We start from the raw sequence: 57,671 nt of genomic DNA on the forward strand, positions 1-57,671 counted from the left end.
AATCCAAACTGGGGGGTCCCTAGAGCTAACCAAGCTCGGTCGGAGAACAGCGGATTGCGCCTGATGAGCTACCTGCCCCATCCAACGACTAGCCTCGACAGTATCAAAGGTGTTGCCATCGGTGCAACGCAACCTGAATTAACAAGGACAGAGTCGATAGTGGATGGAGTTGACGATTGTCCGATAGGAGCCTCTATCTCATGTCTCTTCCGTGCTTAGGAATCGATGTTGGCAAGCATAAACTGTATGCGGCCTTACTGCTGAGAGCTGATAAGAAGCCGAAACGAAAGACTGTGAGTAATGATGCCTCAGGGCACCAAGCGTTAGTAAACTGGCTGGCATACCATCAAGTGGAGCGTGTTCACGCCTGCGTGGAAGCGACCAGTACCTATGCTCATCCGGTGGCTCGCACTCTCCACGAGCAGGGGCATGTGGTCACCATCGCTAATCCTAAACAAATCAAAGCCTATGGCGAGAGCCTATTGGTGCGGACAAAAACGGACCGGGTGGATGCGAGCCTTATTGCGCAGTTCTGCTTCGAACGCAAGCCGCGAGCATGGACACCACCGGCTCCTGAGGTGGACGCATTGCAAGCGCTTGTTCGTCGTTTGGATGTGCTTGAGAAGATCATGAGTCAAGAACGAAATCGATTGGAAACCACCCCTGAGGAGCTGGTGGAGGCTATCAAGCGACATCTGGAATTTCTTAAGGGCGAGTACAAATTGCTGTTGGAAGAAATTAAACACCACATTGACCGTCACGACCATCTAAAAAAACAACGCGATCTGATTACCTCGATTCCCGGAATTGGCGACAAAACAGCGGCGATTATTCTGGCTGAGGTTGGCGATATCCGGTTCTTCAAAAGTGCTCGACAACTGGCGGCTCATGCTGGTTTAACGCCCAAAAACCATGATTCTGGTAGCTCTATCCACAAGAAACCTAGACTCTCAAAAATGGGTAATGCGCGATTGCGAAAAGCCTTATATATGCCAGCGTTAGCGTCCATTAATCACAATCTTGTGATTGCTCAGTTTCGGGACCGTTTACTGGCAGCCGGAAAGCTCAAAATGCAGGTGGTCGGTGCAATTATGCATAAATTGATTCGATGGGTCTTTGGGGTATTACACTCGGGGCACCCTTTTGATGCCAACAAAGCACTCGCTGCTCAGGCTTGACATTCACAAGAGCACACAGTATCTCCGAGTTCCCCACATTAAGGGGGTTTCAGGGGGGCAAACCCTGAGCAACCCACCCCACTACTCACCCAACCAATTAAAACAACCATCATCCCAGGGCAGGCATAAAACCTGCCCCTACCGCCTCAACCCATGACTCTTCCCAATCACCCAATGCCGACGAAAATATCGCGATAAACTCGACTCTTCCAAGGTCAAACAAATTGGCCGCCCATGGGGGCACGTCCTAGGATTTTTAGTCCGCTGCCAATCCTCTAAAAGCGTTTGCATTGTATCTAGGCTCAAAGGCGTCCCATTTCGAATTGCTGTGCGGCAAGCTGTCGCTACCATCGCCTCATCTACATCGCCTCCCAGGCTAAGTTCTAGCAAAGCATCTGCACAATCCTCTCGCTCAGCCAGGGGCGCTGGCACCGAACGTACAGCCCAGAGGTTTTCACCAAACAGATCTACCTCTAAACTGAGCCGTCTTAGCTGTTCAACCTGACGAGAACTCAGCTGACTTAGAATAATCGCAGGTTCAATCGCAACAGTTTGCCAGCGAGTTTTAATCTGCTCGTAGATCACTCGCTCATGGGCAATATGCTGTTCCACCAGACAGACGCCTCCACTATGCTCGGCCACAATGTAAGTATCTTGAACCTGGGCAATGGCCTTTAGCTGACTGGGCAGTTCTTTTTCTCGAAGCCCATAACTACTCACTGCCTCAGCTGCTTTAAACAGTTGTTTGGTGCGCTGGGTTTGGGCACTGTCTGCCAGATTAGACAGCCGCAAAGTCTTTTCTACCGCAATGGCAATGCGATCGCACCACACCTCCATATCCTGCAGATAAATCTCCGACTTAGCTGGATTCCGATTCCAGTCAACCTGCTCAGCTGGCACCTGCAGATGTAAAAAACATACCGGATAGCGATCGCGGGGTAACGTACGCCGGAAGTTATAAATCAACGACTGTACTAAGATAGGCGCTGTGACTGTGCGACCATTAATCGCCACCCGCACCCAGTCCGGACGACGGCGATGACACCGATCGGGCAGCCCCACTAATAAATCCAGCTGTCCGTGTTCACAGCCCAAATCATCAGCACTCAGACTTACCTGCTCTAAATCATGGACAGTGACATCGCGCAAAATCTGAGGCAGCACCGTTTTGGCCGTAGACCCCGGCCACAGAGTAAACCAATCGCGGTCTGTATGGGCTACCTGCCAGGTAACCTGGGGATGGCAAAGGGCCAGTTGTTGCACGGTTTGCTGTACCTGGCGCAGCTGCTGGGGCACAGACGGCAATACCTGACGCCGATTGGGCAAACGGGCAAAGAGATTTTCAGCGGTGACTACGGTACCGGGTGCGATCGCAACTTCTTCAATTGCCAACACCGTACCTTCAGCACCATAATTCACTCGCCAGCCGACATCATCCACCCCACGGCTGCGAATCTCTAGCGCTGACAGCTGAGCCAAACTATGGAGCGCCTCACCACGAAAGCCAAGGCTTTGAATTTGACTCAGATCATCACAAGTACGAATTTTACTCGTACTATGGGCGGTCGCAGCCTGTTCTAGATCAGACCGGGTCATGCCCACGCCATTGTCAGTCACCCGCACCCGCCACACAGCTGGCCATAGATGGATCGAAATCCTGGTCGCCCCGGCATCCAGCGCATTTTCCGACAGCTCACGCACCACCGCCGCTAGAGAATCGATCACTTCTCCAGCGGCGATCAGACTGATTACATCCTGAGATAGGCGTTGAATCGGTGAAACAGTGGTAATGATCGAGGCTCCCTGGGAGTTGGTGTTTGTCTACGCTAGCGTGAATGTTGGCAACGATCCAGACTGATGTACCATAGCGGCACCTCAACGGTTCAACGCAATGATGTCCGAGACCTACAAACCCGCTTCCATTGCCAAAATTCAAGATCAAAAGGCGAAAATGCGTCGGTCTCTACTTAAGGCCCGCCAGGCAATGCCGCCCCAGGTATGGCAGCAAAAGTGCGATCGCATCTGCACCCATTTAGCCCAATGGTCCACATTCCAAACAGCGCGGACGATATTAGCTTACTGCAGCTTTCGCAATGAACCAGACCTGGGTAGCATGCTTGCCCAGCAGCGCTCTTGGGGGTTGCCTCGCTGCCAAGGCAAAGATCTCATCTGGCATCGATGGTTTCCCAGCTGTGGCTGGCCTTTACGCTCTGGCACCTACGGCATCACCGAACCAGATCCCACTTCTCCCCTGGTTGATCCACGGCGGGTAGATTTAATTTTGGTTCCAGCCGTCGCCTGCGATATCAAAGGCTACCGGCTAGGTTACGGTGGCGGTTTCTATGATCGCATGCTCAGCCAGCCTGACTGGCAGCATAAACCAACCATCGGTATTGTGTTCGAGTTTGCCCGCTTGCCCCAAATTCCTAAAAACAGCTGGGACCGTCCTTTAGATGGTATCTGCACCGAAAGCGGCCTGTTTCTTGCCAGCTAACGCTTGATAAACAGAGTGCTAATGAGATTGCACACAAATAAAGTCTCAGGTTGAGGCTGTAGATGGGTGAGTGATGGGGTAACGGGGGGACTATTTAGCGCAGGAGCCTAAACAAAAGGAAGAAGGCACCTTGGTCAGACTGAAATCACTGCATGCCATTGCCCTACGTTATCTTGGACTAAAGCTCGATATTGGCCTCAAGCATCACATCTGTTATTTCCCCAATCTCAACCCCTCCTATCCCTAAGATTCAACTCCTGACAACACCAATTTTCCAACCATTTTTCCAGATTCTAGACGTTCATGGGCCTGCGCTAAATTAACGGCATTAAGAGGCCCCAAATGCTCCGTCATTGTGCTTCTGACAATCCCCTGGTCTACCAGCTCTGCTACTTGATTAAGCAGATGATGCTGGCTAATCATATCGTCTGTTTCATAAACAGCCTTGGTAAACATAAACTCCCAAGCAAACGTGACGCTTTTATTTTTTAATAAGTTGAGATTAGGCGGCTCTTTGGTTGAAACAACAGCACAAATCTTACCCTGCGGTTTAATCACCTCCGCCATTATGGGCCAATAGTGATTGGTGTCATTAAGACAGAGAATATAATCAACAGCGTTTATTCCTAACCTCTTTAGCTCACTCTTGAGGTCGCCATAGTGATTAACACAGTGAGACGCCCCTAACTGCGTACACCATTTTCTTGAAACTTCCCTAGAAGCTGTGGCAATCACCCGTAAGCCGACATACTTCGCTAGTTGAATTGCCATAGAGCCCACACCACCTGCGCCACCAATAACTAACAGAGTGGCATCGTTACTGCGAGGCGCGGCAGAAATATTTAAGCGCTCAAAAAGAGATTCCCAGGCAGTAATGGTTGTTAGTGGCAGAGCAGCAGATTCTTCAAAGGATAGGGACTGAGGCTTACGACCAACAATACGTTCATCCACCAGATGATATGCACTATTACATCCAGGCCGGGAAATACTACCAGCGTAATACACTTCATCTCCAGGCTGAAACAATTCAACGTGTTCACCAACAGCCGTGACCACACCAGCGACATCCCACCCTAAAATTTTAGGTGTCATCAACCGCCCTTGCACAGAAGCACGCATCTTAAAATCAATCGGATTCATAGATACAGCTCGCACCTGGACTTGCAAGTCACGCCTACCAGGAGACGGGATACTCAGATAACATTCCGAGAAACAATCAGGATGCCCTACAGGTAGAAATTGACTTACACCCAACGCTTTCATCATCATGGCAATCGTCTTAACGCCTTTATATGATCACCAGGTAGCTCGCCCTCAGACAACATAGCCGCACACTAATACAAACAGAAATCAGTCAAAAGATGCCATAAAACACCAATTCATGACAAAAGAGAGCCCTATCAGAATATAACTACTCCAAAACAGCTAATAATACGTTAGAACACAGAAAAATAAAACAGTATACCAACATACACATCTGCAGATTAACAGATTCAAAATCGTCTTCTAGCTCACAGACTAACTACACAACGATGTGGTTATACTTTGAAGCAAGTGCTTAGAATGCAAGGTCACAACAGAGTTTTGTTTATTCTCCAAACAAATAAAATTCTGTTGTTTTAGTCTTCATAACTCAAAAATCATCTTAGTTGATGTAGCCTAAGCTACTTCTTTGAAGTTAGCGAAAAAAGTTATTGTTTTGGTCGAGTTTATTAAGACTTTTGTGGTTTTGTCTGATACTGTAAAGATTATTATATTGCGGTTGCTATTTTCTCGGAACAACAATGGCAAATACCACCCCGGCTGTTAAAGCGTTTATCTCCACATACGACAATGCTCCTTTTGCATTCCAAAATTTGGACGATGCTATTGAAGCTGTTTGCTGTGGCGAATCTTTTAGAAGTTTGATTCTCGCGTTGGTCAATAGTCCCGCCTTTTCTGAGGAACTGGGTAAAGAGTTTGAAGCTGCAGATGCGATCGCAGGGCTATCTGCCTGTCGTGGTCTGCGCAGCTGTCTTAATTTCTCTCTTGGTCGATTTTTTGGGCTTTTAGCCGAGGTGATTACTGCCTTTGACCGAGCAGCTGGGAATGAGTGGACTAAATTTTCCAATCGAGTCAATCAGTCAAACCTAGGTGGCAGCAAGCTTTTAGATCGCCTCATTCGAAGTGCCGACGGCAGCTTTTACAAGGATTTAGCCGCTAGATTAGTAGATGAAAATCCTCATGCAGTCTACCCAACTTCTAGCTATCGTGAGAGCGAAGCTCATGTGGTCAGCGCTGGTGACGATCAAATCATTGAAGCCGTGATGACTTCACGGACCTTCACCTCTATTCGAGTTGTTGAAAATTGCCTAGATCCTGAACAAACTGTCTTACGAGACATGTATGTTTCCCATGGGCGCTGTGTTTGTCTTGTTGATCAAAATGTCGAGACCTACTACGGCGAGCAAATCGATAAGTATTTTAAGCACCACGGCATCCATTTAGACAAGCTGGTGTACCGAGCGATGGAAGTCGATAAGGGCATCCGCACAGTAGAGAAAATGTTGGGGGACTTCAAGAGTCTTGGCGTCTGTCGCCATGAACCTGTTTTAATCATTGGTGGTGGCGTTATTGCCGATACTGGTGGTCTTGCCTGTGCTCTCTACCATCGGAATACTCCCTACGTCATGCTGTCCACATCCATTGTGGCAGGTATTGATGCAGGTCCATCTCCCCGTACCTGCTGCGATGGATTTGGCTATAAAAATCTCTTTGGTGCCTACCATGCTCCAGTGCTGTCTTTAACCGACCGCTTCTTCTTTAAGACACTGCGGGAAGGCTGGTTGCGCCACGGCATCATAGAAATCATAAAAATGGCTGCGATCAAAGATCTGGAGCTATTTGAATACATGGAGCAAGCTGGCCCAGCGCTCATTGAAACTCGTTTTGGCACCCTCAATTGTGAGCCAGGTTCAGAGATCAGTGTTCTTTCTCAAAAAATTCTTGGTGCAGCTCTGAGAAGCTATGTTGAGGCAGAATACGGCAATCTCTATGAAACTCACCAGTGTCGTCCCCATGCCTATGGCCATACTTGGTCTCCTGGTTTCGAGATTGAAGCAGGGTTACTACACGGTCATGCTGTGGCTATTGGCATGGGCTTCGGCGCTTATCTCAGTTACCGCAAAAACTGGATTACTGCCGACGACTTCCATCGTATTCTGAAACTGATCAGCTCGTTTGGTCTCAGCCTCTGGCATGATGTTATGTTCAACAAAGAGACCCTATGGGCTTCTCAAGAAAAGATTGTTCAGAAGCGAGGTGGCAACCTGGCAGCCCCCTTACCTAAAGGTGGAGTTGGTAAGTGCGGCTATCTTAACTCTATGACTCAAGAAGAGCTGTTTGAAGCGATCAGCGCCTATCGTCAAATCTGTAATGACTATCCACGAAAGGGGTTAGGTATTGATCCACTATGCAGCGATGTTGGGCTTGAAGATCCATCTACCATTGGTCACAGCCTGATGGAAACTGTCAAGGCACATTCTGGCACATCCGAAGTGTTGTCTACTGTCTAACTGACAGATACAACAAAACTATAGCCGTAGGGGTAGTTACTGTAATACTCCTACGGCATTTACCTTATTATCCCACCGCTTTGAGCTTGCCATGGCACATGAAATCTTTGATATTGTTATCCCCCTTTTCTGCGTTCGTTGGAATACACGAGCCGTGATGGAAGGACTCACCAGTCACTATCAGCCTCGCGCTATTCACATCATCACTCTGCCTGATCAGGTAGATACACTCCGGGAAATTTCTAAAAACTGGAAAACAGCACCGCTTCATATTCACGATGAAGAAGTGTTTTTCAAATCGAGTGGGTTAACCAAAACCTTAATCTGTGAGGAATTAAATTTAGGGAAATCCCTGTATAACCCCGGCTGGTTTTATCAGCAGCTTTTGAAACTAGGCGCGTTTGAAGGAATTCCTAATCTCAGCGAATGGTATTTAGTCTGGGATAGCGATCTGCTGCCAGCCGCTACCTGGCCAGCCTTTCGCAGTTCAGGAGACATGGTAGAACATGTTTTTGCCTTGCTGCAGCACAATGCTTATGGTAATCCAACGATTGTTGGCAAGTGGGAAACTTGGATTAAAACCGTTTTGGGTGTAACACCACTCACCGATGATGTCGGTACCTTTATTCCTCATCACATGTGGTTTAAGCAAGAGTATCTCAAGTCATTTGCACAACAGATCAACAAATACTATGGGTCCGACGACCACTGGTTATTATTAATGATGCGTTCTGCCAATGATTTTGGCACATTTAGCGAATATTGGACCTATGTTTCTTGGGCAGCAGCCCAGACATCTGATTCTGTATGTTTTTACCCTTACGCTGAGTATGGGGAAACTACAGAGCGGTTCTTTGATGACGGCACAGGTATGTTCTCCGCTGCACTCAGAAAGTATCTTTCAGTAGACTCTTTTGGTCCTGATGATGGATTTTCACCATCCTACGAGGAAGTGAATGCATTTATCAAAGCTGAGTATGATGCAGACAAATTACCATCATCATTGGCGTTTGAAAGCAGCCCTCGCCATTTGAAAAAGAATAGTGAGAATATGCACATTGAAGAACAGCGCTCCCGCTGGAATCCTCGGATGGCCCAGGAAGCAGCGACAGTTTAACTGCTGTCTTTGGCCGTAAATTTTAGAGTCATATTAGCGTGCCGGAGACCAACAATCATTCACGGCACGCTAATGGGTCTGGCGACTACCTGCTTAAGTTCGCCGCTGCCTGTTTCACGTCATCTAACAGCTCTAATGATAATTTTAGGCCGTTCAGATCGATATCTCCGGCTTTGGGCTTGGGCTGGGGCCCATGGTAGTCACTCCCCCCTGTCATGAGTAAACCGTACTGTTCACATAGTTCTTCTAACACTCGCTCTTCACTAATGCTGTGCTGTGGATGATAGACTTCAACACCCATCAAGCCTGCTTTAACCAATTCTGGCAACACCTCTTCCACTACACCACCACGAAACAGATAAGGGTGAGCCCAAATAGGAACCGCTCCACATTGTCTCAGCAATGCTATTCCTTCTTGAGCTGTAAATTTTTCATAGGGGACATAGGCCGGACCGTGATCGCCAATAAACCGTTGAAACGCTTCTTGCTGTGAGGTCACATGGCCAGCTGCCAATAACGCCTTAGCAACATGGGGGCGACCAGGAGCCATATTGCCCGGCATTGGCGGCAGCTCAATCGGAAAGCCTAACTCAGCCAGCTTATCTACCATTTTTTTGGCACGGCGATGACGCCCTTGAATCCGTTCATTCAGGGGCATTTCTAGCTTTTTCGGATCTGGGTAGAAACCTAAAATGTGCATAGAACGCTCGTTATACACCGTACTAAGTTCAATCCCAGGAACAATCTCTAATCCATAGGGCTGAGCAGCAGCACGGGCTTCATTCCAACCAAAAATTGTATCGTGATCGGTAATTGCCAAAGCCTTGACGCCTTTAGTCACGGCTCGCTCAACTAGTTGTCGTGGGGTCAAGGTACCGTCAGAAAAGGTAGTATGGCAATGGAGTTCTAGCATAGCTAACCGCAATAAAGAGCAGAGACAAACGAGCTAGTTCTATTATGCGTTCAGCATCTGTATGAAGACAGCCCTATTACCGATAAGCTTTAGGTTGCTTGGTTTTTATACAGAATTTCAGGTAAGTTCCATGCCATCACCGACGACACCGTTCTCGACCAACCGTAATCAACTACTGGGCATGTTTTTAGCATTGCTCATCCTAGACGCCACGTTGATTTTGCTCACTGTTGATTTGTGGGCGATAGGGCGCATCTTGTTTACTGCTGTGATTATGTTTTTCACTTTGCAGGGTTATAAATGGGCTAAGTGGCTATTAGTCGGCATTTTGGCATTATCGGCTGTAGCACTGGTTGGGTTATTGCTGGCACTTGGCTCAGAATTATCAGCAATCGTTGCGGCCGGTAGCGTTGTCATGGCGGTATTTTGCTGCGTAATTATCGGCTACCTAGCAGGCAATAGCAATTTGAAAAAGCATTTCGCCTGGAAACGACAACAAAAAACGTAGGTTGGATTGAAACCCCACCAAAAGCTTTCGCAATTTTGTAACATCCCAATCAACCCAACGTTATCGCCCCAAAAATAACATTGCCAATTAATCCAATATTATGGACACCATACGTAGGTTGGGTTGAACCCTCACCAAAAGCTCTCGTGTTGCTACAACACCCCAATCAACCCAACGTTATCAATACCCAAATTTAAGGACGTGGTTCTTGGATTGATCCCATGGGTTAATGGCGATGGTTTTCGATTGTTGGGTTTCGTACCTCAACCCAACCTACGCAAAAATCACCCAACTAATGAGCCGGTAATCATGCCGCCTAACAGAACAAACCCGAGAATTACATTCTGACGAAAGATTTGTCCGTATACATGAGCAGGCTGTCTGGGGTTGCGTAACTTACGATAGTGGGTAAACCAAGTGCCGCAGGCAATGGCCCAGGTCACCATATAGGGTGTACCTAGCTCCTTATAAACTCCTAGCCACAATAATAAGATGCCTGTGCCCATAAAGAGTAAACCAACGACCTCAGGGGTGCTGGACCCAAAAAAGCGGGCACTGGAGTTAACTCCCAGTTGGGCGTCGTACTTGCGATCGGGAATTGCATAGACCGTATCAAACCCAAGGGTCCATAAAACTGTTGCTCCCCACAGCAACCAGGCGGCCACGCCTAAGCTACCAGATACCGCACTCCAGGGAATCAGTACGGCAAATCCCCAGGCAATGGCCAACACTAGCTGAGGTACTGGGAAAACACGCTTTGCCAGTGGATATAAAATAATCACGGGTGATGCTAAAAAGCAGAGCACAATACTCAAGGGCTTCAGATACAGTGCGAAGCCAATGGCACAGAGGAAGGCGATAACTGCGATCGCAATTCCTGTTTTTACCGTCAATGCCCGCGAAGCCAGAGGACGATTACGCGTACGGTCAACCTTGGGATCAATATTCCGATCCCATAAATCATTCACCACACAGCCACCTGCACTGGTCGCCAGGCTACCACCAACCACCACCGCCAAAAGCAACCAATCAGGCCGACCATCAGCCGCCAAAAATAGCGCCCACAAAGCAGGCACCATCAAAATCAAACGTCCTGTAGGCTTATCCCAACGCAGCAATCGGATAATTGTTTTCCAAGTAGGTTCGACAGTTGGCAAAGACGGAGCCATGGGGATAGAAAGATAGGTTCAATATTCTTCCTTAAGAATATCTTTCCAATTGATCACAAGGGAAGGGGGCAGGGAAAGAAGCCACAGGAGTGAGTTCAGGGATTAGGGAAGCGCAAGCGCAACCAGAACCGTTGCGTTGATGGCCATAGCCAGACCCAAAATGGCAGATCCGAACACAGGAAACCTCACTCATTTATATTTAAATACACCAAAATTATGCTACACCCTGTGCCAGGCTTAACTCCATCCACCTCTCTCCTCTCATTACCAATCCTTAGCCTTATTTTCTAATTTTTCCTCTTTAAATCAACAACCATAATCAATCCTTATTCGCCTTAAACTTAGCCATAAATTTATAAATCATCTGAACGTATCTGGATTATTTTGGTTAAAATAACCATAAGCAACTGATAAATCCCCTGATGATGAACGATGCATCACTGTTAATGCAAGCTGATGAATATGGCCTGCTGACCGATTTGTATCAGCTCACTATGGCTGCCTGCTATGTCGGTGAAGGTCTCGATCAACGTCGGGCAAGCTTTGAGCTGTTTGTGCGCCGCCTGCCTGAGGGCTTTGGTTATCTAATTGCAGCAGGATTAGCGTCGGCAATTGAGTATCTGGAAAAATTTCAATTCACTAATGATCAGCTGGATGGGTTAAAAGCAACAGGTATCTTTGCAGGGGCACCTGCTAATTTTTGGAACCTGTTGGCAACCGGTCGATTTTCGGGAGATGTGTGGGCTGTACCAGAAGGAACAACCGTATTTGCCCACGAGCCAATTTTGCGGGTGGAAGCTCCTTTATGGCAGGCTCAGATTGTAGAAACATACCTGCTAAACGCCATTAATTATCAAACTTTGATTGCCACTCGGGCCGCTCGACTTCGGGATGTAGCTGGCCCTGAGGCGCTTTTGTTGGAATTTGGCACCCGGCGAGCATTTAGTCCCCAGGGGGCACTGTGGGCTGCACGGGCCGCTTTAGCCGGAGGTCTAGATGCCACTTCCAATGTCTTGGCCGCGTTAAAACTTGGGCGGAAACCGGTAGGGACAATGGCCCATGCGCTGGTGATGGCAATTTCTGCCCTGGAGGGTAGCGAAACAGATGCGTTTGAGGCCTTTCATCGCTATTTTCCTGGCGCAGCCCTACTGATTGATACCTACAACACTGTGGCAGCCGCAAAACTGCTGGGACAACAAGCCAAGGATTCCCTGGCAGGTGTACGCATTGACTCAGGAGATTTAATCACGTTGTCTCAGCAGGTGCGTCAGGCACTGCCTGAGGTGCCCATTTTTGCCAGTGGGGATTTGGATGAACAAGCGATCCTACGGTTAAAGCAAGCAGGAGCCTGTATCGATGGCTATGGACTGGGAACCAAGCTAGTCACTGGCACCCCAGTCAATGGTGTATATAAACTTGTGGACATCGATGGCATTCCGGTGATGAAGGAGTCTAGCGGTAAGTTCACCTACCCTGGTCGCAAACAAATATTTCGGTCTGAGGGCGGAGATCGGCTAGGTTTGGCAGTGGAAGCCACCCCAAGTCAGGCTCAGGGGTTGTTGATACCAGTTATGCGCACTGGCAAACGAATAGTCCCAACTGAATCACTAGAGACCATTCGCGACCGGGCCACCCAGTCAGTGGCGCAGCTCCCCCTGACGACACGGGATGTCTATCATCCTGTAGTACCCGAGGCGGAAATTTCGCCAGCGTTACAGGAGCTGACTCATTGCACTCGCCGTGGTCAACTCGCTACTGTTAGTTGAAACTCCTCTGGGGTGTGTTTTGAGAGCTGAATTGTTACATGAGCGATGAGTTCAGATTTCAGCACGGACTAAGGTCTTATTCACAATGCAGACTCTATCTGACAATATGCCGAATACTCCCATGGGAGACTTCTTTATCGTGCAACTGCCAGTGACTATTCCCCCTGCTAAGCAATTTCGTGTGGCGCTTTTTGGCACTAGTGCCGATCCTCCCCACAATGGCCATCGCAGTATTGTGGCGACATTGGGTCATCAGTTTGATTATGTGGCAGTGTGGGCATCTGATAATCCCTGGAAAAAAGACCAGTCGCCAATTGAAATGAGAATGGATATGCTGGAACTTGCGATCGCAGATCTCCAGACACCTGGTGACATCAAGCTACACCGGGAGCTAAGCCATCCTTATACCGCTGTCACTTTAGAACGGGCGCGGCGGATGTGGCCGGAGGCTGAGTTTACCTTTGTGATTGGGGCAGATTTGGTCCAACAGCTACCCAGTTGGCATCGTTCGGCGGATGTGATGCGGTGGGCAAAGATTTTGGTGTTTCCGCGACCGGGCTATGGACTCAATGAATCAACCCTGGCCAAGTTGCGATCTCTAGGGGCTGAGGTTGCGATCGCAACCCCCTTGAGCCAACATCATATTTCTTCTAGCACCCTGCGCCAGGGCTACCCCGAACGCCCCGATGAGATTCCCACTGTCGTGCAAGCCTACATCCACCAACACAATCTGTATCCATGCCCGGAAAACACACCAACCACCCCTTAGCCGACTTTAAGGTCGGTATTGATAACGTTATTTTCTCGGTCGACACTGCACTCAATCGGCTGTTGGTACTGTTGGTTATGCGTCATGAAGAACCCTTTTTAGGACAGTGGTCGCTCCCAGGCACCCTGGTCCGTCAAGGAGAATCTCTCGAAAAGGCATCTTACCGGGTCTTGTCTGAAAAAATTCGCGTCAAAAACCTTTATGTCGAACAGCTTTACTCGTTTGGTGGTCCCAAACGAGACCCGCGCGAAGCCAAAAATGCCTACAATGTGCGCTATCTCTCAGTCAGCTATTTTGCCCTCGTGCGCTATGCCGAAGCCGAACTCATTGCTGATGGCGTCAGCGGCATTGCCTGGTATCCATTAGACCATCTACCCAAGTTAGCCTTTGATCACCGAGAGATTCTCACCTATGGCACCATGCGTCTGCGCAACAAAGTCAAGTACAGCCCGGTGGCCTTTGACGTATTGCCAGAAATGTTTACCCTTAGTGATTTATATCAGCTCTATACGACAATTTTAGGGGAGGAGTTCTCGGATTATTCAAACTTTCGCACCCGTCTGCTCAAGCTAGGTTTTTTAGAGGATACCGGCATTAAAACCTCTCGTGGGGCTGGCCGTCCTGCTAGCCTCTATCGCTTTGATGCAGAAGCATTTGATCCATTAAAGGATAGACCTATGGTGTTTGTATAAATCAATCTCTTATAAATCCTGCTATTTCACATAACACCTCTTCAAATGTACAGACGTTCCATAGAACATCTCTTCAAAAAACACCTGTACAGACGTTCTATGGAACGTCTCTTCAACACCATTCACCTCTTGTGACCATGAAACTTGCTATTGCTCAACTTGATCCCACTGTTGGCGACCTAACTGGCAATGCCCAACAGATTTTAGCAGCGGCTCAAACTGCATCTGCAAAGGGCACTCGATTATTGCTCACACCAGAACTCTCCCTCTGCGGCTATCCACCTAGAGACTTACTCCTGCGACCTGGCTTTATCCAACAAATGCAAACAGCTGTCGAGCAACTAGCAAAAGATTTGCCAAACGGCTTATCCGTTTTGGTAGGTCTAGCCCAAGCCAATGCTGACGCAGGCAAAAAAGGACAAAAGCCACTTTACAACAGTATGGCACTGTTAGAAAACGGCACTATCAAAACTGTCTTTCATAAACGTCTGTTGCCAACCTATGACGTGTTTGACGAAGATCGCTACTTTGAGTCGGGGACCGAGCCTAATCATTTTTACCTTGAAACCGACCATGGTTCGCTGCACATTGGCGTCACCATTTGCGAAGATCTTTGGAACGAAGATGACTTTTGGGGGCAGCGAGCCTATGAGGTTAACCCCACAGCTGAGGTGGTCGCCGCCGGGGTAGACCTGGTTGTCAATTTGTCAGCATCGCCGTTTACAGTCGGCAAACAGGTACTGCGGGAAAAAATGATTGACCATGCCGCTCGTCAGCATCAATGTCCGATTGTGTATGTCAATCAGGTGGGAGGCAACGACGATCTAATCTTTGATGGCTGTAGTGTTGCTATGGATCGACACGGAGTTTTGGTCAGCCGTAGCCGTAGTTTTGAACCTGCAGTACAGATGGTGGACTATAGCTTAGAAAACCACAATCTTGTCCCTGGCATAGTTGCACCCTTGCCGGACAGCTCAACCGCTGAAATTTGGTCAGCCTTAGTCCTGGGGGTTAAAGATTACAGCCGTAAATGCGGATTTAGTCAGGCCGTTGTGGGGTTAAGTGGTGGCATTGACTCGGCCTTGGTGGTTGCGATCGCAACCGCTGCCCTTGGTCCTGACAACGTCTTAGGTGTGCTGATGCCTTCCCCCTACAGCTCAGACCACTCCATCAGAGATGCCGAAAAGCTGGCCCACAATCTAGGTATCCCCACAGAAACGCTCCCCATTAGGGAACTGATGACCGGTTACGACCACACTTTACTGCAGCTGTTCTCAGACACAGCCCCTGGCGTCACCGAAGAGAACCTACAATCCCGGATTCGCGGCAATTTACTCATGGCTATCGCCAACAAATTTGGCCATCTGCTGCTCTCCACCGGTAACAAATCAGAAATGGCTGTCGGCTACTGCACCCTTTATGGTGACATGAATGGCGGCCTGGCGGTGATTGCCGATGTCCCTAAAACTAGAGTTTACAGCCTATGCCACTGGTTGAACGACAAGGCCAAAACCCAAAACTCTCTGGGTTTGATTGACCCCACCGGCAAAACTGAAATTATCCCCGTCCATATTCTCACCAAACCCCCCAGCGCTGAGCTACGCCCCGACCAAGTCGACCAGGACTCCCTGCCCCCCTATGACATCCTGGATGATATTCTCGAACGCTTGATCCAACACCACCAGTCTGCAAACGATATCGTCGCCGCCGGTCATGAACCAACCGTAGTTCAAAAAGTAGTGCGCTTACTCACCCGTGCTGAATTTAAACGTAGACAGGCCCCACCAGTACTCAAAGTCACCGACCGCGCCTTTGGGCTGGGCTGGCGTATGCCCATCGCCAGCCGCTGGCCTTTAGATGAATGAATAAAACTCGTACAGGTTAGTGAGGGTTATCCTTCTACTGCCTGGGTGCAGTCGTCCAAGGGCGATAACCAGCCCGGATGCAGCGATCAAGAGCAGCATCAACGGTTAACTGTGCCTCATTGCTAAGATCGACGACACAAACACCGTAGCGCTCAGGAAGAAAGCTGCGACTACAGTGCTCTAAGGCACTGACCATCGGCTGATCAAGCAGAGCACGATGAATATCAACCGTGCAATCGGCCACCTCATCAGGGCGACGGGACCGCTCACAGCCTTCTAAGGCATCCATTGCAGCAATACCTGTATCCTGACTAACATCCACTACACATTCTCCTAACGTGCCTGGAAAGCGAGCGCCCGCACAGCTCGCGGTTGCTTGTTCCGTAGTCACTCCAGTAGCTGTTAAATCCGCTACACATTCACGGTAGTTATCGTCATCAGCCCCATAGCCAGGCAAAGCAACCAGTGCAGCAGTGGTAAAACCAAGCGTCAGCGGCGCTAATGAGAATCGACGTAGCAAATGGCTCCAAGAAAGAATAGTAGTCACATTAATCATTTTCAATAGGTCCAATAGAACAAGTCTTTTCTTACAACATTTGACGCACAATAGCTGCTGTCCAAACCACAGTGCTGTAGTTAGCAACCAGCCTAACCTGGCATAAATAGTAATCCAAACAAATCAGTCAACAGTAATTTTGTTTGTAATGATTGTCCTCTGAAACCCTGATCTAATCTACAGTGAATGAGTGACAAAATTTAAACCGTTGCTTGAGCTAGTAGATGATCCCGTCTATTCCATCCACACTTCAAATCAGCAGCGACATCCATGAATTACAGCAAACGATCTAGAGGGTTTTAACATGCATCTGAGTGACATAACTCATCCTAACCAGTTGCATGGCTTATCTGTGAAACAGTTAGAAGCCATTGCCCAGCAAATTCGAGAAAAGCATCTGAAAACGGTATCCACTAGCGGAGGGCATCTGGGACCGGGGCTGGGCGTGGTAGAGCTGACCCTGGGTCTATATCAAACCCTGGATTTAGATCGCGACAAAGTTGTTTGGGATGTAGGACACCAGGCCTATCCCCATAAGTTAATTACTGGTCGTTACAACAATTTTTCATCTCTACGTCAGAAGGATGGTGTAGCCGGCTATTTAAAGCGATGTGAGAGCAAGTTCGATCATTTCGGTGCTGGACATGCATCTACCAGTATTTCTGCCGCATTAGGCATGGCCCTTGCTCGCGATGCCCAGGGCGAAGATTATAAAGTCGCAGCCATTATTGGTGATGGAGCCCTGACTGGAGGCATGGCGCTAGAAGCAATTAACCATGCTGGGCATTTACCGAACACGAACTTAATCGTGGTCCTCAATGACAATGAGATGTCCATTTCTCCTAATGTTGGAGCCATTCCTCGTTATCTAAACAAACTGCGTTTGAGTCCACCGATGCAGTTTCTCAGCGACAACCTGGAAGAGCAATTTAAACATTTGCCATTTTTAGGGGAGTCTTTATCACCTGAGCTAGACCGCGTGAAAGAAGGCATGAAGCGTCTGGCTATGTCTAAGGTGGGCGCTGTGTTTGAAGAACTGGGATTCACCTATATGGGACCAGTGGATGGGCACAATTTGGGCGAGTTGATCAATACATTTAAAGAAGCCCATGCCAAAGGTGGTCCCGTCCTTGTCCACGTCGCCACGGTCAAAGGCAAAGGCTATGAAATTGCGGAAAAAGACCAGGTTGGCTATCACGCTCAATCCCCATTCAATCTCACCACTGGCAAAGGTCAACCCTCTAAAAAGCCAACACCACCCAAATACTCCAAAGTTTTTGCAGAAACCTTGGTAAAACTGGCGGAGGATAATCCCAAGATTGTTGGGATTACAGCGGCAATGGCCATCGGCACTGGCCTGGACAAATTACAGGCAAAGCTGCCTCAGCAGTACATCGATGTCGGCATCGCTGAACAACATGCCATTACCCTGGCAGCGGGTTTAGCCTGTGAAAATATGCGTCCGGTAGCGGCTATCTACTCAACCTTCCTACAACGGGCTTACGACCAGATTATCCACGACGTTTGTATTCAAAATCTGCCGGTCTTTTTCTGTCTAGATCGAGCGGGCATCGTCGGTGCCGACGGTCCTACCCATCAGGGGATGTACGATATTGCCTATCTGCGCTCTATTCCTAACATGGTGGTGATGGCTCCCAAAGATGAAGCGGAGTTACAACAGATGACTGTCACTGGAATTGAATATACTGATGGTCCCATAGCCGTCCGATATCCACGGGGCAGTGGTCATGGCGCACCGCTAATGGAAGAAGGTTGGGAAGCTCTACCCATTGGTAAAGGAGAAGTTCTACGCCAGGGCGACGATGTGTTACTGGTCGGCTATGGCTCTATGGTCTATCCAACCATGCAGACAGCTGAGATTTTAAGCGAACATGGCATTGAGGCCACCGTCATTAATGCTCGCTTTGTGAAACCCTTGGATGAAGAATTGATCGCCCCGTTGGCACAAAAAATCAAGCGGGTAGTCACGTTTGAAGAAGGCTGCTTGATGGGCGGCTTTGGCTCAGCCATCGCCGAAGCGCTGCTAGATCGCGACATTAACGTACCAATTTTCCGTCTGGGCATACCAGATATTCTGGTAGATCATGCTACACCAGCTGAGGCCAAGACAGCCTTGGGGTTAACCCCTGCCCAGATGGCCGATAAAATCCTCAAGCGGTTTGCCCTCGCCAACCTTGAATTAGCCAGCATGGGTTAATCCAGCTAGGTCAGCAAAATTGTATACGTACTCAGTTCTTAATTTTGAATTGTGCGTCCCTCCCCTTGCAGACAGGTTGCTGCGAGGGGTTATTTTTGGCTATCGTCGCTGTCGACGGTGCGCTCGACGGCGACGGGGGCTAGTCACCATGGCAGCGGGCAGTAAGGCAACAGAGGCAACCGGCAGCAAGCTGCTTTCACGAGACGGTTTAACCGTAGATTGTGGCTGCCCGATCATCAACATCGCAGGCAGCCCCCGCCATAAATCAACCAACCATAGACCTAATGCCAACAGCAGCGTGATCACACTGAGCAGAAAGATCACCATAGCCCCTAGCACCAGCGCATTAATCGCCACCATGGCCCGCAGAGTCAACATTCCCAGACTTGTCAACATTCCCAGTAATGTGACCACTGTCAATACAAAACTGATATAGGCCCAATCACACCGACGCCGTACGGCACGAGTGGCCTGACTAACTGACCGCAACCAGCGCCAACGCAACCAGGCCACGGCAGCCACAATCGTGACGATAATGACCATCAAGACATTATTGGTTAATAGTGAAATGAGCTGACCGGTTTGGACCGAAGACATCACAACCAGACTCCCTGTGCTTGAGCAAACATAGTTCAATTGTACTATCTTAATTTGCTCATGACTCCGTCATGGGAGAAAAGTCAACCGGGTGTTATTGTTATTGGCGTGTTTGACACCGAGAAAGGCGTATATATGTTCTCTAGGAATTTTGGGCCTGATTTCAGGTGTTACTAACTATCAGTTTCGGTCGTCCATGCAAGTGAAGTCACCGCAAAGGCATCTTGGGATCTATTTGCTACTGGGCATCCTTGCCTGTGCAGTGGCTGTCGCCTTGAAACTCATTGTTGTGTGGAGTGTGGATTCCTATGTATATTCCTTGCCCATCGTTGGCGGAGTTTTGGCGACGCTAGAAGTAGCTGAACTTGCTAGCCCTATCTTGCTAGCAATTTTAGGCCTGACGCTGGGGGCACTCACCTACTACCTACCAGCGGGTAGTAACCTGGCCGTTCGCCTGCTGCTTTTGGGGCTGACACTACCGCTGGTGCTACTGCTGGGCCATAGAGTCCGTCACAATCGTTGGATACAGCAGGTAGCAAATCAAGACAATCTATCGCTGTCTCAAGCACAACAGGTGACGAATGAGTTTTTGCAACAGGAAACTTCAAACTCTGGAAGCTTAGGGTTTTATTTGTATACAGCTACTCGGGCTAATCCACCCACTCGACTCAATAATTTGGCAACGATTGACGACAATAATTTGCTCCAAAATCAATTAACTGATCTGGGGCAACGTCAAACTGGATTATTGGGCTTAGTTTTTAAGCTTTACAACTGGCTTTTTACTCTGGCAGGCTGGGGTATTCGAGCTATCTATGCACTGCTATCTGGGTTTATGGGCCTGTCGTATTTTTATAGAGGAGAGCTGTGGGCCAATCGCCAACGCCGCCAATGATGCCAGTCTGGGTTAATTGATATACGTGAAGTTCAACACGGCAGCACTCATATTAGCGGGTGGTCAAAGCCGCCGCATGGGGCAGGATAAGGCTCTATTAAAATTACCTACATCCTCCAACGGGCAAAGCCAAACGCTCTTGCAGCATACTTGTACAATTGCCCAAAGTTGTGGGTTACACACATATGTATTAAGCCCCTGGCCGGAACGCTATCTTCATCTATTGCCGCCAACAGTAGTATCGCTACAGGAGACGACAGCTGGCGCTGGCCCCCTGGTGGCTTTGGCCCAAGGCTGGTCTATGGTCGTGCAAGATGCTGAGCAACAGAACGATTATGCCCCCGATTGGCTGTTGGTGTTAGCCTGTGATCTGCCTGGTCTCAATCGGGGCACTGTCCAGACATGGCAGCAGTCTTTGGTAGACGTAAGTGAGGTTGCAATCGCAGCTTTACCTCACCGTCACCAGCGCTGGGAACCCCTGTGTGGGTTTTACCACCGCCGCTGTATATCCAGCCTGAACCAGGCCGTTGAGAACAATATTCGTTCTTTTCAACAGTGGCTGGCTACCGAACCAGTCATGTCGCTACCGGTTGCAGATTCTAATATATTAAGAAATTGCAACACTCCTACTCAATGGCAAAACTTTTTAGACTCCGCAGCCATACGATAGGGCCAGAAACCCATAGACCGCTTGACAAACGCCACCTTCTTCAAATGTTAAGCTCTGTGATATTTTATCCTTGACTTCAGGCCCCGATTCCACGACGCTTTATAGTTATGATTAACGTTTGTTAAATTTCCTCATATTCTGGAGATTCTCAAGTGGCGATTCCTCTGCTGAACTATTCACCGGTTACCCAAAATTCTCGGGTTGAGGGCTATGAAATTCCTGGGGATGATCAGCCTAAGATTTATTCGACTCAGAATATTCTGTCTTCGACTGATATCAATGATCTGATTGAAGCAGCCTATCGTCAGATCTTCTTCCATGCATTTAAGGCTGACCGAGAAAAATTCCTAGAATCTCAGTTGCGCAGTAATCAAATCACCGTTCGTGATTTTGTTCGTGGTTTGCTGTTGTCTAATACTTATCGCAACAGCTTCTACAAAATGAACAACAATTATCGTTTTGTAGAGCAGACCGTCCAGCGTGTGCTAGGCCGTGATGTGTATGGCAAAGACGAGACCCTCGCTTGGTCAATTATTGTAGCCACTAAAGGCATCGAAGGCTTTGTGGATAACCTTCTCGATAGCGAAGAGTATCTAGAGAACTTTGGCGACGATATTCTGCCCTATCAGCGGCGGCGTGTGCTCCCCAGTCGAGCTGCAGGTGAACTGCCATTCAATATCAAGTCACCGCGCTATGATGAGTACTATCGTTCTATTCTCGGCTTCCCCAAGCCTGTCTTCCAGAGTTCTATCCGTCGGTTTACTCCTCAGGAGCAGCAGCCTAAGGCTGGAAGTCCAGCATTGTTTATGAACATGGCTCGTGGTTTGAGCAACAGTCAGCCGTTGGCTACACAGCGTGTATCAGCTGCAACTGTTAATTTCAAGTCAGCTGTTCCTTACCGACAAGTGAACTTCCCAGTCAATGACCCTGTAGCAGCAGCAGCAGTTGAAAAAGCTAAGATGGGCGCTTAAAAGTAAAACTTTTTTTGACGTCGGATTTTGCTGACTTATGTTTAGCACTGACTGACAAACGAGAGCATATAGATGAGCGGTATCCAACGGATACTGCTCTTTTTTTATGGCAGCGCTGGTTAACACCAGACAATCAGCACACTAGCGTTGACGCAGACGCTGAAGCAACGTTTCAAAGACGGGTGGCAACGGCGCGATCGCAACTATCTCTTTTCCAGTCACTGGATGGGTCAGCCTTAACGTCCTAGCATGCAGCGCCTGCCCCGGCAACTTTACCCCCACAGAACGCCCGGCACCATAGATCACATCACCCACAATGGGCGTTCCAATCAGCGCACTGTGGACACGAATTTGATGGGTCCGTCCCGTATCTAACCGATAGTGCACCAGCGTATAGTTACCCAAACGCTCCTGAATTCGCCAGTGGGTAATCGCTGAGCGACCTCCTTTTTCCACAGGAACCACCGCCATTTTTTTACGATCCTTAGGATGACGACCAATTGGCGCATCAATCGTCCCCCATTCCTGATTTGCAGTCAGCTTGGGCACCCCAAAAACCACACCCAAATATTCACGCTGGGCAGTTTTTGCTTGGATTTGCTTCTGCAGGTGATGCAGCACAACCTCCGTTTTAGCCACTACCATTGCCCCGGTCGTATCCTTATCTAAACGATGAACAATGCCAGGGCGTTGCACACCACCCACCCCGGTCAGCTGATCACCACAGTGGGCTAAAATCGCATTCACTAACGTTCCCTTGGAGTGACCTGGGGCGGGATGCACCACCATTCCAGCAGACTTATTCACCACCAATAGGTACGCATCTTCATACAAAATATCCAGAGGAATCGCCTCTGGAATTAGCTCAAAGGGTTCTACTTCAGGGATTTTGAGCTGCAGCCAGTCTCCAGTACTAACTGTGATTTTTTTATTGGTACATTGCTGATGATTAATGCTGAGCGCCCCTTGCTCAATCAGCTTTTGAATCCGATTGCGGGATAATTCACAGTGCTGAGAAAGCCATCGATCAATGCGTTCATCCGACGCATCGGTCACCGATAGCTTGATCACACTGCTGTTGTCTTCATCCGTGATCATGCCTGAACTGCTGACCAATGGGGAGAATGCATAGGTGAAACCGGGGCTAATACTTCGTACAGGTTGACAACCCGACCAATAATTGCGATCGCAGGAGCCTGAAACTGAGTTTCCTCAACCTGCCGAACAATATTTGTCAATGTCCCAATCAGCTCTTCCTGTTCAGGTCGTGTCCCCCAGCGCACCAAAGCAACCGGGGTATCTGGCCCCATACCCGCCGCCATCAATTCCGACACAATATTCACTAAATTATGGACACCCATATAAATCACAATGGTTTCCGATCCCTGGGCCAGCGCTGACCAGTTTACTTGAGGACGATACTTACCAGCTGCCTCATGCCCCGTTACAAATGTAACCGACGAGCTGTAATCACGGTGAGTGACCGGTATGCCCGCATAAGCTGAGGCTGCTATTCCTGCTGTAATCCCTGGAACCACCTCCACATCAATACCAGCCTCCAGCAGCCCCATCATTTCCTCACCACCTCGGCCAAACACAAACGGGTCACCGCCCTTAAGCCTGACCACAACCGCATTAGCCTTAGCCTGCTCAATCAACAATTGAGTAATATCTTCCTGGGCCATAGAATGACGACCGCGTCGCTTACCAGCATCAATAATCCGAGTGTGCTCACAAATCATCCCTAAAATCGGTGGACTGACCAGAGCATCATGGATCACAACATCGGCGTGCTCTAGCAACCCCTTAGCCTTGAGGGTCAGCAGCCCTGGATCTCCCGGACCTGCGCCGACTAAATAAACTTTGCCAAATGCAGGTTGGGTAAGCGAATGAGACATGTTAGTTGAAACCGAGGTGGATAGAATGGTTCAATTTTGGCAAAACTCCACCCGTTTTTATTGCCAAAACTGATACAGCATGAAGACAAACCTACTGCATGCTGCTTAAGATATTCTTAACCTTAATTCATCAAGGCATCATTTGCAGAGCTAAAACACGTACTTTTCAGCTCGAACAGCCATGTACGACTCTGCTTTATGGCCGCAATGTCTCTACTACCAAATTAGCTATATCATAGGTAGCTCCCAACGGTGGCAGCAATCGGAAGCTCGTTCTAGGGAAACGCTCAGCTAGCTCCTCAGTCAGATGCGCAACCGCATCAGTAATCCCACCTGCAAATAAGAAATACGGAAAAATCGTCAACGTTGAACAGCCTTGCTGCATCAATTGAATCGTCTGATTTTCAATCTCAGATTCATTCGTCCAATAGGCAACGGCAGTTCCCAACGACTTTGCCAGATTGTCCACCACTCGATTACCCCTAGCCCGACGGCTACCATGGGCAACTAGCAAACGCCCTGCCCTAGGGGAATGCAAAAACCGATTGGCAATCAAGTCAAGCATGCTCTGGGAGCCCCCAATATGCGCTCCCAACTCCAATTCAATCGTGCCGCCCAGTTCTTGGCGAGCTTGCTCTACCTCGTCCGGGATATCCTGCATCACATGCTTACCCCGCAGCAAAAACAGAGGTACCAGGTGTAATCGCTCAATTCCTGCTGAACTTAGCCGACGACCAAACTCACAAATTTGCTGGTGCAATGGTAGCAAGCCAAACTCTAATACCGCTGTACCAACAATCAAGCGATCCTGAGGCAGCCGTGCTGCAGAAGCCACGGTCGTACTCGTTATCGTCGACACCGCTGTCATCACCGAACTCATACCGCTCTTACGGGGGCGATCCTGGAAGTCTAAAACCGTTGCCGGTGCTCCTAACGCACGCCCTTCAGGCATCAACGGCCCAAAAGGTTGACTACTCCATGGACTCACCAAAGCAGGATTAAGCTGCTCACGAATCAGCTGGGCCAGCCGATTAATCGCAACTTGATGGCGTGGGTCACGACTACCGTGGGAAATTAAAAGATAAGCTGTAGATGTCACGGGCTTTTAAAAATGAGACTATCAGGGTCAGATGAAATAAATCTATTTTCGGGTCGACTACCCAACGTCTGTTGTCAGGAATAAAAAGGTGTGAAAACTTAAAACCAGTAAGCGTACCAATGTATCAGCAAACTGAAGTTTTAGCTTTAAGCTCAGGAGCTTAGCACCCTACACAAACCAGGGAGACTATTCAGTCATCCTCTAAAACAGACTTTTGAACAACTCCGCACACATTATCTAGTCCCAATTATCTTTAGTAAGGCTGCCGGAATAACGCTGCTGGTCAATACTAATGCTGCTAGCTTTGGTTCTAGAACGCTACACAATTGGCTGGGAACCAACTGTCATAAACACTACTCACCTTACTAGTATCCACAGAACCGTGTCAGGTTTCTGTTGTGCTTGATGCTATTTACAACCTTAGTAAGCAACCAAGTCAATAACCAACGACGCTGCATCTAGTAAACCCAATCCCAGAAACGGTTAACCCTGGATAGCAAAATATTCAGGAAAACCAGGTAATCGATTAACAGGAGTGTTATTATATAAATCCGAAAACACGGCGAGCGTAGCCAAGTGGTTAAGGCAGTGGATTGTGGTTCCACCATTCGGGGGTTCGAGTCCCCTCGTTCGCCCTTCTTCCAGCAATTGCTGAAAAGCGCTTAACTACTAGCCTTAATTTATCGGCTAGCAATGATTGCTGATAAAGGGGTTTCACCCCTCAAATAGGTAAAACTACAGTCACAGCTTAGCAGCAAGCCTTCAAACAGAAGGGCATAGCAGCCTGATTTATCAAGCATGGCTATTAGGCATTAAAGCTTGCTATTGAAATCATAGGAAAAATCGAAGCTAATTTTTGTTATCTAAAGATAACTTCTTATAGCGCTAATGACTGATAAGTAAAGCCTTTCGGATTAATAACAACAACTTGAATTGACATTGACTGTGCATACCCAAGTTAAACCGTTCAATATATGAGATGGATGAATACGGGTAACTGAACTGGAGAGCTTTTTAGCTTGTGGTTTGATAGCACCCAATGACAACATTCTCAGCTGCTAATGAAGAGTTCAGAGCCGGAGATCAAACAATTACGATTATATTCTCGCTGAGCAAGATTAACAGCTGACGGCAGAAATTTATGATTGGCTGATTCGTCCTACCGAGGGAGAAGGTTGGCCAGATGGCATGAACACCTTGGTCTTTTCCCTGGACAGGGCCTTTCGGAGTGTATTCATGGCCGCTTGATACGACCAGCAGACACAACAATTTTTGATTGAGAAATATGCGATCGCAATCACCTTTGGCGCTTTAAAGATTCCCCAAGCCAATCCAGAAAAGTTATTCAGCGTTTTAGCTGCAGGTCTACCATGGCCCAGCAGTTATTTCCTACCAAATCTGACAACAACAGTCTCGACACGAATAACACTATTAACAAGGCTACTTTTAACAATGCGTCCACAGCCCGTTTGGTTGAGACTTGCTACTAAACGCCAGTTACTGATGGAGTGTCAACAGCAAAAGCACTACAGCAAGCTCAAATTAAGCTTTTAAGACAGAATCGTCATCCGTCCCAGTTGGTTCCCTACTTACTAGTCGGTGATTGGCGTTAGTCAGTCAGTCTTTAAGGTGAGGACTATCTTGACGCAACGGTAATCTTCATGTTTAGAGTTCCCACAGTCCCCAATATTGAGAAATTGATGTATCCTTGCTGGGACAATTGGCAACACGCCTGGATTAGCACGCTTTACGGGGTCAAATGGCACAAATTTTTATCTCGGCAGGCCACGGTGGATTTGAAAATGGAATCACCGACACTGGGGCTAAGGTAGATGGCATCACCGAAGCTCAGGAAATGATTAGCATTCGGGATTTAATTGTACCGGAGCTGAGATCACGAGGCTTAAAGGTGCTCTCCGTTCCTGATGACCTGAGCCTGCAGGACAGTATTAGCTGGATAAATGCCCGTAACCGCAATGGTGACATTGCCTTAGAAATTCATTTGGGGGCTTTTCAAAATACTAATGTGCGAGGTGCTACCGCTTACTATATTGCCAGCAATGAAGCCCGTAAGGCTCATGCTGACCTGATGCTGCTGGCATTGCTACGTCGAGTACCTCAGTTGCCAAGTCTGGGAGGTAAACCCGATACAGCTGCAGGGATGGGGCGATTAGCCTTTTGTCGTCAGGTGGCTCCTCCTTCAATTTTGATGGAACTGGGCTACCTGACTAATGATCGAGATCGCAGCCTGCTGCTCAGCCGTCGCCGCGACTTTGCCCTAGGGCTGGCTGACGGTCTGGCCTCTTGGAGTCGAACCATTACTGGCACGCCCCCCCCAACCACCCCGACCCAGCCCCAACTTCCCACGGTTAACATCACCGTCAACGGGGGTGCCTATGAAGAACAAGGCATCATCGTTAACAATAATTCCTACGTTCCTATCGATCTAGCTGACCGTCTTGGCATCGATCTAGCAGGCAAGCCGGATATCCGCAGAGTGCGCTATGGCAATGTAGTCTATATCAAAACCATTGACCTGCGCGAGTTTAACATCGCCATCGGGTGGGACGCAGCCAGCCGTACTGTTCAACTCAAAACCCAGTCTACCTTGACCATTTGCCCAGGCCTGATTGATCAGATTATGGGACACGGCAATGCCTCCGAAGTCAGCCTGATGATGTTCTTAAAAAACAACAATGAAAAGGCACTACGGGATTTTCCTGACATTCACAAAATTTATCGTCAAGAAGGGGTGATTGAAGGGGTCAATTACGATATCGCTTTCTGCCAGATGTGTTTGGAAACATCGTTTTTGCGATTTGGCGGTGATGTTAAAGCGTCACAAAACAATTTTGCCAGCATCGGGGCCATTGGCGGCAATGCTGCCGGGGCATCTTTCCCCAGTGCCCGGATTGGAGTAAGAGCACAAATCCAGCATCTTAAGGCCTATGCCAGTAAAGAACCCCTGGTGCAAGAACAGGTCGATCCACGGTTTCGATTTGTCAGCCGAGGCAGTGCTGTATTGGTTGATCAGCTCAGTGGTCGTTGGGCAGCTGACCCTAACTATGGAGAGAAAATTATGGCCATGGTTCGTCGGCTTTATGAATCGGCAAAGCTGCTATAGCAACTGTGATATTCCGATCAGCCTTAACAGATATATGGCCCCTCAAGCTGGTATGATGCATGGCTAACGCCCATTGGCAAACTGTCACATACCAACTGGCATACTCCCCTGTAGATACTATTCTGAGAAAACTGCATTACCATTCGTTTTGAGTGGAGCCACTCAAGGCACATCAGGAACGGGTTAACACGCTTTTCTTAGCTAGTGGGGCTGGTGCGTAGCATTTTGTTCTACTCACCCACCATTGCATCTGCTTAGGTTCTAATGCTGTTCACTATCGGGCAACCCTAGGACTGGTTAATTATGTCTGCTCAAATCCTGACTATCTGCCATGACTCATACCTCTTCTTGGCCCCTTAAACTTTTAGCCCTTGGCCGTCATAGTGGGTTCGCTGCTCTGCTTTGGTTGCTGTGGGTTTTACCCGCCAGCGCTGTTGAACTGAGGGTTGCGATTCGCAAAAGTGTCCAACAGGTTCAGATTGGCTCTTCTACAACGGGGGTTATTCGCAATAGCCAGGGTCAGGCGGTGATGCAGCTGCCCGAGCTACAGCCCATCAGTGTCGATACCGACGGTAGCAGATTGGAACTAACCGATGGTTATGATGACTTTGGTCAATCCAACACTTTTTGGTTAGAACCTTCAGGGGACGGAGTTGTTTGGATTGGTGATCGCTGGTATCGGGGGAAGGTGAAGCTAGTCCCCGTGGATGGAGGCGTCACGGCGGTTAATTATGTCAATATCGACGCCTATCTCTACAGTGTTGTCGGTAGCGAAATGCCTGCTAGCTGGCCCCAGGAAGCGCTGCGATCGCAAGCCGTCGCCGCCCGTTCCTACGCCCTCTACCAAAAGAATCGGGCAAGTCGCGATCTCTTCTACGACCTCAACAGTACTCAGGTCTCCCAGGTTTATAAAGGCTTAGAAGGTGAGGCCACATCCACTCAATCCGCCGTTGATGCTACACGGGGCAAGGTTCTCACCCATGGTGGCAAAGTAATCGAAGCCGTTTTCCATTCCTCATCCGGTGGCCATACCGAGAATTCAGAACATGTTTGGTCTAAAGCAGTGCCCTATCTCAAGGGTGTGCCAGACTTTGACCAAAACGCCCCAGTCTACAGCTGGCGAGCCCAGTTTTCCTTGGAAGAAGTCGGTGCTCGCATTGGCTATCCAGGCACTATCCAGGCCGTAGAAGTGCTCAGCCGCACCCCTCAAGGGCGGGCGAATCGGATGACCATCATCGGCAATGCTGGCACCCTAACCATTACAGGCAGCACCTTTCGCCAAAAACTAGGCCTACGCAGCACCAAGTTTGACCTAGCCGTCAGCCCCACCAGCATTTCAGTAGCGGGGAATGGCTTTGGCCACGGCATTGGCATGAGCCAGTGGGGAGCTCGGGGCATGGCTGAACGTGGTCAGCAATATAGAGACATCCTTACACACTTCTACAACGGTACTCAGCTAGGATCGATGTAACCGGCATCTCTGGCCCTAGGTCTTGCTAGACTATCTGGGCACTGATCAACACTATAGTTGACGGTTTAGAAAAATTAGGCCAATTAATTAAGTAGCCACGCACTTAAAATGGCGCGACCCAGAAAAATCTTAGATGAAGACATCTTGGCCACAGCGCGGCAGGTGTGTTTAGAGGAGGGTATGGGAACCCACAATCACCATTGCTGAAAAGGCAGGTATCTCGGCAGCCTCATTTTTTAAGCGGTTTTCCACCAAACAGCCCCTGTTTGTAGCCGCAATAGGAATATTGGAGGCGATCTACTTAGAGAGTGGTCTGCTCCAACAGAGTTTTTATGTAATTATTGGCATTGATTCTGTTATCTCTCTCACTTCCATTAGGTAAGGAATTCAAAAATCTACTGAAGACAGCCTTCAAGGTCTAGGAACAGATGGGTTGCAGGTGATAGCAGGTGCTGTAGGAAGCAAGGGAATTCGGTGACCACACTTACTTGGGAAGATACTCAAGCCCTAGCAGAACAAGCTCCATCGGCAACCATTATCTCAGCCTGCCGACAACAAAAAGCACAGGTGGTTTACGCAGAGCATCATACATCCACCACTGTTGACAGTACTGATCTAGCCTATCCCGATACTCGCAATACATTATTGCCGGCCAGTGGACAGTTTTTTACCGAGGAAGAACTGACAGTTGCTAATTCTGTTGCCGTTATTGCTCCGACGGTGCAACGACATCTGTTTCCAGACAATATTAATTCTGTTGGTGAAACCATTCGCAATGGTTGTAGGGGCATTGCATGCAACGCCCCTACAACCATTGCCTAAAGAATTATCGAAACGTCATGATTACCTAAGACAAAATTACTAAGACCTATCATCTGGGTGAAACAGAGATCCCAATTCTGCGGGGCATTGATCTACACATTGAGGCCAGCGAATATGTTGCCATCATGGGTACCTCAGGCTCTGATAAATCTACATTGATGGATATTATAGGCTGTCTTGATCGACCCACTACAGGCCAATATTACCTGGAAGATCGGGAATTAACCACACGCGACAAAACCAAACGTGCCTATATCCGCTTCGCATTCAAGACAGCCAGATGATGACCTGAGCAACCAGGCTGTGTTCAAAGCTATGTGATTCTTAGACCTATAGCTACAGTTTGGTGCCGCACTCAGAACAGAACCGATGATTGGCCTTGTTATCACTACCACAGCTATGACAATGGATCACTTCCACCGGACGTTTAGTGACCGGTTCAGCTAAGCCAATCATCTGAGAGTTGTTCTTACCAGGAGGTACCATAGGATAACAATTCTCGTCACGACGGACCCAAACGTCTAATAGCACAGGGCCTTCATGGACAAGCATTTCATCAATGGCTTGTTCTAGCTGGTCAGGAGATTTTACAACTATTCCCTTCACCCCAAAGGCATCGGCTAGCTTCTCAAAATCGGGCATCCCCACTTCCATATTAGAAGAGGCATAGCGCTCACCATAGAAGCCTTGCTGCCACTGACGCACCATGCCCTGCCAGCCATTATTGATGATGACAGTCTTGACCTTGATATTGTACTGGGCCAGCGTCGCCAGTTCCTGCAGGTTCATCTGGAAGCTAGCATCGCCACTGATGCAAATCACCTGATTTTTGCCAACACCCATTTGTGCGCCCATAGCAGCAGGCATGCCATAGCCCATCGTGCCCAGCCCAGCACTGGAAATCCACTTACGGGGTCCATTCTTGAGAAACTGGGCTGCCCACATCTGGTGCTGTCCTACATCGGTGGTGTAGTAAGCATCCGGAGCACGACGGCCGATTTTGGCAATTACTTCCTGGGGGGATAGTTGGTCGCTGTAGGTAGGAATTTGGAGCGGATAGTCAACTTTCCACTGCTCGATCCGAGCTAGCCATGCGCCAGTTTTTCCCAGCTCGGCCGGCTGATCCAAGCGGGCTAGTAACTCGGATAATACGTTTTTGACATCGCCGACAATCGGCACGTCTGGAACGCGGCACTTACCCACTTCGGCAGGATCAATATCAATGTGAACCACCTTGGCATGTTGCGCAAACTGTTCTAGGTTACTGGCGACTCGGTCATCAAACCTGGCACCGACAGCCAACAACAAGTCACACTCACTAACGGCAAAGTTGGCATAGGCCGTTCCATGCATCCCTAGCATGCCAACGGCTAGAGGATGCTGTTCATCAAATGAGCCCTTACCCATCAGCGTGGTAGTCACAGGGATTTGAAAATGCTCGGCCAACTTGGCGATTTCTTCATGGGCTCCTGAGATGACTGCACCACCACCCACGTAGAGTAGAGGCTTTTGGGCGGATTGCAGAAGCGCGATCGCATTACTAATCTGACGGGGATTACCACGAGTCGTTGGCTTATATCCTGGAATCACAATTGACCGGGGCTCCACCGGCACGTAATCAAATTCTTCTAAACCAACATCCTTAGGCACATCGATCAAGACCGGCCCTGGACGACCAGATTGGGCAATGTAAAACGCCTCAGCCACAATACTGGCCATTTGCTGCGGATCGCGCACCACATAGGAATGCTTAACAATGGGCAGCGTAATGCCAAAAATATCTGTTTCCTGAAACGCATCACTGCCAATTGCCTTACGCGTTACCTGCCCAGTAATCGCTACCATCGGCACAGAGTCCATCTGAGCCGTCGCAATACCAGTAACCAGATTAGTTGCACCAGGGCCAGATGTTGCGATACATACACCCACTTGTCCAGTTGCCCGAGCATAGCCATCCGCAGCATGGGAAGCGGCCTGTTCATGACGCACCAGAATATGCTGAATGTCGCCGCGTTGCTCTGCCTTGTAGAGTTCATCATAAACCGGCAGAATCGCCCCACCTGGGTAGCCAAACACATGACTCACACCATGGCGCACCAGGCTATCAATCAGCGCATAGGCACCAGTCGTTCGCTGGGTAACAGAGCTTAGTTTAATGGAGGGCTTTACAGACGTTGAAGTCATAATTTCGAAAAGGCAGTCGGGCGTCAGTGATGGAAGTGCTGTCCGAGGATAATTCCTGATGGTTGTCTATTTTACAATCACGATTCAAAGGATTGGACAAATTTCATAGAAAAACGGGTTTCTAGACCATCCTTAGAGACCTTAGAACAGCAAAGCCGTGAAGTTTTTAACTAGAACCAATAGTAACTTGCAATACACATCTAACTCACCAGCTGGCACGGGTTCAACGTTCCCAAACACTGCTTTCGATATCCCATTTTCCACTCAAATTACGTCATCGCCTGATAACAAAATTAAGGACAACTTAGTCTGATGTCAGCACTGCACTAATAAATTCAATAGCTGTCATTGAACAGGTTGTCGCGCCCAAGCTACCTATACCGGTTGCGACATCAGGCGACCGCCACAGCTGCAAATGATCAACAGCAGGCTGAGCATAGAAATAGCCTTGGCTCTCAGCCGCCGTCGGGAAATAAGTAGTGCGATGGGTCCAACGATCATGACTGATGCGATAAATAGTCAGATTGCCAGGTAAGGGCATCCCCCATCCATCCACTGCAATTAATCGACAGTTACCACCCAGTCTCTGCCACGCGAGCAACAATGGGTATGCGGCCACAACACCAGCACTAAATGCAATTACCTGCAACAGACAATCTCGCCGAGGCGCTTGCCTAGAACTGAGCAACCAAGGTAATGCCACAGGCGCTGCCCAAATCGGTAAGACCCACAAACGTTCGGGGGTGGTAACCCTGAGCAGGGATTGCAAAAAGGCATGGGTTAAATCGGGGGAATGGTAGCCAGAAAAAATCAGCAGCTGCATAGGTCTAAAATGATTCGATTCACCCAAATTGAAACAAAACGATTGCAAGGTAAAAAAATATTGCGACGGCTGTTAACTATAGTTTATTTTCTAAAGCATTTAACTTTACTTTTAAGGGAAATATTTAGTCTTTATTAAAGAAGCAACAACTTGGATTCAGAGCAATAAAAAATAACAGCAGCTTGAGATTGGAATCGCTTAATAGCAAGCGATTTCAGGTTATCAGCCTGAATAAAAGACGTAGTTTATCTCATCTTTTTAGGCTGGTTTTAGTCATGTAATTTTCATTTCAATAAATGATTGAAATTGCGCAGTTTTACTGATTAAAAATGCTAAAACTTCGCTATCTATGACCTGGCTACCTATTCATAAGAAAGCATCGGAGATCCTCACAATGGCCAACACTCTCATTAACATTACGCTCCCAGTCGTCAACGAAATAATTGATGATGTGTTAGCCGCAGGCCAATCAGCCTCCTATCGAGAAACGTTTGCGAGCTCTGACGTCCGTGATCGATTAGCCACATTTGTACTGAGTCGTTTGCCCGCTCGTTACATGACTATCTCCGATAGTGAATACGCCCTGGAATACCCCAGAAACTGCTATTCTGCAGAGCAGCATCGCCACATCCGCCAGTTGGTAGATCAAGGTATTCAAAAACTACTAGCTCGCCCGGTTACGCCGACACCAGAAACACTTTTTCCCTCAACTTGGTTCGGCTAATTAGCTCAATGGATTAGCTAGGAAGTACTCTTTAATCGTCTTGACCGACTATGGTTTGCAACAGCTAAGGGTTAGAGAGACAACCTATTTATGGGTGCCGTTGATTTTATACCCCCCTATTGACGTTCGGTTCTACGCCATAGTCATAGGGGGAATCTTGCCAGTAGTCTCTAAGTAAACCTTGTCCATGTTTATAGCTGTGGTTCTTCCGTTGAGGAAATCCCGCTTTTAACTGGAACTGGGTTTAGATGTGTTATTCGTATCAGCTCTTAATGGCTAACACGTGGTAGCACAGACTATATGCATCTAGGGGCCAATGGTGGAGAAGTTTTTACCCACAATCAGTAGTTTGGTGGCCTTGGGAGAACTGGGGGCTGAGCCGACGGATTGGGAAGTCCTCAACACAGGCAATGGTGGAGACAGCCGCCATCAGGATCAAGCAGAACGGGCTGAAATGGAGTGGCAGGGGGCGATTTCATCCCTTGTTCATCTATTGCAACAGACACTTCCCTGCAAAACTGCTCATCAAGGGACTCAATCCCGCAATCCAGGGAAGTCCCGTAAGCTATCACACAAACCACCGGCAGGACTATTACTCAGCGGTCCCTTTCCGGTTATTGATGCCCCAGAACTGACTGGAGCGTTATCTAACTGGGTATTTATACCGCCGCCATTGGATCAGCTTTCTCAGGCGTTCTCCCAGTTGATGCCTGCTGACGATAAGCCTCCGGTGGACACAACTGCTGCTCGCATTCTGCCGCTGATTGATGGTGATCCGCTGACTGGTGAACGGTTTTGTTTGCTATTAACCCAGCAGTTTAGTTTAGTATTGGTGCTGGGTCGCGATGCGGATAATGAGCTGCGGTTTCAGTTTTCGTTTACACCTGAAGTCATTGGTCAGGTATGGCAGCTGTTGCGATCGCGCGTCTACCTTACCACCCCCAAACAGCTAGACTTTCTCGATCCGCTAGTGGAGACCTTTACACCCACCGAGCCTAACTATCGAATTGTCAGCCAGTTTAGTCGCTGGATGCTGTCATCATTACCCACCTCTAAACCCAATCCAGTCATTGAAAGAATCGTCTCTACCCCTGGTGACACCAGCCAAAGCAACGACACCTACGGTCTGGATACCGAATTACTTAAGGCCATGGCCCATGAAATTCGCACCCCCCTGACCACAATTCGAACCTTGACCCGTTCCCTCATCCGCCGCACCGATTTAGTTGAAAAAGCCAAACAGCGGCTACATCAAATTGACAATGCCTGCACTCAGCAAATTGATCGCTTTAATCTTATTTTCCAAGCCGTTGAGTTAGAAGCCGCCGCCCAAAAAGGACCACGTTCATGCCTGACTGCGATCGCCCTTAGTGAAATTATTCAATCGGCCATTCCAAAATGGGAGCAAGCAGCCACGCGACGTAATCTATCCCTAGAGGTAACCATGCCGCAGAACCTACCCATGGTTGCCAGCGATCCCACTCTATTGCAGCAAGTCCTGACCGGTCTAGTAGAACTCTTTACCCATACCGTGCCCCCCAAGGGGCAAATTCAGCTCCACGTGATGGCTGCTGGCGATCAGCTAAAGCTTGAGTTTCAGGCCGAGGTAAGCCCTATCTGCAAGCAACATAGGCCTACCCTAAAGTCCTTAGGTAAGCTCCTGATGTTTCAGCCTGACACTGGTGGATTGAGTCTAAACCTAAAAACCACCAAGGCACTTTTCTCAGCGTTAGGCGCAAAACTGACAGTTAGAGAGCGCCCAGATGGTGTGACCTGGATGGTGTTTTTACCCATTGAGACCGCTAATTATCCGATCGTTTAGATACTGATTGACTGGCCTCTGATTGCCTAAAACCTTAGAAGGGTAGCTTTTTCTTACTTTCGCGATTGCTCTCAAAATTAAGCTCTTTCAGCTTTTTGAGAATACGGTTAAAGTACTCACCTAAGTATTCTTCAACCGTAGTAATTTCTGACTTATCTAAGCCAAAGGTGCTGTAAACCTCATCCATCTCAGCATCCAAGGGCGCACTGCCAGCACTTACTTCAGCAAATGCTAAACGGTCGGCAAACTGCCATCCCCACTGAAAAAAGTTGGCAAAGGAACGCACACCCCGCAATAGACCCAGGGACATGGTTGAAACTTTTGCAGTCTCTCCCGAGAGCCGCTCACACAGACGCACCAACTCATAACCACCCCAAGCACGGGTACCAGCTAGCGGGAAAGAACGTTTATTGGTTTCAGGTAGCTTGAGAGAACGGACAGCAAACCGAGCGATATCCTGAGTATTCATGTAGGCAATAGGAGCCGCCTCACCCATCACCCAAATCGCCTGCTTTTCTAAAATCGGAACGGCATACTGGCCAACAAGCCCCTGTAAAAACCCACAGGGCCGCAAAATCGTGTAGTTAATCCCTGACTCTTCTAAGAACTTCTCTGTGCAGTGCTTAACGTCCATCAGAGGCACGTGGGGATACTGCTCGCAGTTGAGAATCGAGATAAATACGTATCGTTCTACGTTGGCATCTAAGGCAGCCTTAATCAGATTTACCTTGCCATCCCAGTCCACGTCGTAGACAGAATCCTGAGGTCGAGCCGTCGCAGCATCGATGACAGCTGTCACGTCGTCGAAACAGGGCGGTAAAGACTTTGGGCCACAGATATTGGCTTGAACCAACTGGGCTCCCCACTCTCGTAGAAAGGCAGCCTTTTGGAAGTTACGCACCAGGCACTTAACGTCAAATCCCTCATCTAAGGCATTACGAACGATCTGACGACCCAGCGTGCCCGTTGCACCAACCACCAATATGCTCATGGAGGACTCTAAACAAAACTTAACGCTTTACTCAGCTTAACAGACGGCGTATCGTTCGGAAATAGCTGAGCACACATTAAAAAATTAGCGGGGTCAGCCATAGATTGCTAACCCCGCTAATTTCATGTTGATTAGACGAGTTTTATGATCGACACCTTAGGTCGTCTAATCAATGCTTTAAACCCGCTCTCAAGCACCCAGTTGTGGAGGTTGAGCGATTACTCTTCAGCGCCTTGCAGTTTGAGCATCAAAAATCCAACGCCCAGACCAACCATAACAATGACAAACATTGTGACTGCAATCGAAAAAATTTCTCCACCCATGGTGCTTAATTATCCTCCTATATATGTTTCCGCACTGGGAAACGCTGTGGCTTAAATTCTTCAGTTACATTCTAAAGCAGTTTGGTCATCTAACTCCAGCCAGGTAAGCCTTTCATTGCCTATGGGGCTGGGCTAAAACCTCCCTCCTCCAGATTATCGGTCTCCATAGGCTCACTCGTTTCTTCAAATCCTGACAGGGCGGCCAGACGCCAGACAGGTTGAACACCGAGGTAAAATTCGCCATTGATTTGCCAGGTGGGGTAAGCACTGATACCCACAGCATTGCACAGCTCCACCTGTGGATTGGCACCACGGGCATCGCATTCAACATAGGGTAGCAATGGGGCAGCATTGCCAAAAAATTGCTTTTGTCGAGCACAGTGGGGGCACCAATAGGCTCCATACATGGTTGCCTCCGTATTAGATAGATGCTCGGCGAGCTGGGATTCGTAACTGGGTGCCCATAGTTGCTGTACGGAGAAATCTTGACAGCTTGCGATCGCAACTATCATGCCCAATGGCAATCCAACTTTCAAACTGCGGTGGCCTATCATCGTGTCCCTGCCCCCAAATTACGATAATTACCTTACATCGCCACATCTTCCATGCCTAGCGAAGATGGCCAAATCTCTCCCTAGCCGTGGGTGATGATTTCCAGGGTGGTTTACCGCCCACGATTGTGAAGGAAACTGTCAAAATAGAACCAACTTTTTGGCCACTGATCCACCTCCTCTCCGAAGCCTCGTGCAGGCTTTCTCAGAGTCTTTTTAGGGCCGTTATTGTCTTAGAGAATGACCTTATGAAGCCTTTCGATCTACCGACGCCCTTTAGCGATCGCATTACCCGATGGTTAGTCACTTGCTTTTCAGCAATACTCCTCTTCCTATCTGGGATTCAACCGGTAGCCGCCATCACTCAAACAGCAGCTACCGAATCAGCTTCATTATCGAGTGAAAGCTTCGTCGCAACTGCCGTCAAGCGGGTTGGTGATGCCGTAGTGCGCATCGACACCGAACGCACCATCACCCGAAACGTACCTGACCTCCTCTATGACGATCCCCTATTCAGAGGCTTTTTTGGCCCTGACACCTTTCAACGAATTCCCCAACAGGAACGTTTAAGTGGCCAAGGTTCTGGCTTTATCGTCGATAGCAGTGGTTACATTCTCACCAACGCCCACGTCGTCAACCAAGCCGATCGCGTGACAGTCACCCTCAAAGACGGTCGACATTTTGACGGCACCGTCGAAGGATCAGACGAACTGACTGATTTAGCCGTCGTCAAAATTGATGCAGACAATGAGAACCTGCCAGTAGCATTTTTAGGAGACTCCAATAGAGTAGATGTAGGAGATTGGGCCATCGCCGTAGGCAATCCCCTAGGGCTGGATAATACCGTCACCCTTGGCATTGTCAGCACGCTCAAACGCTCCAGTGCAACCGTCGGTATTCCCGATAAACGTCTTGATTTCATCCAAACAGATGCAGCCATTAACCCTGGGAACTCCGGTGGGCCACTACTAAATAGTCAGGGCGAAGTCATTGGCATCAACACCGCGATTCGTGCGGATGCCATGGGTATTGGCTTTGCCATTCCCATCAATAAGGCAAAATCCATTCAAGGACAGCTCGCTCGTGGTGAGCGTATCGCCCACCCATACCTGGGGATTCAAATCGCCGATTTAACCCCAGAGATGGCAAAACGTAATAATGATGACCCAAATGCCAGCATGATTATTCCTGAGGTCAGTGGGGTCTTAGTCATTCGCGTCCTACCCAACACTCCCGCTGCAAATGCGGGCCTGCGTCGAGGAGATGTGATCACTGCGATCGATGAACAGCGTTTTGATACAGCCAATCAGCTCCAGTCCTATGTTGATCAAGCCAGAATTGGCCAGCGCCTAAGACTCAACCTAAAGCGTGGAGACCAGACTCAAACCGTAACCGTTAAGGCCGCAGAGTTGGATCTAGATGCGTAACGACTACTCCAAATTGAAATTGTGTCCATAACTTCAAAAGTGGCTGAGGGTAGTCCTCAGCCACTTTTGTTATTTAGATGGACTCAAAAACGACAACCCCATCAGCCTTCCTTAGGGAGCAGCAGTTTGATCATCAATCAGCGCATTATCATCCAAAAAGGGTGATGGAGGCACTGATTTAGACTCCGACGACTCGGATGGATTAGCTCCTGAAGCGCCACCAAGCATATCGTCTGTAAACATATTCAGTCCGCCTTCACGGTCATAAGCACGGGCAGTACGGTCATCTAGAACCATATCCTGTAATGCCATATCATCCGACAAAAATGCTTTATCAAAAGAAGGATCTATCTCAGGTGTTGCACGTTCCTCATAGGCATTAAATCCAGTGCCAGCAGGAATCAAACGACCAATGATAACGTTCTCCTTGAGACCTCGTAACCAGTCAGACTTGCCCTCAATAGCGGCCTCCGTTAGTACTCGAGTCGTCTCCTGGAAACTAGCAGCCGAGATAAAGCTATCTGTATTTAGAGAGGCTTTGGTAATCCCCAACAATACGGGAGTATATTCTGCCGGAGCACCACCTGTAATCGACATTGCTTCATTGACCTGCTCTAGCTGACGAATCTCAACCAGTTCCCCAGGTAGCATCGTGGTATCACCACCATCTTCCACACGGGCCTTAGACGTCATCTGACGCACAATCACCTCAATATGCTTATCAGCAATGTCAATACCCTGAGACTGGTATACAGACTGCACCTCATTCACCAAGAAGGTTTGTACCTCCTGAAGACTGATCATGGCCGCGTCATGTACACCCTTGGTTTCACGATGGTACTTAAAGAAAAACTCCAGAATCTGATGAGGATTTAAAGGTCCATCAGTCAAAGGTTCAGCTAAACCAACCTGCTGACCATCAGACACAATCATGGGCTGCCCTGGTGCAATCGGGTACTCGGTCACTACACCATCGTCTTCAACGATCTTTACCTCTACTGTTTCATCATCGCCATAGACTACCTGAGCACTACCAGGTCGCTCTGCCAAGACACAAGCTTCCTTAGGCTTACGAGCTTCTAATAGCTCTTCAATTCGAGGTAAACCCTGGATGATGTCACCGGTCTTGGCCCGCTCAAAGATCAGTAGGACAAGATTGTCACCACGTTGGACTAGATCACCATCTTCAATGTGAAGCACTGCACCAGTTGATACTCGATAGGGACGAGCCAGACGTAGAACAATACTGCCATCATTTACAGCAACCACCTGACCGGAGTACTTAGAGACAACGCCCTCAGCCAAGACATCACCGTCTACCAACAAATCACTTTCTTGAACCGTGGGTGACTTACCATCCAATTCAACAGTCACAAGGTCACTGTCACGGACAACCAGAATACGGCGAACCGACTCTACATCTTGACGGATACCGCGTACCTCTCCAGCTTCCTTAGACTGGATTTCGGTACGAGCAACCACAGCACCAGGCTCTATCTCCTGACCTTCTTCTACAAGTAAGCGAGTTTGGGTACTTCCCTGAGTCTGATCAGCTGCAATATCGCGACGGATAACTAAAGTCTCCAAAATCACCAACTGAAGACGCTGGATCTCAGGATCAGCCTGATCGGACAACAACTCAATATCTGCCGTTAGCTGTGATGGCTCATCAACATTCAGCACTAACTGAGTTCGTAGAAGCTCAACACCATCAACCGACTTAACACGCTCACCATCTTTAAAGAAAATGCGCTGAATGGCAGCAATACCAATCGCATTATCATCACTGTCACTGACAGAGTACTGACTAGGCACTTCAGGATAATCAGGAACCTCAAATTCCTGTACAGGACGTAAAAGCAGTGCCGCTCCTTCTGGAGTTTCTACATACTCAACAAACCGAACAGCTTCCGCAGTCACGCCAGGAATAACTTCCTCACCAGCGTTAACTAAAACACCATCTTTACCACTAGCGGCGTCTGGACTATCCACCATGTGAATATCCCCTGGCTTAATGACAATCTCACGGAGAATGTCATTTTTTTGAGTGACTTCAACAACACCACTAATTTGGCAGAAGATATCCTTCACTACTTCGGTGCCAGCTTCAATGTACTGACCATCCTCAACCATGAGAAGGGATATATCCTTGTTAACCTCGTGGGCCTCTTCTGGGATCCATAGGACAGTGCCCCCCTTAGTAACCTCGTAGCCTTGTTTACCCTTACTCTTTTTCGCAATTTCTACGCCAGAGAACTTGATAATGCCACCACTTTGAGTGTGGTAAGTATCATCAACTAATTCTGCTATCACCTGACCACCCGTAACTTTAGCGCCCGGTGTGGCAATCAAGGAGTAACGTACACCTTTATCGGTCTGCAGGAAGTAATGCTCACGCCCTTGGCCACTTTCAACACTTACCTCAGTAGTGTCAAGCATTACTGAAGCAGTAATAATCTCGACCTCGCGGCTCCCTTTGCTATCTGAGCGATCAGGCAAACGAACCACGCCACCTCGTTCCGTGACAATTTTGGTTTCAGCCAGGATACCGCTGGAGCCAATCATGTCGCCATTTTTGACCGTTGGCTCTGCTCCAGGTGGCAGGTTATAAACTTCACCTGAAAGCACCCACAGCAAGCCTCCACGCTGGGCAAGCTTTGTAATATTGCCTTGGCGATCCTTTTTCTCTTCCTGTACTAGACCAGAAAAGAAAACCTCACCTGACATGTCAGAGGTTACGTCCTTACTGGCCTTCTCAGTCACCTTACGTACGCGGCCAGTAGTGGGTAACTCGGCGATCAGATCGCCCTTAGCCAAAGTCGTTCCATCCGCAACAAATACAATCGAGCCTTGCGGTAGAGAGACAGCACGAGATTTACCGCTATCCATGATCAGCTTAGCGTCGGTATTTGACTCCATCACGAGAGCATCCTCACCATGGCGAGTACGGTAAGGACGGCTGCGAAGGCCATCAGGCATCTTGAATTGGCCCGATACTTTCGCCCGCACTTGAGGAGCCAGTTCCCCCGTAAAGGTTCCACCTGTATGGAATGTCCTCATGGTGAGCTGAGTGCCGGGTTCACCAATGGATTGGGCAGCAATGATACCCACAGCCTCACCCAAGTCCACCATATGGGAATGGGCCAGGCTCCAGCCATAGCAGTGCTGACAAACAGAACGCGCGGCTTCACAGGTTAAGGCAGAACGAACCTTAACTTCCTTAATGCCAGAATCATCCACAGACTTAGCCATGTCTGCATCCATAGGCTGATTGCGAGCTACCACGACTTCACCGGTTTTGGGATGAATGGCATCTTCAGCTAGAACTCGCCCCAACAATTTATCTTCGAGGGAAATCAGCACGCGCTCACCATCGGTCATGGCACTTAACGGAATACCGCGATCCGTACCACAATCAATTTCACGAATAATGACATCCTGAGAAACATCCACCAGACGACGAGTCAAATACCCCGAGTCTGCTGTCCGCAGGGCAGTATCCACCAGACCTTTACGCGCGCCATAGGAGGAAATGATGTATTCGGTAACTGTCAGTCCTTCGCGAAAATTAGTTTTGATGGGCAGGTCAATAATTTCCCCTTGAGGATTAGCCATCAACCCGCGCATTCCCACCAGCTGACGCACCTGGGAGATGTTACCGCGAGCCCCAGAAAACGCCATCATGTAAACCGAGTTGAGCGGATTGTTCTCCTTAAAGTTACGGACGACCTCATCCTTAAGCTCCTCACTCGTACCGTTCCAGGTGTCAATTACCTTTTGGAAACGCTCTACTTCTGTGATTTCGCCACGAGTGTAGCGCTCTTCGGTATCACGAATTTCCTGCTCAGCTGCATCCAGCAGCTGACGCTTGCTGGGAGGCACTTGTAAATCGTCAACACTGATAGAAACCCCAGCACGGGTAGCGTACTTAAACCCTAGTGACTTGATTTCATCAGCCATAGCGGCTGTGCGAGCTGTACCGTAATTATCAAACGACCAGGAAATCAGATTTTTAAGTTGTTTTTTATCAATAATCCGGTTACGAAAAATGATGGAACTGGCTTGTTCATTACCTTGTTTTGCCATGGGTAGCTCTCTGCCTCAACGTGTTACTAGCTAACTGGAAAACGCGAATTAATAGTTCTAACTGGCAAGTGCCGTATGGACAGCGTGGTTATAAATAATGCGTCCAGGAGTTGTATATATATGTTGTGATAGCAAATTGCCATCACTGTCTTCACGCACACGACGATGTGAATAACGCTTGGTGACCATGCCATCTCCGTTATCAATTACCTCGATTGGATCATCACCATCCTCTACGGGGCCATCAAATCGGAGCCATACCCAAGCATGAAGATCGACGATGCCTTGCTCATAGGCAATAATGGCATCTTCCATACTGGCGAAATGGGAGTCAGCACCCTTTTGCTCATAAGGATTTTCTGCTGTGAGATAGTAACAACCCAGCACCATATCCTGACTAGGCGTAATAATAGGTCGCCCCGTCGCAGGCGAAAGGACATTATTAGACGCCAACATTAGGAGACGTGCTTCGGACTGTGATTCTAGAGACAGCGGAACATGAACTGCCATCTGGTCCCCATCAAAGTCAGCATTAAACGCCGGACAGACTAGAGGATGTAGCTGTAAGGCACGGCCCTCAACTAACATCGGCTCAAATGCCTGAATTCCTAGACGGTGTAAGGTAGGAGCCCGGTTGAGCATAACCGGGTGATTTTCAATTACCTCTTCCAATACTCCCCAAATACTCGGATCGTTGCGCTGAATTAGCTTCTTAGCAGCCTTGATATTGTTCACCAAGCCTTGGCGAATCAACCGATGAATGACAAAAGGCTGGAACAACTCGATAGCCATCTCGCGCGGTAGACCGCACTGGTGAATTTTTAGATTAGGGCCAACCACAATGACTGAACGGCCAGAATAGTCAACTCGCTTACCCAGCAGGTTTTGCCGGAAACGTCCTTGCTTACCCTCAATAATGTCTGAGAGGGATTTGAGGGGACGGTTGTTAGCACCCACCACCGTTCGGCCACGACGACCGTTATCGATGAGAGCATCTACGGCCTCCTGCAACATCCGCTTTTCATTACGGACAATAATCTCAGGGGCCAAGATTTCTTGTAGTCGTGCCAGACGGTTATTCCGGTTGATGACTCGACGATAGAGATCATTCAGGTCCGATGTGGCAAATCGCCCACCATCCAACTGAACCATCGGACGCAGATCCGGTGGAATCACGGGAATGACATCCAGCACCATCCAGTCCGGACGAGAGCCAGTCGCAATAAAGTTGTCAATCACTCGCAGGCGTTTGATCAACTTTGCTCGCTTCTGTCCCTTAGAATTCTCAATATTTTCCCGCAGTTGCTCGGCAACCGCCTCAAGCTCTAAGTCCTGCAATAGACGCTGCAGCGCCTCAGCTCCGATGCCGACCTCAATACCTGAAAGATCAGACTCTTCGTCATAAAGCTGATCTTCAATCTCAATCCATTGATCTTCAGTTAGGAGCTGTTTATAACTCAGACTATCGGCATTGCCTGGGTCCAGAACAACATAGGCGTTGAAATAAACAATCTGCTCAACATCCCTGAGGGGCATATCTAGCAAAATCGCAATATAGCTAGGAATCCCCTTGAGATACCAAACATGCGCCACCGGAGCCGCTAATTTGATGTAGCCCATCCGATGACGACGGACGCGCGATTCGGTCACCTCTACACCGCAGCGCTCACATACAATTCCACGATGGCGCACGCGCTTATACTTACCACAGTGACACTCCCAGTCCTTAGCAGGCCCAAAAATGCGCTCGCAGAACAGCCCATCCATTTCAGGCTTGAGGGTTCTGTAGTTGATTGTTTCTGGCTTGGTCACCTCTCCAACGACGGTACCGTTGGGAAGTGTGCGCTCACCCCACTGACGAATACGGTCGGGCGAAGCCAGGCCGATTTTGACATAGTCAAAGCGCTGTTCTAGTTTTGGCATTCTTTTGATTCCTTGTACGCGGCCTATACATCAGGACTTAGTTTCAATGGGAGAATCGAGGCGCATTTGCAACGGCTTTTTAGGCCCCGATTCAGCAGCAAAGGCAGATTAGTGCACAGTTCCACTATCCCAATGGCTGTATCCATAGCTACAGGTAGAGAACTGAACACTAAGCCTACTCATGAGAGGGCTAGAGCGGTGGCTCTTCCAGACCAGGAGCAGCAGCTGGCGCAGCCGGAGGAGTCTCAGGAGCAGCAGCAGCTTCATCTCGTGAGATTGACTCATAGGTAGGCCGCGATGGTGAGCGCCTGTTAATGGAATCTGACATTAAGTCAACTTCTACATCGCGACTCGTACCATCTTCTTGGGTTTCAAGCTTATGCACCGCAATGTCTAGGCAGAGGGACTGAAGCTCTCGCATCAATACCTTGAAGGACTCAGGAGTACCCGGTCGAGGAATAGCCTTGCCCTTAACAATCGCGTTGAGGGCTTCGTTCCGTCCCTGCATATCGTCAGACTTAACAGTCAGCAGCTCCTGCAGGGTATAGGCAGCTCCAAAAGCTTCAAGAGCCCAAACCTCCATTTCCCCAAATCGCTGTCCACCTTGTTGAGCTTTACCACCCAAAGGTTGCTGGGTAACCAGGGAATAAGGACCGGTAGACCGAGCGTGAATCTTATCGTCCACTAGGTGAACTAACTTCAACATATACGGCTTACCTACGGTTACCGGACGATCAAACGGTTCTCCTGAACGACCATCGTAGAGTTGAATTTTGCCTGGGTCGTCGGGGTTAAACACCCAATCATTACCGATCGCATCTCGAGCATCCTGCAGCTTGCCATGGGTAGTTTCCATGGAAGCTTCACTGCCGTACATTTCGTCAAAGGGAGTAATTTTAAAGCGGGCATTGAGATTTTCGCCAGCCCAACCCAGCAAACACTCAAACACCTGACCCACGTTCATACGGGATGGTACCCCTAGAGGATTAAGCACGATGTCAATGGGAGTACCATCTGGGAGATAGGGCATATCTTCAACGGGCAAAATTCGGGAAATAATCCCCTTGTTGCCGTGGCGACCAGCCATTTTGTCGCCCACCTGGATCTTGCGCTTCTGGGCTACGTAAACCCGCACTACCATATTGGCACCAGGAGGCAGTTCATCCCCTTGCTCACGAGTAAAGACGCGCACATCAACAACACGACCTTTTTCACCGTTAGGGACTCGTAATGAGTTATCCCTCACGTCTCGAGCTTTTTCTCCAAAAATAGCTCTCAGCAACTTCTCTTCTGGGGGCTGGTCGGACTCTCCTTTAGGAGTGACTTTACCGACCAAGATGTCACCGGATGTCACCCAGGCTCCAATCCGAATGATGCCAGTCTCATCAAGTTGCCGGAGGGCATCTTCACCTACGTTGGGAATTTCACGGGTAATTTCTTCCGGACCCAGCTTAGTTTGACGCGCCTCAATTTCGAACTTTTCAATGTGAATAGACGTGTAGAGGTCGTCATATACCAGACGCTCACTTAACAAGATCGCATCTTCGTAGTTGTAGCCTTCCCATGGCATGTAGGCTACCAAGACATTCTGCCCAAGAGCGATTTCCCCGCCCTCAGTTGCTGAACCATCTGCCAGCACCTGACCAGCTACCACCTTATCGCCAGCAAAAACCAAGGGACGCTGATTTAGGCATGTATCCTGGTTCGACCGCTGATACTTTTGCAACTCTTGGGCATATGACTTACCTTCAGCATCGGTTACCACCACCTTCTTGGCGTCCAAAAAGGTCACTTCCCCATCCACAGGGCTGACAACAACCATACCGGAGTCGCGAGCAGCCTGGGCTTCTAGACCGGTACCTACTAGAGGACGTTCTGGTCGTAGCAAGGGTACGGCCTGACGCTGCATGTTAGAACCCATCAAAGCCCGGTTAGCATCGTCGTGCTCTAAGAACGGAATTAGGGAGGTCGCCACCGAGATGATCTGAACCGGTGATACCGCTACATAATCGACCTCAGATGAGGACGTGGTAATAAAGTCTTGCCGGTATCGAACAGGTACGGACTCACCCAGAATATTGCCATCAATATCAATTGGGATATCTCCGGGTGCTACGCGAAAGTCATCTTCTTCGTCGGCAGTCATATAAGTTGACGGTAAGTCTTTGCGGATACGACCGTTTTCTACCTGGAAAAAGGGTGTTTCAATAAACCCAAAATCATTGACACGGGCATGGGTTGCCAGAGAACCAATCAGACCAGCATTAGGGCCTTCAGGTGTTTCAATCGGGCAAATACGACCATGGTGGGATGGATGAATATCCCGAACGGCAAAACCAGCCCGCTCACGGGTTAAACCACCAGGACCCAACGCACTGATCCGTCGCTTGTGAGTCAGCTCAGCTAGAGGATTTGTCTGATCCATAAACTGGGATAGCTGACTAGATCCAAAAAATTCTTTAATGGCGGCTACTAGGGGTTTCGGGTTAACCAGAGAGGCTGGTGTTAGAGAATCTGAATCGGAAACAGTCATCCGCTCCCGAATAATCCGCTCTAGGCGATTGAGACCAACGCGCACCTGATTTTGCAGTAGTTCACCAACTGAACGGACCCGACGATTACCCAGGTGATCGATATCATCGATGATGCCGATATCAAACTCTAGATTAATCAAATAGTCGATGGCTGCTAGTACATCCTGCGGCGTCAAAACTCTGACAGCATCAGGCACATTTAAACGCAGCTTACGGTTAAGCTTGTGACGCCCTACTTTGCCCAAGTCATAACGCTTTGGATCAAAAAAGCGTGAGTGTAAGAGTTGCTGTCCTCCTGACACCGTGGGCGGCTCGCCAGGACGAAGCTTACGGTACAACTCTAGCAGGGCCTCTTCTTCGCTAAACTGCCCTTCTTTTTCAATGGTTTTTTGGAAGTATTCAGGATGACGTAGGGAATCAAAAATCTCACCGTCACTCAGACCGAGGGCTTTGAAAAGAACCTGAGCAGAAAGCTTGCGTGTCTTATCAATTCGCACCCAAACCAGGTCATTTTTATCGGTTTCAAACTTGAGCCAGGCACCGCGATTAGGGATTAAATTGGCATTGTAGGTACGACGACCATGCTTATCAGTTTCAGCTTTGTAGTAGACACCAGGACTACGCACAATCTGATTGACGATTACTCGCTCAGCACCGTTGATGATGAAAGTGCCTCGATCAGTCATCAGTGGCAAATCGCCAATGAATACCTCTTGCTCCTTAATTTCCCCAGTTTCCTTATTGATTAGGCGCGTAGGAACGTACATCTGCACTGAGTATGTACTATCGCGACGCTTTGCTTCATCGACCATGTATTTAGGGCTTTTGAGCTTATAATCCTTACCAAGGAAATGCAGCTCTAACTTGCCCGTATAGTCGGTAATCGGAGAGAAGCTTTCAAGTTCTTCAATTAGACCCTCTTGTAAAAACCAGCGAAAACTAGAACGCTGAATTTCGACTAGGTCAGGTAGTACAAAGGAGGATTGGGAAATGGTTAGGTCAGTCATTCGTCTCCTCAAGCAGGTCGAGCCTAAATAAACGGGGTGTAAAAGCGGGCCGTAGGAAAGGTTTTGTTAAAAAAACAGTGTTAAGTTACAAATACAAGAATGACTACACTTCCTCAGTGGGCAATGCAGTCAAACCAATATTTTGCAGGGCTTTTGCTAGCATCCGATAGCTATAATGGGAGCAATGGGCAGGATTCAGACAGCAACCGTCATGCACTAAACGTTATGAACAGGATGAGTGCAAAAAATTAGCCGATTGGCTACCGTAAGGCTAACGCATAGCCGAGGTAGTATATCACAAATCAGCAGTGAAATTTAATACTTTTGTCACTTTGTATTTTTATTTGGTAATGCAGCTTTTTATATCTAGCGTTTAGCTGCGGTTTGGTTTATTGGGCACCGGGATTCGTATCGCTGTTTTTGATTAGTGCTAGCTGGTGCCGCTGACGAATGAAGTCTCAGGTAGATTGAATAAAGCTCTGGCATTAGCTGTCGTTTGAGCTGCCAGGGCTTCCAGGGATGTGTCGCGAAGATTAGCGACAAACTTGGCGACGTGAAGAACGTTAGCTGGCTGATTACGCTTTTCTTTTCGCTTAGGGACTGGGGTCAAAAATGGACAATCGGTTTCTACAAGAATGCGATCGCATCCAACCATTTGAGCCGATGCCTGCACCTGGGTTGCGCTTTTAAAGGTGACAATGCCACTAAAGCTAACATAGAACCCCAGATCCAAAAACCACTGCGTTTCCTCTGGTGTCCCCGTCCAGCAGTGCATCACGCCTTGCACAGGGCCGCGCTCACGCCAAAAGTCCTGTAGCACTTCACGCATAGTCACTGCGGCATCACGACAGTGAATGATGACTGGCAGACTAAGATCGTAAGCAATAGCTAGCTGAGCTCGAAACGCCTCAATTTGACACGCTTGATCATCAGCCTTGAAGAAATCCAAGCCAGTTTCCCCAATCGCTACCACTCGCTGATCCGAGCGAGCCAATTGGCAAATGCGAGCCGCAAGATCCGGCGTCCACTTATCCATATCTAACGGATGCAAACCTACCGCAAACGATACCTCACTAAACCGATCGGCAATCGCTTGAATACCATCAAACTCCGACGGTTCAACACATGAATGCACTAGATGGACGACGCCAGCTCGTCGCCAAGCTGCCGCAACCTCATCCAGATCAGACTGGAAACTATCAAAGTTGATGTGAACGTGGGTATCAACCAGCTGCATGGGTGCTATGAAGCGGTTTCGTGTTTTTTGCGAGCATGAGCCAGCTTAGACTTGCGACGAGCTGCGACATTCCTATGGATACTGCCGCGCTTGACCGCCTTATCAATCTTGCTAAAAGCTGCCGACATGGATGCATCCACGGCTTGCTTCTTTTCGTCAGAAGGATCGGCAGCATACTCGCCCAGAGCGGCGTAGTAGCTCTTGGTCAAGGTCTTAACCGCCGACTTGTATGACTTATTACGTAGACGATTGCGCTCCGCCACTTGGATGCGCTTCATCGCAGATTTAATGTTTGCCACTATTTGCCACTGTAATTTTTGTCAGGACTTCAAATTATAGCATCAAAGAGCATTAAGCAGCTCTTGAGCTGTCATAATCTAACTAGTCTATCAGGCTGTCTCTAGCTAATCCGCGCTAAGCTATAACAGTCATACGTCTCCCACCCTCGCTACCCGCCTCAATGTTGCGAACTCTGTACAAGCTTAGCGAAGCGCAGGCCGAACTCCAGCGCATTTGCGATCGCATCCACACCGAACAGGTGCTTGAGCAAGAAGCCACTGTTCGAGAAATCCTCAGCGCCATCCGAACTTCTGGGGATGAGGCACTCTTGCACTACACAGCCAGATTTGACCAGCAAACTCTGACCGCTAACAGCTTACGCATCAGCGGGGCAGAAATTGATACGGCCTATCAGCAAGTTTCTAGCGACCTGCTAAACGCCATCCGTCTAGCCTGCAAGAACGTCAAAGCCTTTCATCAACAGCGACTCCCTAAAAATTGGGTCACCTTTGAAGAAAACGGTGTTGTCCTGGGTAAGCGATATTCCGCAGTGGCCCGTGCTGGCATTTACGTTCCTGGCGGTCGCGCCGCCTACCCCAGCACGGTGATTATGAACGCGATCCCAGCCCAGGTAGCGGGGGTTGAACGTTTGGTCATGGTTACCCCTACCCCCAAAGGCCACATCAACCCGGCCGTTTTGGTAGCCGCCCAGGAAGCCGGTGTGCAAGAAATTTATCGTATCGGTGGAGCCCAAGCCATTGGAGCGTTGGCCTACGGCACAGCCACCGTACCCAAGGTGGACGTCATTAGCGGCCCCGGCAATGTCTATGTCACTTTGGCCAAAAAGCAAGTTTACGGCACCGTGGGCATCGACTCTTTGGCAGGCCCCTCAGAGGTGTTAATCATTGCTGACCATACCGCCAACCCTATTCATGTCACTGCCGATTTACTCGCCCAGGCAGAGCATGACCCCATGGCCGCCGCCATTTTGCTAACCACCGACAGCACCCTGGCAGAGAAAGTGGTGGTGGAAGTGGATCGACAGCTCGCCGGGCATCCTCGTCAAACCCTTACCGAAAAAGCAATTGCCAACTACGGCATTGCTATTGTCGTAGAGTCCTTAGATGTTGCAGCTCAGCTCTCTAACCAATTTGCCCCTGAGCATCTGGAACTGGAGGTAGAAGACCCTTGGTCACTGCTAGAGCACATCACCCAGGCCGGGGCCATCTTTCTGGGCCATGACACCCCGGAAGCTGTTGGCGATTATTTAGCAGGTCCTAACCACACTCTGCCCACATCTGGAGCAGCCCGGTACGCCTCACCCTTGAGCACTGAAACCTTTATGAAGCATTCCAGCCTGATTCAGTACTCAAAGTCTGCTCTGAGCGATGTGGCCGGAGCCATTGATGCCCTAACGAGCGCAGAAGGACTGCCGTCCCATGGCGATTCGGTCCGACTGCGAGTAGAGGAATAGGCTCCAGCAGCCTCAGGATTTAAGTTTTAATAATCAATATCCAACGTTGGGTTGAGCAGGTCTAAAACATTGGCACCAAGCTCAACCCAAAACTGATTAGTTACTCAGACTTGGGGGCAGCCTGACGGTTCTGCCAGGCCAGAAACAGCTGTAGTCTCAACAAGCTAGTCGTCTGAGCAATATTGAGAGGCAGAGTAGACACCCCTTCTAATCGAGATTGGACCCAGCCATCTCCCCAATGCCACTCGTGAAAACCATCAACCCCTCGATGGAGTAAAAAGCGAATGGAAGTCTCAGATATACTCTCAATTGTGTGGTCAACCCGAATCGGCCCCACGTAGCTGGAAAATGACTGTCCTGTCTGCAACGGTGATTTAAAGTCATCGGAAAATTGTTGTGGCCATAACCACTGCCGCAACTGCTCCGCTTGCGTCAAACTTTTCCGTAGTTGAACCACTGTCGCATCAATTTCAATTCGTAGGGTACTTTGCTGATAAATCCCAAACATAGCGTTAGTGCGTTTCCTAATAGTGGGACAGGTGATAGTCCCCTGATTAACCGACACCCTGACGCGACGGCTCTACTACTACAATATTAAGTATCCTGAAGGTTGCTGTCTTTCGATCAGATTTAATCTGAAAAACTCAGCAAAGTCGGGAGTTATTTCAGCTTGATTAACTAGATCTATCGGCAGCAACATACTTAGCACTGTAAGCACAAAACAAAACTATGGCGGACCAGCTCATTCGAGCAGTAGCAGCAGATGGCGGCATTAGAGTTGTTGGAGCCATCACCACACGTTTAGTCGAAGAAGCCAGAACTCGCCACAAACTTTCCTATGTTGCCACAGCGGCCTTGGGTAGGACCTTAACGGCTGGAGCCCTTCTGGTTTCTAATATGAAGCGTGAAGACTCGCGCATTAATATCCAGATTCAGGGAGATGGTCCCCTGGGCGGTCTTCTAGTTGATGCGCGGCTTGATGGCAGTATACGAGGCTATGTGTCTGATCCATCGGTAGAATTACCTCCTAATCCCCAGGGCAAACTAGATGTCGGCAGAGCAGTCGGACGGAATGGTTACTTGTATGTAGTGCGGGATTCAGGGCTAGGGTATCCCTACTCCAGCACAGTTGAACTAGTCTCAGGGGAAATTGGCGAGGATCTGACACAGTACCTGGCGACTTCAGAGCAAACCCCTTCTGCTCTGGTGCTCGGTGTATTTGTTGACCAAAACGGGGTTGAAGCCGCAGGCGGTTTATTGCTCCAGATCCTGCCAAAAGCAGCGACCGATGACCTCTTGATCTCGACGTTGGAGTCTCGATTGGCCTCATTGACTGGGTTTACCCCTATGTTGCGGGCTAAAAAAACGCTGCCTCAAATTTTTGAGGATCTAGTAGGCGATATGGGGTTAGAAATTTTTCCAGAAAGTCAGCTCCTGAGATTTCATTGTCCCTGCGACGGCAACCGCATGCTGTCTGCCCTCAAGCTATTAGGGGAAGATGAACTACAAGACATGATCAACAAGCGTGAACCGGCTGAAGCGATTTGCCACTTTTGTGGTGACAAGTATGAAGCTGAATGCGATCGCTTAACGGACTTGCTAACAGAGCTAAAAATGGAAAATGCTAATCGAGCATAATCACCCTGCCAAGCGTTGATAGGCGGCAGCAACGGCATCGTCTCCCCCCACATTGCCGGGGAACAAGACAACAGGCAAACTGGGAAACTGGGGATGGTCAATTCCGGTGGTAACAACAGACACCCCTGGAATCACTTGCCCCAGGAGCCTAGCCGAGGTTAAAGCTAAACCCTTGCTGAGGGTATCATTGGAGGTAATCCCCCCTTTGCTAATGAGGAAGCCAAGGTCGGCAGGCAATCCACGCACAACCTCCATCAGCAAGTTAGAAACAGATTCACCAAACGCCAGACGGGTGGTGACATCAGCAAAGGTAAGTTCTTGACGACTGGTATAGATGACAGCAGTTTTACCCTGAGCATAAATGGTTTGCACCTGAGCAACTACCTCAGCCACAATCGCATCTGCCTCAGCTGGGTTCTCTTGCAAACGAGCCACCTCCACTTCTAGCCCGCTCACCCCTGGCTGTTTCAAAAGATACTCTAACTGACGAGTTGTCTTTTTCACATGGGAGCCCACCAGCACCACTCCTGGCTTATGGTTGCGAGTATAGCGGGCCATTTCAGCAGGGGCAATAGGCTGCGCAGGGAGAGCCGCCAAAGACGTCAACAAACTAGCCGCACTCCGGAAGAGAAACTTTTTTCCCTGGGCGGCAGCCTCTAACAATTCTTGAGAAAAGTGATCGAGGTCCTTCTGATAGTGAGCATCAACAGCCACACAAACGTTGTTCTTTAGGGCCATAAGTCGATCAGCTGTATCTTGCCGTAACACGTCAAGGGTGAACCGTTCTACTTGATCAGCAACAATCTTCCCAGCTGTTTTCTCAGCAACATAATCAGGTAAGTAGCTATAGCTATAGCCAAAAACAGAATCCTTCGCAAACTCAGTTTCATGCACAGGGGTGCGTACACCATCAGTCTCAATATAGTGAGTACTATCGATGGTAATGCGCCCCGCCTCAAAGAAAGCTGGCACCATAAAATGAGCATCAAAAGGCCCCAGTTCTGCAGCAATCACATCTGTTTCCAACGGATAGTGACCCCGTAAAGTAGAATCAGAACGACTGACAACTAAATATTCTTGCGTGTTAGTTTCACTCAGCGCCTGTTTAAGATTGTGACAAACTTCGCGCGTTGTGCGTTCTGCATCGGCTGCCGTCAGAGAGCGCGTGTTGGCCAAAATAAAGAAGATTGGAGAATCATCTAATAGCCCTTGTTTGAGGGTAGACACATCCCACTTCAACAACAACAAGCAGCTGTGAACCGTCTGGGAGCCGGTGGGGTCATCGTCAATAGCAATTATTTTGGGGCGTTTAGAATCAGACATGGGGTAACAAACTGTTGGTAGACTAACCTCGATCAGGACATTAGACAGTGATGACTCGACTATTCCACTGCTGGGGGCGTTGTAGTGGCATTAAGATTATCCAGTAATTCCCCAAAACTTTCGGGGGGCACTCCAGGAGGTACTAACAAACCACCCATCAAAAAGCTGGGGGTACGACCTATTTTTAGTTTTTCGGCCAGGGCTAGATCCTGGTCAACGGCAGCTTGAGCCTCTTCGCTGTTGCGATCGCGATTAAACTTTTCTATGTCTAGGCCGATTTGCTCAGCAAGTTCCACGTATAGATCGTCTCCCAAACGATCTTGGTTGGCAAAAAGCCCAGTGTGATAGATCCAAAACTGATCCTGCCGAGCAGCAGCCCATGAAGCTTTAGCTGCCGGTTCCGCTTCAGGATGAATACTTTTGAGGGGTAAATGTTTGTACACATACAGCACCTCATCGCCACGTTCCTCAACAAAGTCCTTCATGTGGACTGACGCCACCGCACAAAATGGGCATTCAAAGTCAGAGAACTTCACCACCACCACTTCTGCATCAGCATTACCTCTGGTAGGTGATTCACCAATAAACATCGCGCGATCCATTGATGATAGGACCTGATTGACCTCATCTTGATGGGCTCTCCACTCAGCCTCAACGGCTTCAATATCAGCTTCACTGGGAGGCTCCGCCTGCTGTGTTTCGGCTTGTTCTTGGGTCTCCGGAGCCTGGGCTGAATCATTAGAACCACAGCCGACCAGCGTCAATAGGACAACGCCAGCAGCAATACGCATCAAAATGGTTTTGAATGCCATGGAAGGAACCGACATAGCGACCTACTCACGCTAACACTTTGTTTTATCGTTGGGAAATAAGGAAGCGGGAGACAAGTACATGAATGTCGCTAAAACACCAAAGCTACTGATCACGCTGGGTGATATGGCAGGAATTGGACCAGAGGTAGTGCTGAAGGCATTGCCATTGGTAGAGCCAACAGCAGAACTGACCCTGGTGGGTAACCAACATCAACTCATCGCCATCAGTCAGCAACTCAACCTACCGCTAGCCGACTATCCTATTATTGATGTACCCTTAGCAGCCGAGCAGACTCTATGCTTGGGGCAAGGAGATGCCGCCAGTGGCGATCTGAGTTTTCGCAGCTTGCAAACGGCTATTCACTATTGTCTTAAGGATGGTTATGACGGGGTTGTTACTGCCCCCATTGCCAAATCAGCCTGGTTAGCCGCAGGACACCATTATCCGGGTCAAACCGAACTGTTAGCAGAAATGGCCGATGTGAAGCGGTTTGGCATGTTGTTTGTAGCAAAGTCCCCCTTAACTCAGTGGACATTGCGAACGCTACTGGCAACGACCCATATTCCCCTACGACAGGTACCTGAGGCCCTGACACCAGAGTTAATGACGCTCAAATTAGAGCTGCTACTAACCTGTTTGGAACAAGATTTTGGCATAGAACAACCACAGGTTGCGATCGCAGGTCTCAACCCCCATAGTGGAGAACAAGGCCAACTGGGTCGAGAAGAAATCGACTGGTTAATTCCCTGGATTAATACCCAAAGACAGCGATTTCCCCATGTCACCATAGACGGCCCCGTGCCACCAGATACCCTCTGGGTCAGCCCAGCCCAAGCCTGGCAAAATCCTCAACACCAGGCCCACCATGGATATATAGCTCTATATCACGATCAGGGCTTAATTCCAGTTAAAATGCTAGGCTTCGATCAGGCAGTCAATACCACCATCGGTTTACCCTTCATTCGCACCTCCCCCGACCATGGCACCGCTTTTGACATCGCTGGTCAAGGCATCGCTCGCCCCGATAGTATGTTAGCCGCCATCAATCTAGCCATTGACCTAGCAACCCAGCGACATTTAAATTGAACCAACTAAGCAGTTGAGTTCTGCGTAACAAAAATCACATCGAGCAATAGAAAAATTTGCCATTTCTAGGGAACTTTTTTGAAAGTGATCCGTGAGCGTACATATTTTTGGGGTCAATCTCCTATGTAGATAAAAAAACTCTACAAATCCTGTAAATTCTATGGTTCAAAGTGGAGTTTGATCTGTACAATGGCCAGTGACATACAAGTTTTGTTTCAAGGAACCAGGGGACTAAAAGTCCCCTTTTTTTCTTTAAAGAGCATCGAGGAATTTACGGATCTAACTAGGATTGAAAATCACTCTATGCAGTATGAAGAACGATTCTTAATTAAGCATTTTTTCAAGCTGTAGCATGACCTATGACAAAGGACAGAAGAATGAGAATGGAAGTATGCAGAAGATACTTGTAGTAGCACAGTTGCAAGACTCTAACTTCTCCTCACTAATCCGTCACCTGCTAGATCAACTTTGAATTTGAGCATTAGTCATGGCTGCATACCGTGCAGTATCACAAACAAACCTGATCGATGGCGATCAAGAACGCTTTTAGCGGCAGAGCCGCTGGGAGACTCCCAGCCAGAGTCTGGGAGACAGGTAAGGGGGTCAAAAGAGGCCTAGTTGTTGGGGTGGGGCTTGAATCAACGACCAGGGTAATGGTGGTACATCAATACCTGCTGTTTCTAGCTGTTCTTGAAAATAGCGCGCAATGTCGGGGGATTTGGCCTCATTGGGGCAATGCACAAAAAAGTAAACCGACCGTCCTTCGGCCAGCCATTTCCCCACATGCTGAACCCACTCCGCTAAGAAATCACGATTATGCTCCAGCTCAGGATGACTGATATACCGCACTAGTACAAACGGAGCCGTTGACACTGGCAGCAGGGGAACTCGAGGCTTTTTGCGCTCTGAACGCAGCTGCGGATCATCCGCTGGATTACTCCAGGTATAAATTGGACGCGTATCGAGCAACACGCGACCGACGCCAAAGCGAGTTAACAATGCATTTAGGCGCTCAGAGTAAGGTGGTTTAAACCAATCTGCATGGCGTACCTCCACCGCTAGCGGACTTTGCTGGTGGGG

Annotated in this window: 48 protein-coding genes and 1 tRNA gene (1 of these 49 running past the window's edge); 26 read left to right on the forward strand and 23 right to left on the reverse strand. The window is 48.8% G+C overall.

Features of this window, described 5'->3' with window-relative positions; genetic code table 11:
- Both N836_RS77505 and N836_RS48620 read left to right on the forward strand, forming a co-directional pair.
- Nucleotides 1-219 (forward strand): hypothetical protein (locus N836_RS77505; RefSeq protein WP_235071012.1); only part of this gene is annotated, 219 nt, incomplete at its 5' end.
- Nucleotides 201-1,178, forward strand: a complete 978-nt coding sequence (locus tag N836_RS48620; protein WP_023070498.1) for an IS110 family transposase — start codon at nucleotides 201-203, stop codon at nucleotides 1,176-1,178. The genes N836_RS77505 and N836_RS48620, both read left to right, overlap by 19 nt.
- A 138-nt stretch (nucleotides 1,179-1,316) precedes the next feature.
- Here the strand turns inward: N836_RS48620 and mutL are convergent, their stop codons facing one another.
- Nucleotides 1,317-2,972 (reverse strand): DNA mismatch repair endonuclease MutL, encoded by a 1,656-nt coding sequence (mutL, locus tag N836_RS48625; RefSeq protein WP_036052852.1) that lies wholly within the window; start codon nucleotides 2,970-2,972, stop codon nucleotides 1,317-1,319.
- Between the two features lie 97 nt (nucleotides 2,973-3,069).
- Between mutL and N836_RS48630 the strand changes: the two genes are divergently transcribed.
- On the forward strand, nucleotides 3,070-3,672 hold the full coding sequence (locus tag N836_RS48630) for a 5-formyltetrahydrofolate cyclo-ligase (RefSeq protein ID WP_051394547.1): 603 nt from the start codon (nucleotides 3,070-3,072) through the stop codon (nucleotides 3,670-3,672).
- Between the two features lie 243 nt (nucleotides 3,673-3,915).
- On the opposite strand, the gene N836_RS48635 is transcribed toward N836_RS48630, so the two are convergent.
- A complete protein-coding gene (locus N836_RS48635; protein ID WP_036052855.1) occupies nucleotides 3,916-4,941 on the reverse strand; it encodes a zinc-binding alcohol dehydrogenase family protein in 1,026 nt (341 codons plus the stop codon).
- A gap of 515 nt (nucleotides 4,942-5,456) precedes the next feature.
- On the opposite strand from N836_RS48635, the gene N836_RS48640 reads away from it, so the two are divergent.
- Together N836_RS48640 and N836_RS48645 are read left to right on the forward strand one after the other, a co-directional pair.
- Nucleotides 5,457-7,226, forward strand: a complete 1,770-nt coding sequence (locus N836_RS48640) for a sedoheptulose 7-phosphate cyclase (protein ID WP_023072000.1) — start codon at nucleotides 5,457-5,459, stop codon at nucleotides 7,224-7,226.
- Between the two features lie 91 nt (nucleotides 7,227-7,317).
- Entirely contained in the window at nucleotides 7,318-8,343 is a 1,026-nt protein-coding gene (locus N836_RS48645; protein WP_023072001.1) for a DUF6492 family protein, read from the forward strand.
- Nucleotides 8,344-8,428: 85 nt separating this feature from the next.
- Here N836_RS48645 and N836_RS48650 read toward each other — a convergent pair whose 3' ends face one another.
- Nucleotides 8,429-9,256, reverse strand: coding sequence for a PHP domain-containing protein (locus N836_RS48650; RefSeq protein ID WP_023072002.1), 828 nt, complete (start codon nucleotides 9,254-9,256; stop codon nucleotides 8,429-8,431).
- Nucleotides 9,257-9,386: 130 nt separating this feature from the next.
- On the opposite strand from N836_RS48650, the gene N836_RS0137630 reads away from it, so the two are divergent.
- A complete protein-coding gene (locus N836_RS0137630; RefSeq protein ID WP_036052868.1) occupies nucleotides 9,387-9,764 on the forward strand; it encodes a hypothetical protein in 378 nt (125 codons plus the stop codon).
- A 284-nt stretch (nucleotides 9,765-10,048) separates the two neighbouring features.
- Here N836_RS0137630 and N836_RS48655 read toward each other — a convergent pair whose 3' ends face one another.
- Nucleotides 10,049-10,933: a 4-hydroxybenzoate solanesyltransferase gene (locus N836_RS48655; protein ID WP_023072004.1), complete on the reverse strand. Its 885-nt coding sequence runs from the start codon at nucleotides 10,931-10,933 to the stop codon at nucleotides 10,049-10,051.
- 422 nt (nucleotides 10,934-11,355) lie between these two features.
- Here N836_RS48655 and N836_RS48660 point away from each other — a divergent pair, with 422 nt between their 5' ends.
- From N836_RS48660 to N836_RS48675, 4 genes are all read left to right on the forward strand, one after another.
- Nucleotides 11,356-12,699: a nicotinate phosphoribosyltransferase gene (locus N836_RS48660; RefSeq protein WP_031292314.1), complete on the forward strand. Its 1,344-nt coding sequence runs from the start codon at nucleotides 11,356-11,358 to the stop codon at nucleotides 12,697-12,699.
- An 85-nt stretch (nucleotides 12,700-12,784) separates the two neighbouring features.
- Complete coding sequence (locus tag N836_RS48665) at nucleotides 12,785-13,468, forward strand: nicotinate-nucleotide adenylyltransferase (protein WP_023072006.1); 684 nt, start codon at nucleotides 12,785-12,787, stop codon at nucleotides 13,466-13,468.
- The gene (locus N836_RS48670; RefSeq protein ID WP_023072007.1) at nucleotides 13,438-14,160 is read left to right on the forward strand and encodes an NUDIX hydrolase; all 723 of its coding nucleotides are present in this window, start codon (nucleotides 13,438-13,440) and stop codon (nucleotides 14,158-14,160) included. Before N836_RS48665 ends, N836_RS48670 begins: the two co-directional genes overlap by 31 nt.
- 137 nt (nucleotides 14,161-14,297) lie before the next feature.
- Complete coding sequence (locus N836_RS48675; RefSeq protein WP_023072008.1) at nucleotides 14,298-16,025, forward strand: NAD+ synthase; 1,728 nt, start codon at nucleotides 14,298-14,300, stop codon at nucleotides 16,023-16,025.
- 34 nt (nucleotides 16,026-16,059) lie between these two features.
- On the opposite strand, the gene N836_RS0137635 is transcribed toward N836_RS48675, so the two are convergent.
- Complete coding sequence (locus tag N836_RS0137635) at nucleotides 16,060-16,581, reverse strand: hypothetical protein (RefSeq protein ID WP_023072009.1); 522 nt, start codon at nucleotides 16,579-16,581, stop codon at nucleotides 16,060-16,062.
- 304 nt (nucleotides 16,582-16,885) lie between these two features.
- Here N836_RS0137635 and dxs point away from each other — a divergent pair, with 304 nt between their 5' ends.
- Nucleotides 16,886-18,799 carry a 1-deoxy-D-xylulose-5-phosphate synthase gene (gene dxs, locus N836_RS48680; protein WP_023072010.1) on the forward strand — a complete coding sequence of 638 codons (1,914 nt, stop codon included), beginning with the start codon at nucleotides 16,886-16,888 and terminating at the stop codon, nucleotides 18,797-18,799.
- 99 nt (nucleotides 18,800-18,898) lie between these two features.
- Here the strand turns inward: dxs and N836_RS48685 are convergent, their stop codons facing one another.
- Entirely contained in the window at nucleotides 18,899-19,399 is a 501-nt protein-coding gene (locus N836_RS48685) for a hypothetical protein (protein WP_161634951.1), read from the reverse strand.
- A 193-nt stretch (nucleotides 19,400-19,592) separates the two neighbouring features.
- Between N836_RS48685 and N836_RS48690 the strand changes: the two genes are divergently transcribed.
- From N836_RS48690 to N836_RS48700, 3 genes are all read left to right on the forward strand, one after another.
- Nucleotides 19,593-20,291, forward strand: a complete 699-nt coding sequence (locus N836_RS48690; RefSeq protein WP_023072012.1) for a hypothetical protein — start codon at nucleotides 19,593-19,595, stop codon at nucleotides 20,289-20,291.
- 25 nt (nucleotides 20,292-20,316) lie between these two features.
- On the forward strand, nucleotides 20,317-20,961 hold the full coding sequence (locus N836_RS48695) for a molybdenum cofactor guanylyltransferase (RefSeq protein ID WP_031292322.1): 645 nt from the start codon (nucleotides 20,317-20,319) through the stop codon (nucleotides 20,959-20,961).
- 152 nt (nucleotides 20,962-21,113) lie between these two features.
- Nucleotides 21,114-21,932: a phycobilisome rod-core linker polypeptide gene (locus N836_RS48700; RefSeq protein WP_023072014.1), complete on the forward strand. Its 819-nt coding sequence runs from the start codon at nucleotides 21,114-21,116 to the stop codon at nucleotides 21,930-21,932.
- 141 nt (nucleotides 21,933-22,073) lie between these two features.
- Here N836_RS48700 and N836_RS48705 read toward each other — a convergent pair whose 3' ends face one another.
- The 3 genes from N836_RS48705 to N836_RS48715 all read right to left on the reverse strand — a co-directional run bounded on the left by N836_RS48705 (nucleotide 22,074) and on the right by N836_RS48715 (nucleotide 24,929).
- Nucleotides 22,074-23,030 carry an RluA family pseudouridine synthase gene (locus N836_RS48705; RefSeq protein ID WP_023072015.1) on the reverse strand — a complete coding sequence of 319 codons (957 nt, stop codon included), beginning with the start codon at nucleotides 23,028-23,030 and terminating at the stop codon, nucleotides 22,074-22,076.
- Entirely contained in the window at nucleotides 23,027-23,830 is an 804-nt protein-coding gene (gene cobA, locus N836_RS48710; RefSeq protein WP_023072016.1) for a uroporphyrinogen-III C-methyltransferase, read from the reverse strand. Before cobA ends, N836_RS48705 begins: the two co-directional genes overlap by 4 nt.
- A gap of 196 nt (nucleotides 23,831-24,026) precedes the next feature.
- Entirely contained in the window at nucleotides 24,027-24,929 is a 903-nt protein-coding gene (locus N836_RS48715; RefSeq protein ID WP_023072017.1) for a sirohydrochlorin chelatase, read from the reverse strand.
- Between the two features lie 562 nt (nucleotides 24,930-25,491).
- Between N836_RS48715 and N836_RS48720 the strand changes: the two genes are divergently transcribed.
- The 6 genes from N836_RS48720 (at nucleotide 25,492) to N836_RS75255 (ending at nucleotide 30,630) form a co-directional block, all read left to right on the forward strand.
- A tRNA-His gene (locus N836_RS48720) sits at nucleotides 25,492-25,564 on the forward strand.
- Nucleotides 25,565-26,688: 1,124 nt separating this feature from the next.
- Nucleotides 26,689-28,053 carry a hormogonium tapered terminus morphoprotein TftA gene (gene tftA / locus N836_RS48725; RefSeq protein ID WP_023072019.1) on the forward strand — a complete coding sequence of 455 codons (1,365 nt, stop codon included), beginning with the start codon at nucleotides 26,689-26,691 and terminating at the stop codon, nucleotides 28,051-28,053.
- Between the two features lie 331 nt (nucleotides 28,054-28,384).
- Nucleotides 28,385-29,524, forward strand: coding sequence for a SpoIID/LytB domain-containing protein (locus tag N836_RS48730; RefSeq protein ID WP_023072020.1), 1,140 nt, complete (start codon nucleotides 28,385-28,387; stop codon nucleotides 29,522-29,524).
- A gap of 199 nt (nucleotides 29,525-29,723) precedes the next feature.
- Nucleotides 29,724-29,906 carry a hypothetical protein gene (locus tag N836_RS78175; protein ID WP_442785774.1) on the forward strand — a complete coding sequence of 61 codons (183 nt, stop codon included), beginning with the start codon at nucleotides 29,724-29,726 and terminating at the stop codon, nucleotides 29,904-29,906.
- Between the two features lie 92 nt (nucleotides 29,907-29,998).
- The gene (locus N836_RS77010) at nucleotides 29,999-30,346 is read left to right on the forward strand and encodes an ABC transporter permease (protein WP_023072021.1); all 348 of its coding nucleotides are present in this window, start codon (nucleotides 29,999-30,001) and stop codon (nucleotides 30,344-30,346) included.
- Between the two features lie 86 nt (nucleotides 30,347-30,432).
- Nucleotides 30,433-30,630, forward strand: a complete 198-nt coding sequence (locus N836_RS75255; RefSeq protein ID WP_327058687.1) for an ATP-binding cassette domain-containing protein — start codon at nucleotides 30,433-30,435, stop codon at nucleotides 30,628-30,630.
- A gap of 52 nt (nucleotides 30,631-30,682) precedes the next feature.
- Here N836_RS75255 and ilvB read toward each other — a convergent pair whose 3' ends face one another.
- Together ilvB and N836_RS73120 are read right to left on the reverse strand one after the other, a co-directional pair.
- Nucleotides 30,683-32,530, reverse strand: coding sequence for a biosynthetic-type acetolactate synthase large subunit (gene ilvB / locus N836_RS48740; protein WP_023072022.1), 1,848 nt, complete (start codon nucleotides 32,528-32,530; stop codon nucleotides 30,683-30,685).
- 304 nt (nucleotides 32,531-32,834) lie between these two features.
- Nucleotides 32,835-33,353, reverse strand: a complete 519-nt coding sequence (locus N836_RS73120; protein WP_023072023.1) for a hypothetical protein — start codon at nucleotides 33,351-33,353, stop codon at nucleotides 32,835-32,837.
- Between the two features lie 394 nt (nucleotides 33,354-33,747).
- On the opposite strand from N836_RS73120, the gene N836_RS48745 reads away from it, so the two are divergent.
- Both N836_RS48745 and N836_RS48750 read left to right on the forward strand, forming a co-directional pair.
- Entirely contained in the window at nucleotides 33,748-34,077 is a 330-nt protein-coding gene (locus N836_RS48745; protein ID WP_161634952.1) for a late competence development ComFB family protein, read from the forward strand.
- A gap of 316 nt (nucleotides 34,078-34,393) precedes the next feature.
- Complete coding sequence (locus N836_RS48750; protein WP_023072025.1) at nucleotides 34,394-35,899, forward strand: sensor histidine kinase; 1,506 nt, start codon at nucleotides 34,394-34,396, stop codon at nucleotides 35,897-35,899.
- Between the two features lie 34 nt (nucleotides 35,900-35,933).
- On the opposite strand, the gene N836_RS48755 is transcribed toward N836_RS48750, so the two are convergent.
- The 3 genes from N836_RS48755 to N836_RS48765 form a co-directional block, all read right to left on the reverse strand.
- Nucleotides 35,934-36,890 (reverse strand): SDR family oxidoreductase, encoded by a 957-nt coding sequence (locus tag N836_RS48755; RefSeq protein WP_023072026.1) that lies wholly within the window; start codon nucleotides 36,888-36,890, stop codon nucleotides 35,934-35,936.
- 218 nt (nucleotides 36,891-37,108) lie between these two features.
- Nucleotides 37,109-37,213, reverse strand: a complete 105-nt coding sequence (gene petM, locus N836_RS48760) for a cytochrome b6-f complex subunit PetM (RefSeq protein ID WP_023072027.1) — start codon at nucleotides 37,211-37,213, stop codon at nucleotides 37,109-37,111.
- 119 nt (nucleotides 37,214-37,332) lie between these two features.
- The gene (locus tag N836_RS48765) at nucleotides 37,333-37,767 is read right to left on the reverse strand and encodes a glutaredoxin family protein (protein WP_023072028.1); all 435 of its coding nucleotides are present in this window, start codon (nucleotides 37,765-37,767) and stop codon (nucleotides 37,333-37,335) included.
- A gap of 245 nt (nucleotides 37,768-38,012) precedes the next feature.
- On the opposite strand from N836_RS48765, the gene N836_RS48770 reads away from it, so the two are divergent.
- Nucleotides 38,013-39,191 (forward strand): HhoA/HhoB/HtrA family serine endopeptidase, encoded by a 1,179-nt coding sequence (locus N836_RS48770; RefSeq protein ID WP_023072029.1) that lies wholly within the window; start codon nucleotides 38,013-38,015, stop codon nucleotides 39,189-39,191.
- Nucleotides 39,192-39,302: 111 nt separating this feature from the next.
- Here N836_RS48770 and N836_RS48775 read toward each other — a convergent pair whose 3' ends face one another.
- The 5 genes from N836_RS48775 to rpsT form a co-directional block, all read right to left on the reverse strand.
- Complete coding sequence (locus N836_RS48775) at nucleotides 39,303-43,277, reverse strand: DNA-directed RNA polymerase subunit beta' (RefSeq protein ID WP_023072030.1); 3,975 nt, start codon at nucleotides 43,275-43,277, stop codon at nucleotides 39,303-39,305.
- Nucleotides 43,278-43,334: 57 nt separating this feature from the next.
- Nucleotides 43,335-45,200: a DNA-directed RNA polymerase subunit gamma gene (locus tag N836_RS48780; protein ID WP_023072031.1), complete on the reverse strand. Its 1,866-nt coding sequence runs from the start codon at nucleotides 45,198-45,200 to the stop codon at nucleotides 43,335-43,337.
- A gap of 190 nt (nucleotides 45,201-45,390) precedes the next feature.
- Nucleotides 45,391-48,741 carry a DNA-directed RNA polymerase subunit beta gene (gene rpoB / locus N836_RS48785; protein WP_023072032.1) on the reverse strand — a complete coding sequence of 1,117 codons (3,351 nt, stop codon included), beginning with the start codon at nucleotides 48,739-48,741 and terminating at the stop codon, nucleotides 45,391-45,393.
- Nucleotides 48,742-49,171: 430 nt separating this feature from the next.
- On the reverse strand, nucleotides 49,172-49,978 hold the full coding sequence (locus N836_RS48790) for a TatD family hydrolase (protein WP_023072033.1): 807 nt from the start codon (nucleotides 49,976-49,978) through the stop codon (nucleotides 49,172-49,174).
- Between the two features lie 5 nt (nucleotides 49,979-49,983).
- Nucleotides 49,984-50,277, reverse strand: coding sequence for a 30S ribosomal protein S20 (rpsT, locus tag N836_RS48795; RefSeq protein ID WP_031292330.1), 294 nt, complete (start codon nucleotides 50,275-50,277; stop codon nucleotides 49,984-49,986).
- 161 nt (nucleotides 50,278-50,438) lie between these two features.
- On the opposite strand from rpsT, the gene hisD reads away from it, so the two are divergent.
- Nucleotides 50,439-51,731, forward strand: coding sequence for a histidinol dehydrogenase (gene hisD, locus N836_RS48800; RefSeq protein WP_023072035.1), 1,293 nt, complete (start codon nucleotides 50,439-50,441; stop codon nucleotides 51,729-51,731).
- Nucleotides 51,732-51,831: 100 nt separating this feature from the next.
- Here the strand turns inward: hisD and N836_RS48805 are convergent, their stop codons facing one another.
- Nucleotides 51,832-52,239, reverse strand: coding sequence for a hypothetical protein (locus N836_RS48805; protein WP_023072036.1), 408 nt, complete (start codon nucleotides 52,237-52,239; stop codon nucleotides 51,832-51,834).
- A 221-nt stretch (nucleotides 52,240-52,460) separates the two neighbouring features.
- On the opposite strand from N836_RS48805, the gene hslO reads away from it, so the two are divergent.
- Complete coding sequence (hslO, locus tag N836_RS48810) at nucleotides 52,461-53,369, forward strand: Hsp33 family molecular chaperone HslO (RefSeq protein ID WP_023072037.1); 909 nt, start codon at nucleotides 52,461-52,463, stop codon at nucleotides 53,367-53,369.
- Here the strand turns inward: hslO and N836_RS48815 are convergent, their stop codons facing one another.
- Nucleotides 53,370-54,692, reverse strand: a complete 1,323-nt coding sequence (locus N836_RS48815; protein ID WP_023072038.1) for a four-carbon acid sugar kinase family protein — start codon at nucleotides 54,690-54,692, stop codon at nucleotides 53,370-53,372.
- Between the two features lie 59 nt (nucleotides 54,693-54,751).
- On the reverse strand, nucleotides 54,752-55,519 hold the full coding sequence (locus tag N836_RS48820) for a DsbA family protein (protein WP_235071068.1): 768 nt from the start codon (nucleotides 55,517-55,519) through the stop codon (nucleotides 54,752-54,754).
- Nucleotides 55,520-55,583: 64 nt separating this feature from the next.
- On the opposite strand from N836_RS48820, the gene pdxA reads away from it, so the two are divergent.
- Nucleotides 55,584-56,591: a 4-hydroxythreonine-4-phosphate dehydrogenase PdxA gene (gene pdxA / locus N836_RS48825; protein WP_023072040.1), complete on the forward strand. Its 1,008-nt coding sequence runs from the start codon at nucleotides 55,584-55,586 to the stop codon at nucleotides 56,589-56,591.
- 603 nt (nucleotides 56,592-57,194) lie between these two features.
- Here pdxA and N836_RS48830 read toward each other — a convergent pair.
- A protein-coding gene (locus N836_RS48830) for a DUF72 domain-containing protein (RefSeq protein ID WP_023072042.1) crosses the window boundary here: on the reverse strand, nucleotides 57,195-57,671 show its 3' portion. It continues 405 nt past the right edge of the window; 477 of the gene's 882 nt are visible here — the last part of the coding sequence; its start codon lies off the right edge, out of view; the stop codon is at nucleotides 57,195-57,197.

Origin of the sequence: Leptolyngbya sp. Heron Island J (assembly GCF_000482245.1) — a bacterium.
Lineage (GTDB): Bacteria > Cyanobacteriota > Cyanobacteriia > Phormidesmidales > Phormidesmidaceae > Leptothoe.

Excerpts from the sequence above, each read along its gene's own strand:
- N836_RS48620 (WP_023070498.1), top strand. The coding sequence starts at position 201 with ATGTCTCTTCCGTGCTTAGGAATCGATGTTGGCAAGCATAAACTGTAT.
- N836_RS48630 (WP_051394547.1), top strand. The coding sequence starts at position 3,070 with ATGATGTCCGAGACCTACAAACCCGCTTCCATTGCCAAAATTCAAGAT.
- N836_RS48635 (WP_036052855.1), bottom strand. The coding sequence starts at position 4,941 with ATGATGATGAAAGCGTTGGGTGTAAGTCAATTTCTACCTGTAGGGCAT.
- N836_RS48640 (WP_023072000.1), top strand. The coding sequence starts at position 5,457 with ATGGCAAATACCACCCCGGCTGTTAAAGCGTTTATCTCCACATACGAC.
- N836_RS48645 (WP_023072001.1), top strand. The coding sequence starts at position 7,318 with ATGGCACATGAAATCTTTGATATTGTTATCCCCCTTTTCTGCGTTCGT.
- N836_RS48650 (WP_023072002.1), bottom strand. The coding sequence starts at position 9,256 with ATGCTAGAACTCCATTGCCATACTACCTTTTCTGACGGTACCTTGACC.
- N836_RS0137630 (WP_036052868.1), top strand. The coding sequence starts at position 9,387 with ATGCCATCACCGACGACACCGTTCTCGACCAACCGTAATCAACTACTG.
- N836_RS48655 (WP_023072004.1), bottom strand. The coding sequence starts at position 10,933 with ATGGCTCCGTCTTTGCCAACTGTCGAACCTACTTGGAAAACAATTATC.
- N836_RS48660 (WP_031292314.1), top strand. The coding sequence starts at position 11,356 with ATGATGAACGATGCATCACTGTTAATGCAAGCTGATGAATATGGCCTG.
- N836_RS48665 (WP_023072006.1), top strand. The coding sequence starts at position 12,785 with ATGCAGACTCTATCTGACAATATGCCGAATACTCCCATGGGAGACTTC.
- N836_RS48670 (WP_023072007.1), top strand. The coding sequence starts at position 13,438 with ATGCCCGGAAAACACACCAACCACCCCTTAGCCGACTTTAAGGTCGGT.
- N836_RS48675 (WP_023072008.1), top strand. The coding sequence starts at position 14,298 with ATGAAACTTGCTATTGCTCAACTTGATCCCACTGTTGGCGACCTAACT.
- N836_RS0137635 (WP_023072009.1), bottom strand. The coding sequence starts at position 16,581 with ATGATTAATGTGACTACTATTCTTTCTTGGAGCCATTTGCTACGTCGA.
- dxs (WP_023072010.1), top strand. The coding sequence starts at position 16,886 with ATGCATCTGAGTGACATAACTCATCCTAACCAGTTGCATGGCTTATCT.
- N836_RS48690 (WP_023072012.1), top strand. The coding sequence starts at position 19,593 with ATGCAAGTGAAGTCACCGCAAAGGCATCTTGGGATCTATTTGCTACTG.
- N836_RS48705 (WP_023072015.1), bottom strand. The coding sequence starts at position 23,030 with ATGATCACGGATGAAGACAACAGCAGTGTGATCAAGCTATCGGTGACC.
- cobA (WP_023072016.1), bottom strand. The coding sequence starts at position 23,830 with ATGTCTCATTCGCTTACCCAACCTGCATTTGGCAAAGTTTATTTAGTC.
- tftA (WP_023072019.1), top strand. The coding sequence starts at position 26,689 with ATGGCACAAATTTTTATCTCGGCAGGCCACGGTGGATTTGAAAATGGA.
- N836_RS48730 (WP_023072020.1), top strand. The coding sequence starts at position 28,385 with ATGACTCATACCTCTTCTTGGCCCCTTAAACTTTTAGCCCTTGGCCGT.
- ilvB (WP_023072022.1), bottom strand. The coding sequence starts at position 32,530 with ATGACTTCAACGTCTGTAAAGCCCTCCATTAAACTAAGCTCTGTTACC.
- N836_RS73120 (WP_023072023.1), bottom strand. The coding sequence starts at position 33,353 with ATGCAGCTGCTGATTTTTTCTGGCTACCATTCCCCCGATTTAACCCAT.
- N836_RS48745 (WP_161634952.1), top strand. The coding sequence starts at position 33,748 with ATGGCCAACACTCTCATTAACATTACGCTCCCAGTCGTCAACGAAATA.
- N836_RS48750 (WP_023072025.1), top strand. The coding sequence starts at position 34,394 with ATGGTGGAGAAGTTTTTACCCACAATCAGTAGTTTGGTGGCCTTGGGA.
- N836_RS48755 (WP_023072026.1), bottom strand. The coding sequence starts at position 36,890 with ATGAGCATATTGGTGGTTGGTGCAACGGGCACGCTGGGTCGTCAGATC.
- petM (WP_023072027.1), bottom strand. The coding sequence starts at position 37,213 with ATGGGTGGAGAAATTTTTTCGATTGCAGTCACAATGTTTGTCATTGTT.
- N836_RS48765 (WP_023072028.1), bottom strand. The coding sequence starts at position 37,767 with ATGATAGGCCACCGCAGTTTGAAAGTTGGATTGCCATTGGGCATGATA.
- N836_RS48770 (WP_023072029.1), top strand. The coding sequence starts at position 38,013 with ATGAAGCCTTTCGATCTACCGACGCCCTTTAGCGATCGCATTACCCGA.
- N836_RS48775 (WP_023072030.1), bottom strand. The coding sequence starts at position 43,277 with ATGGCAAAACAAGGTAATGAACAAGCCAGTTCCATCATTTTTCGTAAC.
- N836_RS48780 (WP_023072031.1), bottom strand. The coding sequence starts at position 45,200 with ATGCCAAAACTAGAACAGCGCTTTGACTATGTCAAAATCGGCCTGGCT.
- rpoB (WP_023072032.1), bottom strand. The coding sequence starts at position 48,741 with ATGACTGACCTAACCATTTCCCAATCCTCCTTTGTACTACCTGACCTA.
- N836_RS48790 (WP_023072033.1), bottom strand. The coding sequence starts at position 49,978 with ATGCAGCTGGTTGATACCCACGTTCACATCAACTTTGATAGTTTCCAG.
- hisD (WP_023072035.1), top strand. The coding sequence starts at position 50,439 with ATGTTGCGAACTCTGTACAAGCTTAGCGAAGCGCAGGCCGAACTCCAG.
- N836_RS48805 (WP_023072036.1), bottom strand. The coding sequence starts at position 52,239 with ATGTTTGGGATTTATCAGCAAAGTACCCTACGAATTGAAATTGATGCG.
- hslO (WP_023072037.1), top strand. The coding sequence starts at position 52,461 with ATGGCGGACCAGCTCATTCGAGCAGTAGCAGCAGATGGCGGCATTAGA.
- N836_RS48815 (WP_023072038.1), bottom strand. The coding sequence starts at position 54,692 with ATGTCTGATTCTAAACGCCCCAAAATAATTGCTATTGACGATGACCCC.
- N836_RS48820 (WP_235071068.1), bottom strand. The coding sequence starts at position 55,519 with ATGTCGGTTCCTTCCATGGCATTCAAAACCATTTTGATGCGTATTGCT.
- pdxA (WP_023072040.1), top strand. The coding sequence starts at position 55,584 with ATGAATGTCGCTAAAACACCAAAGCTACTGATCACGCTGGGTGATATG.